52 protein-coding genes (1 of these 52 running past the window's edge) are annotated in these 57,671 nt (G+C 63.5%); 43 read left to right on the top strand and 9 right to left on the bottom strand.

Annotation, left to right across the window (positions count from 1 at the left end):
• Positions 1–105: the start of a TetR/AcrR family transcriptional regulator gene (locus ACODTA_RS20590; RefSeq protein WP_489068101.1), read on the bottom strand. Its footprint begins 483 nt before the window's first position; the window shows 105 of its 588 coding nt (coding positions 1–105); the start codon lies at positions 103–105; its stop codon lies off the left edge, out of view.
• A 170-nt stretch (positions 106–275) separates the two neighbouring features.
• Here ACODTA_RS20590 and ACODTA_RS20585 point away from each other — a divergent pair, with 170 nt between their 5' ends.
• Complete coding sequence (locus ACODTA_RS20585) at positions 276–2,069, top strand: CocE/NonD family hydrolase (protein ID WP_489068099.1); 1,794 nt, start codon at positions 276–278, stop codon at positions 2,067–2,069.
• A gap of 533 nt (positions 2,070–2,602) precedes the next feature.
• On the top strand, positions 2,603–3,211 hold the full coding sequence (locus tag ACODTA_RS20580) for a TetR/AcrR family transcriptional regulator (protein ID WP_489068097.1): 609 nt from the start codon (positions 2,603–2,605) through the stop codon (positions 3,209–3,211).
• A 27-nt stretch (positions 3,212–3,238) separates the two neighbouring features.
• Here ACODTA_RS20580 and paaE read toward each other — a convergent pair whose 3' ends face one another.
• From paaE to paaA, 5 genes are read right to left on the bottom strand one after another with little or no spacing between them, the layout of a single operon-like run.
• On the bottom strand, positions 3,239–4,318 hold the full coding sequence (paaE, locus tag ACODTA_RS20575) for a 1,2-phenylacetyl-CoA epoxidase subunit PaaE (protein WP_489068095.1): 1,080 nt from the start codon (positions 4,316–4,318) through the stop codon (positions 3,239–3,241).
• A gap of 9 nt (positions 4,319–4,327) precedes the next feature.
• Positions 4,328–4,813 carry a 1,2-phenylacetyl-CoA epoxidase subunit PaaD gene (gene paaD / locus ACODTA_RS20570; RefSeq protein ID WP_489068093.1) on the bottom strand — a complete coding sequence of 162 codons (486 nt, stop codon included), beginning with the start codon at positions 4,811–4,813 and terminating at the stop codon, positions 4,328–4,330.
• Positions 4,800–5,597, bottom strand: a complete 798-nt coding sequence (gene paaC / locus ACODTA_RS20565) for a 1,2-phenylacetyl-CoA epoxidase subunit PaaC (RefSeq protein ID WP_489068091.1) — start codon at positions 5,595–5,597, stop codon at positions 4,800–4,802. The genes paaD and paaC overlap by 14 nt, the downstream gene beginning before the upstream one ends.
• Positions 5,597–5,881, bottom strand: coding sequence for a 1,2-phenylacetyl-CoA epoxidase subunit PaaB (gene paaB / locus ACODTA_RS20560; protein ID WP_489068089.1), 285 nt, complete (start codon positions 5,879–5,881; stop codon positions 5,597–5,599). The genes paaC and paaB overlap by 1 nt, the downstream gene beginning before the upstream one ends.
• 40 nt (positions 5,882–5,921) lie before the next feature.
• Entirely contained in the window at positions 5,922–6,908 is a 987-nt protein-coding gene (gene paaA, locus ACODTA_RS20555; RefSeq protein WP_489068087.1) for a 1,2-phenylacetyl-CoA epoxidase subunit PaaA, read from the bottom strand.
• A gap of 133 nt (positions 6,909–7,041) precedes the next feature.
• Here paaA and paaG point away from each other — a divergent pair, with 133 nt between their 5' ends.
• The 3 genes from paaG to ACODTA_RS20540 are packed head-to-tail and all read left to right on the top strand — an operon-like array spanning position 7,042 to position 10,211.
• A complete protein-coding gene (gene paaG / locus ACODTA_RS20550; protein WP_489068085.1) occupies positions 7,042–7,830 on the top strand; it encodes a 2-(1,2-epoxy-1,2-dihydrophenyl)acetyl-CoA isomerase PaaG in 789 nt (262 codons plus the stop codon).
• Between the two features lie 26 nt (positions 7,831–7,856).
• The gene (paaZ, locus tag ACODTA_RS20545) at positions 7,857–9,887 is read left to right on the top strand and encodes a phenylacetic acid degradation bifunctional protein PaaZ (RefSeq protein WP_489068083.1); all 2,031 of its coding nucleotides are present in this window, start codon (positions 7,857–7,859) and stop codon (positions 9,885–9,887) included.
• 21 nt (positions 9,888–9,908) lie between these two features.
• Positions 9,909–10,211, top strand: a complete 303-nt coding sequence (locus tag ACODTA_RS20540; RefSeq protein WP_489068081.1) for an EthD family reductase — start codon at positions 9,909–9,911, stop codon at positions 10,209–10,211.
• A 64-nt stretch (positions 10,212–10,275) separates the two neighbouring features.
• On the opposite strand, the gene ACODTA_RS20535 is transcribed toward ACODTA_RS20540, so the two are convergent.
• Positions 10,276–11,112: a M55 family metallopeptidase gene (locus tag ACODTA_RS20535; protein ID WP_489068079.1), complete on the bottom strand. Its 837-nt coding sequence runs from the start codon at positions 11,110–11,112 to the stop codon at positions 10,276–10,278.
• A 385-nt stretch (positions 11,113–11,497) separates the two neighbouring features.
• Here ACODTA_RS20535 and ACODTA_RS20530 point away from each other — a divergent pair, with 385 nt between their 5' ends.
• From ACODTA_RS20530 to ACODTA_RS20355, 36 genes are all read left to right on the top strand, one after another.
• Positions 11,498–13,069 (top strand): AMP-binding protein, encoded by a 1,572-nt coding sequence (locus tag ACODTA_RS20530; protein WP_489068077.1) that lies wholly within the window; start codon positions 11,498–11,500, stop codon positions 13,067–13,069.
• A complete protein-coding gene (locus ACODTA_RS20525) occupies positions 13,059–13,868 on the top strand; it encodes an enoyl-CoA hydratase/isomerase family protein (RefSeq protein WP_489068075.1) in 810 nt (269 codons plus the stop codon). Before ACODTA_RS20530 ends, ACODTA_RS20525 begins: the two co-directional genes overlap by 11 nt.
• A gap of 11 nt (positions 13,869–13,879) precedes the next feature.
• Entirely contained in the window at positions 13,880–15,037 is a 1,158-nt protein-coding gene (locus ACODTA_RS20520; protein ID WP_489068073.1) for a DUF819 family protein, read from the top strand.
• A 55-nt stretch (positions 15,038–15,092) separates the two neighbouring features.
• Positions 15,093–15,437: a nuclear transport factor 2 family protein gene (locus tag ACODTA_RS20515; RefSeq protein ID WP_489068071.1), complete on the top strand. Its 345-nt coding sequence runs from the start codon at positions 15,093–15,095 to the stop codon at positions 15,435–15,437.
• A gap of 6 nt (positions 15,438–15,443) precedes the next feature.
• Positions 15,444–16,580, top strand: a complete 1,137-nt coding sequence (locus ACODTA_RS20510; RefSeq protein ID WP_489068069.1) for a C45 family autoproteolytic acyltransferase/hydrolase — start codon at positions 15,444–15,446, stop codon at positions 16,578–16,580.
• An 84-nt stretch (positions 16,581–16,664) separates the two neighbouring features.
• Entirely contained in the window at positions 16,665–17,999 is a 1,335-nt protein-coding gene (locus tag ACODTA_RS20505) for an MFS transporter (protein ID WP_489068067.1), read from the top strand.
• Between the two features lie 47 nt (positions 18,000–18,046).
• Positions 18,047–19,129, top strand: coding sequence for a Gfo/Idh/MocA family protein (locus ACODTA_RS20500; protein ID WP_489068065.1), 1,083 nt, complete (start codon positions 18,047–18,049; stop codon positions 19,127–19,129).
• 26 nt (positions 19,130–19,155) lie between these two features.
• Positions 19,156–20,070 (top strand): beta-keto acid cleavage family enzyme, encoded by a 915-nt coding sequence (locus tag ACODTA_RS20495; RefSeq protein WP_489068063.1) that lies wholly within the window; start codon positions 19,156–19,158, stop codon positions 20,068–20,070.
• Positions 20,071–20,209: 139 nt separating this feature from the next.
• Positions 20,210–21,022 carry an SDR family oxidoreductase gene (locus ACODTA_RS20490; RefSeq protein ID WP_489068061.1) on the top strand — a complete coding sequence of 271 codons (813 nt, stop codon included), beginning with the start codon at positions 20,210–20,212 and terminating at the stop codon, positions 21,020–21,022.
• Between the two features lie 44 nt (positions 21,023–21,066).
• Entirely contained in the window at positions 21,067–21,447 is a 381-nt protein-coding gene (locus ACODTA_RS20485) for a nuclear transport factor 2 family protein (RefSeq protein WP_489068059.1), read from the top strand.
• Between the two features lie 3 nt (positions 21,448–21,450).
• Complete coding sequence (locus ACODTA_RS20480; protein ID WP_489068057.1) at positions 21,451–22,590, top strand: acyl-CoA dehydrogenase family protein; 1,140 nt, start codon at positions 21,451–21,453, stop codon at positions 22,588–22,590.
• A gap of 225 nt (positions 22,591–22,815) precedes the next feature.
• Positions 22,816–24,999: a TonB-dependent receptor gene (locus tag ACODTA_RS20475; RefSeq protein ID WP_489068055.1), complete on the top strand. Its 2,184-nt coding sequence runs from the start codon at positions 22,816–22,818 to the stop codon at positions 24,997–24,999.
• A 145-nt stretch (positions 25,000–25,144) separates the two neighbouring features.
• Complete coding sequence (locus ACODTA_RS20470) at positions 25,145–25,924, top strand: TetR/AcrR family transcriptional regulator (protein ID WP_489068053.1); 780 nt, start codon at positions 25,145–25,147, stop codon at positions 25,922–25,924.
• 398 nt (positions 25,925–26,322) lie between these two features.
• Entirely contained in the window at positions 26,323–28,686 is a 2,364-nt protein-coding gene (locus ACODTA_RS20465) for a N,N-dimethylformamidase beta subunit family domain-containing protein (RefSeq protein WP_489068051.1), read from the top strand.
• A 7-nt stretch (positions 28,687–28,693) separates the two neighbouring features.
• Complete coding sequence (locus ACODTA_RS20460) at positions 28,694–30,508, top strand: CocE/NonD family hydrolase (RefSeq protein WP_489068049.1); 1,815 nt, start codon at positions 28,694–28,696, stop codon at positions 30,506–30,508.
• Positions 30,509–30,539: 31 nt separating this feature from the next.
• Positions 30,540–32,195, top strand: coding sequence for an alkaline phosphatase family protein (locus ACODTA_RS20455; protein ID WP_489068047.1), 1,656 nt, complete (start codon positions 30,540–30,542; stop codon positions 32,193–32,195).
• A gap of 479 nt (positions 32,196–32,674) precedes the next feature.
• Positions 32,675–34,942, top strand: a complete 2,268-nt coding sequence (locus tag ACODTA_RS20450; protein ID WP_489068045.1) for a TonB-dependent receptor — start codon at positions 32,675–32,677, stop codon at positions 34,940–34,942.
• 21 nt (positions 34,943–34,963) lie between these two features.
• The gene (locus tag ACODTA_RS20445) at positions 34,964–35,722 is read left to right on the top strand and encodes an SDR family NAD(P)-dependent oxidoreductase (RefSeq protein WP_489068043.1); all 759 of its coding nucleotides are present in this window, start codon (positions 34,964–34,966) and stop codon (positions 35,720–35,722) included.
• 127 nt (positions 35,723–35,849) lie between these two features.
• On the top strand, positions 35,850–37,079 hold the full coding sequence (locus tag ACODTA_RS20440; protein WP_489068041.1) for an MFS transporter: 1,230 nt from the start codon (positions 35,850–35,852) through the stop codon (positions 37,077–37,079).
• Positions 37,080–37,257: 178 nt separating this feature from the next.
• Positions 37,258–38,406: an amidohydrolase family protein gene (locus ACODTA_RS20435; RefSeq protein ID WP_489068039.1), complete on the top strand. Its 1,149-nt coding sequence runs from the start codon at positions 37,258–37,260 to the stop codon at positions 38,404–38,406.
• A gap of 112 nt (positions 38,407–38,518) precedes the next feature.
• The gene (locus ACODTA_RS20430) at positions 38,519–39,388 is read left to right on the top strand and encodes a CoA transferase subunit A (RefSeq protein ID WP_489068037.1); all 870 of its coding nucleotides are present in this window, start codon (positions 38,519–38,521) and stop codon (positions 39,386–39,388) included.
• 10 nt (positions 39,389–39,398) lie between these two features.
• Entirely contained in the window at positions 39,399–40,193 is a 795-nt protein-coding gene (locus ACODTA_RS20425) for a CoA-transferase subunit beta (RefSeq protein ID WP_489068035.1), read from the top strand.
• A 121-nt stretch (positions 40,194–40,314) separates the two neighbouring features.
• Positions 40,315–41,208, top strand: a complete 894-nt coding sequence (locus tag ACODTA_RS20420) for an enoyl-CoA hydratase (RefSeq protein ID WP_489068033.1) — start codon at positions 40,315–40,317, stop codon at positions 41,206–41,208.
• Entirely contained in the window at positions 41,205–42,293 is a 1,089-nt protein-coding gene (locus ACODTA_RS20415) for an NAD(P)H-dependent flavin oxidoreductase (RefSeq protein WP_489068031.1), read from the top strand. The genes ACODTA_RS20420 and ACODTA_RS20415 overlap by 4 nt, the downstream gene beginning before the upstream one ends.
• Positions 42,293–43,042, top strand: coding sequence for an enoyl-CoA hydratase family protein (locus ACODTA_RS20410; protein ID WP_489068029.1), 750 nt, complete (start codon positions 42,293–42,295; stop codon positions 43,040–43,042). The genes ACODTA_RS20415 and ACODTA_RS20410 overlap by 1 nt, the downstream gene beginning before the upstream one ends.
• A gap of 2 nt (positions 43,043–43,044) precedes the next feature.
• A complete protein-coding gene (locus ACODTA_RS20405; RefSeq protein ID WP_489068027.1) occupies positions 43,045–44,205 on the top strand; it encodes an acyl-CoA dehydrogenase family protein in 1,161 nt (386 codons plus the stop codon).
• Between the two features lie 5 nt (positions 44,206–44,210).
• A complete protein-coding gene (locus ACODTA_RS20400) occupies positions 44,211–45,254 on the top strand; it encodes an acyl-CoA dehydrogenase family protein (RefSeq protein ID WP_489068025.1) in 1,044 nt (347 codons plus the stop codon).
• Entirely contained in the window at positions 45,241–46,866 is a 1,626-nt protein-coding gene (locus ACODTA_RS20395) for a class I adenylate-forming enzyme family protein (protein WP_489068023.1), read from the top strand. Before ACODTA_RS20400 ends, ACODTA_RS20395 begins: the two co-directional genes overlap by 14 nt.
• The gene (locus tag ACODTA_RS20390) at positions 46,863–47,660 is read left to right on the top strand and encodes an enoyl-CoA hydratase/isomerase family protein (protein ID WP_489068021.1); all 798 of its coding nucleotides are present in this window, start codon (positions 46,863–46,865) and stop codon (positions 47,658–47,660) included. Before ACODTA_RS20395 ends, ACODTA_RS20390 begins: the two co-directional genes overlap by 4 nt.
• Positions 47,661–47,664: 4 nt before the next feature.
• The gene (locus tag ACODTA_RS20385; protein ID WP_489068019.1) at positions 47,665–48,822 is read left to right on the top strand and encodes a thiolase C-terminal domain-containing protein; all 1,158 of its coding nucleotides are present in this window, start codon (positions 47,665–47,667) and stop codon (positions 48,820–48,822) included.
• Position 48,823: 1 nt separating this feature from the next.
• Positions 48,824–49,243, top strand: coding sequence for a Zn-ribbon domain-containing OB-fold protein (locus ACODTA_RS20380; RefSeq protein WP_489068017.1), 420 nt, complete (start codon positions 48,824–48,826; stop codon positions 49,241–49,243).
• A 3-nt stretch (positions 49,244–49,246) separates the two neighbouring features.
• Positions 49,247–50,650, top strand: a complete 1,404-nt coding sequence (locus ACODTA_RS20375; RefSeq protein WP_489068015.1) for a phenylacetate--CoA ligase family protein — start codon at positions 49,247–49,249, stop codon at positions 50,648–50,650.
• A 10-nt stretch (positions 50,651–50,660) separates the two neighbouring features.
• Positions 50,661–50,828 (top strand): hypothetical protein, encoded by a 168-nt coding sequence (locus tag ACODTA_RS20370; protein ID WP_489068013.1) that lies wholly within the window; start codon positions 50,661–50,663, stop codon positions 50,826–50,828.
• Positions 50,825–51,595: an SDR family NAD(P)-dependent oxidoreductase gene (locus tag ACODTA_RS20365; RefSeq protein WP_489068010.1), complete on the top strand. Its 771-nt coding sequence runs from the start codon at positions 50,825–50,827 to the stop codon at positions 51,593–51,595. Before ACODTA_RS20370 ends, ACODTA_RS20365 begins: the two co-directional genes overlap by 4 nt.
• 20 nt (positions 51,596–51,615) lie before the next feature.
• Positions 51,616–52,398: an SDR family oxidoreductase gene (locus tag ACODTA_RS20360; RefSeq protein ID WP_489068008.1), complete on the top strand. Its 783-nt coding sequence runs from the start codon at positions 51,616–51,618 to the stop codon at positions 52,396–52,398.
• 22 nt (positions 52,399–52,420) lie between these two features.
• Positions 52,421–53,425, top strand: coding sequence for a Rieske 2Fe-2S domain-containing protein (locus tag ACODTA_RS20355; RefSeq protein WP_489068006.1), 1,005 nt, complete (start codon positions 52,421–52,423; stop codon positions 53,423–53,425).
• Positions 53,426–53,541: 116 nt separating this feature from the next.
• Here the strand turns inward: ACODTA_RS20355 and ACODTA_RS20350 are convergent, their stop codons facing one another.
• Together ACODTA_RS20350 and ACODTA_RS20345 are read right to left on the bottom strand one after the other, a co-directional pair.
• Positions 53,542–54,312: an SDR family NAD(P)-dependent oxidoreductase gene (locus ACODTA_RS20350; RefSeq protein ID WP_489068004.1), complete on the bottom strand. Its 771-nt coding sequence runs from the start codon at positions 54,310–54,312 to the stop codon at positions 53,542–53,544.
• Complete coding sequence (locus ACODTA_RS20345) at positions 54,309–55,439, bottom strand: LLM class flavin-dependent oxidoreductase (protein ID WP_489068002.1); 1,131 nt, start codon at positions 55,437–55,439, stop codon at positions 54,309–54,311. The genes ACODTA_RS20350 and ACODTA_RS20345 overlap by 4 nt, the downstream gene beginning before the upstream one ends.
• 209 nt (positions 55,440–55,648) lie before the next feature.
• Between ACODTA_RS20345 and ACODTA_RS20340 the strand changes: the two genes are divergently transcribed.
• Positions 55,649–56,230, top strand: a complete 582-nt coding sequence (locus ACODTA_RS20340) for an NADPH-dependent FMN reductase (protein ID WP_489068000.1) — start codon at positions 55,649–55,651, stop codon at positions 56,228–56,230.
• Positions 56,231–56,364: 134 nt separating this feature from the next.
• A complete protein-coding gene (locus tag ACODTA_RS20335; RefSeq protein WP_489067998.1) occupies positions 56,365–57,567 on the top strand; it encodes an acetyl-CoA C-acyltransferase in 1,203 nt (400 codons plus the stop codon).
• Positions 57,568–57,671: the final 104 nt, after the last annotated feature.

Here is a 57,671-nt window from a genome sequence, read left to right as displayed (position 1 = left end):
GCGTAGCGTGGTCTGGTTCCAGCCCTTCTCCCAGCAGCAACGATCGACCGCGTCGAGAATCCGTTCGCGGCGGTCGGCCATATAGTCTTCGGGGCGCTTGGGCATGGCGTTCCTAAATTCGTTCCGATGCGGATGAAGTCATCTACCGGCTCGGGAACCGCGGTAAACCCAGGAAATCCAAAGTCGCCAAACCTAAGCACAGCCCGTCACGCATCACAAGTTCTTTACAAACCGGCCAGCCGCCCTTTATTTGTGGTGGCAAGGGAGGATTCGATATGGGAAAGACGGTTCAAGGAAAATCGCGACGCGCCAGGCTTGGCGCGGCATCATTGGCGGCGCTGCTGCTTGCCACGGGCGCGGCCGCACAACCCGTGCCGGCATCGCCGGGCAAGCCGCTGCGTCAATTGTTCGATCTGCGCACGCCGATGCGCGACGGCGTCGAACTGTCTTCGGACGTTTGGCTGCCACAAGCGGACGGCCGATATCCTGTCATCCTGATCCGCACGCCTTATGTGAAGACGGATCCGATGAGCGCCCAGGCCGTCGTTCTCGGCCGATATTTCGCCGAACATGGCTATGCGGTGGTCGTTCAGGACGTGCGCGGCCGCGGCGATTCGGACGGCAAGTTCGATTTCTATTTCCAGGAAGCGGCGGATGGCCACGATAGCGTGGAGCAGCTGGCGGCGCAGCCATGGTCCAACGGCCGTGTCTGCATGATGGGCGTTTCTTATCTCGGCGCCGTGCAATGGCTGGCCGCGAAGGAGCGCCCGCCCCATCTCGCCTGCATCGCGCCGACATCGCCGTCCGGCAGCTATCAGGACGAGCTGCCGCGAACCGGCGGCGCCTTCATGATGATGTGGGCGCTGATGTGGCTCAACGAAACGTCGGGCCATGTCAGCCAGGGCGGCAATATGGGCGCGGCCGACCTGGCCAGGGTGTTTTCCCATCGGCCTCTGCTGACGATGGACGAGGCGTTCGGCCGGCGCATGCCGCTTTTCCGCAAGTTCGTGGAGCATGACCTGCTCGACGATTACTGGAAGCGCATCCAGTTGGGGCCTGCCGATTTCGCCCGGATCGACATCCCGATCCTGGCGACCACCGGCTGGTTCGACGGCGATCAGGAAGGCGCCTTGCACTATTGGCGCGGCATGGAAGCGCGCGGCGGTGGCGCGAAGGACCAGTATCTGACGATTGGACCCTGGAACCATATGCAATCCTATACCGGCGGCGCCGAGAAGATCGGCGAGCTCGCGCTTCCCAAGGAATCGATCGTCGACAACAAGGCGATGCACCTCGCTTTCTTCGATCGCTATCTGAAGCAGTCGGCATCGCGTTTCGATCAACCCCATGTGCGACTGTTCGTCAGCGGCACGAATGTCTGGCGCAATTTCGACGCTTTTCCGTTGCGGGAAGCGACGGAGACGCGGCTTTACCTGTCGAGCCGCGGCGCGGCTAACAGCGTGCGGGGCGATGGCGCGCTGCGTTGGGCAAGGCCGGCGCGCGCCGGTCGTGACACCTATCTGTACGATCCGAAGAATCCGGTGCCGCTGAACCTCAACGCGGAGCTGTTCGCCGGGGACCGCAAGGAAGCGCAATCCCGGCAGGACGTACTCGTCTACACATCTCCGCCGCTCGAAAAGGCTGTCGAGGTGATCGGGCCGGTCGCCGTCGAGCTCTTCGCCGCCAGCGACGCGAAAGACACCGATTTCACGGCGGCGATCTCCGATGTCGGGCCGGATGGTAAGGCGATATTGCTGGGATCCAAGCCCGTCGGCATCATTCGCGCCCGCTATCGCGACGGGCCGACGGCGCAACCTTCACTGCTGACGCCGGGCAAGGCCGAACGCTATCGCATCAATCTCGGCGCGATCGGGCATGCCTTTCTGCCGGGACACCGGATCCGCGTCGAAATTTCGTCGAGCGCCTTTCCAATGTTCAATCCCAACCAGAATACCGGCAACCCGATCGCGACCGACACGGAATGGAAGAACGCCAATCAGACGATCTTCCATGGCGGCGCGCGCGCATCGGCGTTGATCCTTCCGGTTTATGGCGGCGAGCGGAGGTGAAGATCTGATCGCGGTCATCGCTTTTCCAAGGGGGGCGGTGATCCGGCATGAGCGAAGGGTCGAGATGGATGATCAGGCGCGGGCATCCGGCGCCTTCGCCAGGTTCGCCGCGGCAGGAAGGTCGTCGCGCTCGTCGGGTTCAGGAACAACGCGAGCACGGGCAGCATCGGCGCGATATTGTCGAGCGGATTCAGTCAGAGTTCGTGCCACAGGCCGTAGTGGGGGACGGAGTTCACCGAGCGCGATCCAGAAGAGTGTCTTGGTTGGGATCGGATGAAGCGGCGTCGTCATCACACGACTGATATCCACGGATGGTGGCGCTGTCAGTCTTGTGCGAACCGCTATTTGCTGGGTTGCTTGATCCCGAATTTAATCCGCTTCGGGCCGCAGCCCATGATGACTCTGCCTGCGTGGCGTTTGCTCAACGAAGGGCCATCGGCAGGCGCCCATGGCGAAGGGTGTTCTCGTCGCGAACGGCATGTTAGCGATGGTATGGATTTGCTGCATGCACGATTATCATTGGAGACTGTCGGTTGGCACGAACGCAAGCGCCGGAATATGAAGAGCGTCGTGAGAAAATTGTCGAGAAAGCGGCCGATCTTATCGCGGAGCTTGGATTTCGCGGTACCACCCTCGGCGAACTCGCGGTCGCCTGCGGCTATTCCAAGTCACTGATTTATTATTATTTTTCTTCGAAGGAGGAAATCCTCTACGCGGTGATGGCCTCACATGTCGATGTGCTGGTGGAGGATGTGAGCAATGTGACCGCGCTCCATCGACCGCCCAGGGAGGCGCTCGGCATGCTGATCCGGACGTTCATGCAGCATTATGTCGGAGCCGCGAGCCGGCAGAAGGTGTTGCTGAACGAGCTCAACAGCCTTCCAGAAGACAAGCGCGCCATCGTCGTGGCCAAGCAAAGACGGGTCATCGATGCGGTCCAGTCGTTGCTGGTGGAGATCGAGCCGTCTCTCCGTGGGGACGAAGCAAGGGCGCGCGTGAAGACGATGCTGCTGCTCGGCATGATCAACTGGACGCATACATGGTTCGATCATGGTGGCCCGGTCAGCAGCGAGGATGTTGCCGACATGGTTTGCGAACTGATCGGCATTGGGCGCCCGATATCGCCGCAGCCGGCAGATTAAGACGCGCTCCGCGGATCGGGCGCCCGGCTACGCGTCATAGTCCAGCACGACATTGTCGGTGAGCGGAACTGCCTGGCAGGTCAGCACATAACCTTGCGCGATTTCATCCATGGTCAGGCCGTAATTGGCGTTCATATGGACTTCGCCCTGCACAAGCTTTGCCCGGCAGGTCGCGCAAACGCCGGCCTTGCACGCAAATGGCGCGGGCAAGCCGGAGGCGCGGGCATTCTCCAGGATGCTGCCCTGTTCGGCATCGAAGGCGAGTGTTCGTTTCCGGCCGTCGAGGATCAACCGCATTCGTCTGCCCGCTGCGTCCAACTGCCGCGCACGCGCCGCCGCATCGGCGTCGGCTTCCGGCTTGCGGTCGACGGTGAAGCGCTCGACCAGGATCTTGTGCGGGGGCACCCGGGCTGCGATCAGTGCTTGCTGGACGGCATCCATCATCGGGCCGGGGCCACAGATGAAGGCGGCGTCGATCTCTGTCGGCGAGACCAGAATCCGCAGAATCTCGGCCATCTTGCAATCGTCCAGGCGGCCATTGAAGAGCTCGACCTCTTCTTCTTCCTCTTCAAGGAAGTGATAGACTTCCAGCCGGTCCAGATAGCGGTTCTTGAGCAGCGCGATGTCTTCGAGGAACATGACCGAATTGGAGGATCGGTTGCCATAGAGCAGCACGAAGCGACTGGCCGGTTCGACATCGAGCGCCGTCTTGAGGAGTGACAGGATGGGCGTAATGCCAGAGCCGCCGGCAAAGCCGGCATAGGTCGCGCGGCGATCGGGATCGAAGGTTCGGGTGAAGCTGCCATGTGGCGTCATCACCTCCACTTCGTCGTCGGCCGCCAGGTTGCTGTTCGCCCAGGTCGAGAAGAGGCCGCCGTCGATCCTCTTTATGGCGATCCGTAGCTCTCCTTCGTGCGGTGCGGCGCAGATCGAATAGTTGCGGCGAACATCCTCTCCTGCGAGTTCGCGTCGCAGCGTGAGGTGCTGGCCCGGGCTGAACCGAAAATCGTTCACGAGCGACGCGGGAAGATCGAAGCACAGGGATATCGAGTCCTCCGTCTCGCGGCGAACCTCCCTGATCCTGAGTTTATGAAAACTGGCCGACATCCTGGCTTCCTAATGGCATTTGAACAGGTCGAACGGCTCCAGGCAGCTTCGGCATCGCCACATCGCCTTGCATGGCGTCGAGCCGAACCTGCTCACCTCCTGTGTGTCGTTCGATCCGCAGCATGGGCATTCGACGGACGTGGAATGAGGTGGGGAAGGCGGCGCGATCCCATAACGCTTGAGCCGGTCCCGACCGCGCTCATTGATCCAGTCGGTGGTCCAGGCGGGGGCAAGAGCCGTCCGGATCGGAACATCGCGAAAGCCGGCCCGGTCGAGCGCGGCGCGAATGGCCATCTCGATCGCCTGCGTCGCGGGACAGCCCGAATAGGTGGGGGTGATGATCACGCCGGGCGGGGCTGTCTCGACTCCGCGCACGATTCCGAGGTCGATGACCGACACCACGGGAATCTCGGGATCGGGCACCTCCGCCAGCGCGGACAGAATCCGCGCGACCGCATCGGCGTCGAGCGATGCTGAGGGGCTACCAGACCGCATCGAAATAAGCGCGCGGAAGATATTGCAGGGTTGCCAGCAGATGACCGAGATGTTCGCTATGATGGCCAGTGCGGCCGCCCCTCACCGCGCGCGGATAAGCCGGGGCAGGAAGCTTCGCTTCGGCCAACACAGATGCGATGCGGGTGTCGAAGCCTGCACGCAGCTTCGTCTTGTCGGCGGCGATGCCGGCGGCGAGCAGGGCGTGCTCCGTTTTGTCGAGGTCGAACAATTCGTCCACGAAGCGCCAATGCCAGTCGAGGCCGGAAATCATCCGCGCGCGGCTCTCCGCAGTGCCGTCGCCGAGCCGGATGACCCACTCCGCGGCAAGGTCGGCATGATAGGACACTTCCTTCGCACCCTTGGCGGCGATCTCGCTCAGGCGCGGTTCGGTCGAGCAGGACAGCGCATCGAGCGCCGCGTGCTGATAGGTCGAGAACAGGAACTGCCGCGCGATCGTCCGCGCGAAATCGCCATTGGGTTGCTCGACCATCAGGCAATTGCGGAACGCCAGCGCGTCCCGGTGGAAAGCGAGGCGATCGCCGTCGCGATCCTTGCCCTCCACCTCGCCCGCGAGATTGAGCAGCAGCGTCGCCTGGCCGATCAGATCGAGGCCGATATTCGCCAGGCTGAGCTCGATTTCGAGAGCCGGCGCATGTCCGCACCATTCGGTGAGGCGCTGGCCCAGGATGAGGCTGTCGTCGCCCAGCCGAAGCAGATATTCGAAAAGGGCGGGGTGCCAGCGCGCTTCGGCGTCGTGCCGGCCGGCGGAGACGAGCTGGGCCATCAGATGTGCTTCACGACGTCTGGAATGTCGTAGAACGTCGGATGTCGGTAGATCTTGGTCTCGGCGGGCTCGAACAGCGGACCGGACGCGGCCGGATCCGAAGCGACGATATCGCCCGAACGCATGACCCAGATGCTGACGCCTTCAAGGCGACGCGTATAAGTGTCGCGCGCATGGCGGATCGCCAGTTCACCGTCAGGGGCATGGACTGACCCCACATGCCTGTGGCTCAATCCTCCCCTGGCGCGGATAAAGACTTCCCAAAGCGGCCATGTCCCGCCCATCATCTGTCTCCCGGTTCAATCGATGCGTGTTGTTGAGCAGTCATGCGGCGAGTGCGCGTCGTTTCGCCTCATGCGCCACGGCGGCTTCACGAACCCAGGCTCCATTCTCCCAGGCCTCGCGTCGGGCATCCATGCGTTCCTTCGCCATCGGCCCTTCGCCGCGCACGACGGCGTGGAATTCCTCCCAGTCGATCGCGCCGAAATCATGCTGGCCGCGATCATCGTTCCATCCAAGATCGGGGTCGGGGATGGTGAGGCCGAGAAACTCGGCTTGCGGCACGGTCACGTCGACGAATTTCTGGCGGAGCGCGTCATTGGTGTCGCGTTTGATCCGCCAGCGCATCGATTGGGCGGAGTTCGGCGAACTCTCGTCGGGTGGACCGAACATCATCAACGATGGCCACCACCAGCGATTGAGCGCATCCTGCGCCATCGCCTTCTGCTCCGGCGTACCGTTCGCCATCGCCATCATGATCTCGTAGCCTTGGCGCTGGTGGAAACTTTCCTCCTTGCACACGCGCACCATGGCGCGCGCATAGGGGCCATAGGATGTGCGCTGGAGCGGCACCTGGTTCATGATCGCGGCGCCATCGACCAGCCAGCCGATCGCGCCGATATCGGCCCAGGTCAGCGCCGGATAATTGAAGATCGTCGAATATTTGGCGTGGCCGGCGTGCAGCGCTTCGATCATCTCCTCGCGGCTCGTGCCCAGTGTCTCGGCGGCGCAATAGAGATAGAGGCCGTGCCCGGCTTCATCCTGGATCTTGGCGAGCAGGACCGCCTTGCGCCGTAGCGAGGGCGCCCGCGTCAGCCAATTGCCCTCGGGCAGCATGCCGATGATCTCGCTATGCGCATGTTGCGAGATCTGCCGGATCAGCGTCTTGCGATAAGCCTCTGGCATCCAGTCCTTGGGCTCTACGAACGCGTCGGTGGCGATGCGCGCCTCGAACCCCGCGACCAGCGCTGGGTCCTCATGGCCCGGTGACGCAACCTTCCCATCTCCCTTGCCAAGCTCGGTCGTATACATTGCGGCTCCTCCGGCGAGGGGCTCTTATATAATAGTCTGACTGGACGGTCAATGAATGGATGTCGCATATTGATACTTGCCAATAATTGATCGACCGGTCATTCTATAAATTCAAAGCGGTTGGAGAAGGGCCATGTACGAGACGATATTGCTCGGGATCGCGGGCGGCGTCGCGCGCATGACCTTCAATCGGCCCGATCGGCTCAACAGCTTCACGGTGGCGATGCACGACGAAGTCGCCAGCGCGCTCACGGCGCTGGAGGCGGCGGCGGATGTCCGGGCCTTGCTCATCACCGGCGCCGGGCGGGGGTTCTGCGCCGGCCAGGATCTAAACGATCGCACGGTCTCCCCGGAGGGCGGCAGCGTCGATCTCGGGCTGTCGGTCGAGCGCTATTACAATCCGCTGATTCGTCGCCTGACGTCGCTCGACATGCCCGTGATTTGCGCGGTGAACGGCGTGGCGGCGGGTGCGGGTGCGAATATCGCTCTGGCCTGCGATATCGTCCTCGCCGCACGCAGCGCGAAATTCATCGAGTCCTTCGCGGCCATCGGTCTCATTCCGGATTCGGGCGGGTCATGGGCACTGCCCCGCCTGGTTGGGCAGGCGCGCGCGCTGGGCATGGCCCTGACCGGTGACCCGATCGGGGCGGAGCAGGCCGCGGACTGGGGACTGATCTGGAAATGCGTCGATGACGCGGCACTGATGGCGGAAGCCGAGGCGCTGGCATTGCGGCTCGCGGCGGGGCCGACACTCGGCCTCGCCGCAACGAAGCGCCTGATCCGCGGCACATGGCAGAAGTCGCTCGATACCGACCTCGACGATGAGCGCGATCTCATGCGCCTGCTGGGCGCATCGGCCGATTATCGCGAAGGCGTCGCCGCATTCCTGGAAAAGCGCCGCCCCAATTTCACCGGCAATTGAGCCGCAACCGTTTTGGAGATGACCTGATGGCGACGCGTGTCGTGAAGAGTTTCGTTCGGGGCCAATGGTGCAGGGGCAAGGACGATCTCGTGCCTGTCCATTCGGCGATCGACGGCCAGGTGGTCGCGGAGGCGGGAAGCGGCGGAATCGATTTCGATGGGGTGGTCGAGCATGGCCGCGCGGCTGGAGGCAAGGCGCTCCGCGCGATGACCTTCCATGAACGCGCGATGATGCTGAAGGCGCTTGGCCAGGCGATCATGGCGCGCAAGGAGGAGCTGTACGAACTCGCCCAGGCGACGGGCGCCACGCGCACCGACAATGCCATCGATATTGAAGGCGGCGCCGGAACACTCTTCTCCTTCGCCTCCAAGGGGCGACGCGAATTGCCCAACAGCCATATCCTGCTCGATGGGGATACGGAGGTCGTCAGCAAGACCGGAAGCTTTGTCGGGCAGCATGTCTACACGTCGCTTCAGGGCGTCGCTGTTCATATCAACGCCTATAATTTCCCCGTCTGGGGCATGCTCGAAAAGCTTGGGCCGACGCTGTTGGCGGGCGTCCCCGCGATCGTGAAACCCGCCCAGCAAACCGGCTATGTCGCTGAGGCTGCGGTCAGGATCATGCTCGATGCCGGGATTCTGCCGGATGGCGCGCTGCAGCTCATTTCGGGAGGTGTGGGCGACCTGTTCGATCACCTGACCGGCCAGGACGTCGTCGCCTTCACCGGTTCGGCCAGGACGGCGGCGCTTCTGCAGCGCCATCCGATCATCGCCCGCGAGTCCGTCCGCTTCACGGCGGAGCGGGATTCGCTCAATGCCTCGATCCTCGGGCCCGACGCTGCGCCGGGCAGCCCGGAATTCGATCTCTTCATCAAGGAGGTCGTCAAGGAGATGACGGTCAAGGCGGGACAAAAATGCACCGCCATCCGCCGGGCCATGGCGCCCGCCCATCTGCTCGATGCGGTGCAGGCGGCGCTGTCCGCGCGCCTGTCCAGCATCGTCGTTGGCGATCCGCGCATCGAAGGCGTGCGGATGGGCGCGCTTGCCAGCCGCGCCCAGCTCGCCGATGTGCGTGAGAAGATCGCCGATCTGTCGAAGGTCGCGCCGGTGGTCTTCGGCGAGGGGGACCATGAAGGCCCGCGCGGAGAAGGGCTTGATGGGGGCGCCTTTTTGACGCCGATCCTGATGCGGACCGACGATCCGTGGAATGCGGCGGCGGTGCATGATGTTGAAGCCTTCGGGCCTGTCGCGACGATCATGCCTTATCGCGATCTGGAGGATGCGGTGGCGCTCGCCAATCGTGGCAAGGGTTCGCTCGCCATCTCCGTCTTTACGCATGATGGCGATGTCGCACGCGACATATTGCTCGGTACGGGCTCCAACCATGGGCGCATGGTCTTCATCGACAGGGACAGCGCGAAGGAGTCGACGGGGCATGGTTCTCCGCTTCCAGTGCTTGTCCATGGCGGGCCGGGCCGGGCCGGCGGCGGCGAGGAACTGGGCGGCATGCGCGGCGTGAAGCATTATATGCAGCGCACCGCCTTGCAAGGTAGTCCCGCCATCCTGACCCGAATGCTCGGCCAGCATATTGCCGGCGCGCCGGTGACCGAAGGCGACCGGCATCCGTTCCGGCTGCGCTTCGGCGAGCTGGAGCCGGGCTACAGCATCCGGACGGCGGCGCGAACCGTCACCCTGGACGATATCGAGCATTTCGCGCACTTCACCGGCGATACCTTCTACGCGCACATGGATGAGGAGGCGGCCGCGGCCAGTCCGATCTTCGGCGGTCGCGTGGCGCACGGATATCTGATCCTGTCCTTCGCGGCGGGGCTGTTCGTCGATCCCGCGCCGGGGCCGGTGCTCGCCAATTACGGCCTCGAAAGCCTCCGTTTCATCAAGCCGCTGAAGCCCCGCGACAGCATGAGGGCGCTGCTGACCGCTAAGTCGAAAACGCTCAAGGCGCCCGACCTGGGCGAGGTCAGATGGTCGGTGAGCGTGACCAACCAGGATGACGAGCTGGTCGCGACATATGATCTTCTGACGATGAACGCGGTTTGAGATTCAACCAGGGAGACCATGATGAAGAAGCTGATCGCGCTCTACAAGACTCCGGCGGATCCGGAGGCTTTCATGAGCCATTATCGGACCCGGCACCTGCCGCTGGTCGAAAAAATCCCGGGTCTGGTCAGGGCCGAGCTGACACTTGTCGAGCGCACGCTCGTTGGCGAGGCGGGCAACTATCTTCTGGCGGAGATGTATTTCGAGGACGATCGGTTCAGGGACGCGATGCGCAGCCCCGAAAATGCAGCGACGGGCAAGGATCTCGCGATATTCGCCGACGGGCTCGTCACCGTCATGGCCGGCGCTGTGCTGGCGGACTGACGGCAGGCTGCCCTCCAGCGCCGGCCATGACGGTGACGAGCGCTGGAGGGGCGGCAATGTGTTCCTATGCGAGCTGTGGCCGATCCTTCGGCTGATAGAACATGCCGAAGGAGATGAACTTCATCACCTGCTCCATGGTCTGGAGCGTCGCGCCGATGGACGCCGCACCGGTGCGCTCCACCCATGGCAGATAGTTCCACATGTCCGCCTGGATACGATTCTTGAATTCGAGCTCGACCTGGAACTCCGACGGCAGCGACATCAGCGATATCGCATCCCTGCGGGCGAACGCCCGGGCAACGCCGTCCTTGATCAGTTTTCGCGCGACGGCGGGTTTCAGGGTGTTGATCGCTGCGAGGCCATAGGTCTTCTTGGTGACGACCGTCTCGATGTCGCTGTTGAGGTCCTTGACGTGGTCGATATAGCTCTCGTCGCCTGAAGAAAAGATCGTCTTGATCCCGAAATGCGCGGCAAGCATCGCGTTGAAGCCGGTTTCCGAATTGCTTTCGCCATTGATGCGAATGTCGCGATAACAGCCGCCATGATAAGTGTGGGACAGTAATCCTGCCGGCGAAAGGCTGCTGGTGTGATGGCCGATGAAGACGACGGCTTCGTATGGGCCATCCTCGACGCCCTGCATCTGCAGCAACGGGCGCGGCCAGGACCGGACGACGCGCATATAATCGGGCACTTCGTCGATCAATATGTTCTGGCCGGTTCCGTGCCCGTCGGCGACGACCACTTCTTCCACACCCGCTTCGTGCAGTGCTTCGGCGGCGGCGACGACTTCGCCCGTCATCCATTTGCGCGCGGATTGGAATTCCCAGCCCGTGGGCGTGAGCTGGGGTGAGTTCGTGATGCCTGCCACGCCCTCGATATCAGCGGAAATATAAGCTCGCATCCGGCATGTCCTTCATGTGTGTTTGTATAAATGAATGTTCATTCATTCGGCTAACACTGCTCGATGTGTCGTTCAAGCGATTCTTGGGCGGTGCATATCGGGAGCACGCCGCCCTCATGGCTAACGGCGTGCCGGCATCCGCATATCTGGCGAATCGACGGTGACGAATCCGTTCCTTTGCTTGTCGCCAATGCCGGGGCATTTCGACTTTACACCGGAACGAGTTTATATTAATGACCATTCATTAGTTAAAAATATGCGCATGTTCCAGCACCTTGCCGGCAATGCGCAACGCTGCGGGATCATGGCCCGAGGGCGGTTTTTGGGGGTGGTTGCGCGGTCAATGTCTAAAGGCTCGGACTCTGAGGCGACGATTATCCGGGAGATGGTTCAGCGCGCGGCGGGGCGCTGGCCCGACAGGGTCGCGCTGGTCTTCGATGCTTCGGGGGAGCAATTCACCTTCGCCGAGCTGGAAAGCCGGACCAACAGGGTGGCGAACTTCCTGACGGATGAATGCGGCATCGCGGCGGGCGATAAGGTTGCGCTCATGCTGCCGAACATCAGCGCTTATCCGCTGTTCTGGCTGGCGCTCGCGAAGCTGGGTGCGATCACGGTTCCGCTCAATCCGGCTTATCGGATGGAGGATGCGCGACATCTGCTCACGCATTCCGGGGCGCGCCTGATCGTCACCACGCGCGAACATCTGGAGATCGTCGAGGAGATTCGACGGGCATCCACCGATCTGAAGCATGTTCTGTTGCTCAATGCCGATGGCGGCGGCGAGCCGCTTTTCGAGAAGATCCGATCCCATGCGGATCGTCCCCCGACTGTGGATATTCTCCCCGATACGGTGACGAACATCCAATATACGTCAGGCACCACCGGTTTGCCCAAGGGGTGCCTGCTCACCAACCGCTACTGGATGCAGATCGCCGATGTGATCGTGTCGTCGATGAAGCCGGAACTGGGCGTAGAGGACGTCATTCTGACGGCCCAGCCATTCTCCTATATCGACCCGCACTGGAACCTTATCGTTTCATTGTGCAGCGGCGCCAGGCTGGTCGTTCTCGAACGCTTCAGGCCGTCGCAATTCTGGTCGAAAGTGGCGAAGCACGGCGTCACCTTCTTCTACTGCCTTGGCGCCATGCCGACCTTGTTGCTGAAAATGCCGGTGTCGGGGGATGAAACCGCGCACAGGGTGAGGCGGGTGGTCTGCTCCGGCATTCCGATGGACCGCCATGCCGAACTGGAAGAAAGATACGGGGTGCCCTGGGTGGAGGCCTATGGAACCACCGAAACCGGTGCGGACATCAGCGACTGGACGCTGGAGGATCATGCCGGCCTGGTCGGCAGCGGCTGCCTGGGGACGGTGAGCCCGTACCGCGTGGCGCGCGTCATCGACGAGGATGGGAAAGATGTCGGCGTCGACGAGGTGGGGCAGCTCATCCTGAAGGGGCCCGGCATCATGCTGGGCTATTATCGGAACGAGGCGGCGACCGCGACGGCGATCAGGGATGGCTGGTATCATAGCGGCGATCTGGTCCGCCGGGACGCGCAGGGCCGCTTCTTCTTCAGCTCCCGGCAGAAGGACATGATCCGCAGGGGTGGGGAAAATATCTCGGCGGCCGAAGTCGAGGCGGTGCTGCAGATGCACCCCGACGTCGTGATCGCCGCCTGCGTGCCCGTCGCCGATGATCTGCGCGAGGAAGAGGTGAAGGCCTATATCGTCCTGCGCGACCAGGGCGGCGATCTGTCCACGAAACTTGCCGAAATCATCGAATTCTCCAGCGCCAGATTGGCGCGATTCAAGATCCCCAGGCACTGGGAGTTCAGGACGGAGCTACCGATGACTCCATCGGAGAGAGTGAAGAAGAACGATCTGTCCTCCGGCGCTGGCCAATGGGCGCGCTATGATCGGGTGACGGGCCATTGGTCGAACGCTCTCCATGGCAAATAGAATATCTTCCAGGAAAGCATTGAGCATGATCGATCCGATACAATACGGAACAGAAAATGGCGTCTGTACTGTCACGCTGAACAGGAAGGAAAAAAACAACGCCTTCAATCATTCTATGCTGAATGATCTGGTGTCCGCATTGCGCCAGGCCAATGACGACGCTTCATGCAAGGTCATATTGCTGAACGCCAATGGCGAGAATTTTTCCGTTGGTGACGATCTGGTGGATGCCACCGATCAGATGCCCGACGTGACCCAGCTTCGGGGGTTCATGGACTCGCTGCAGGATGTTTCGCGCAATCTGATGTTCAACCGCAAGCCCATCGTCGGCGCCTTCCAGGGCTGGGTTGTCGGTGGCGCGGTTTCCTGGGCGCTGAACTGCGACTTTCCGGTCTGGGCCAACAGTGCCAGGGCGTATCTGCCCGAAACCAAATACGGGATCTTCGCCAGCGGCGGCGCGTCGTTCCTGCTTCCCCATCGCGCCGGGCACCTGCTGGCCATGGAGATGTTCTTCAGCGGCGAAAAATACGGCGCTGATTTCATGCGCGAAAATGGTCTGGTGCGCAGGGTCGTCGCCGATGAGGATCTGCAAGGCGAAGCTTCGAAGCTTGCCGTCAGATTGGCCAAATATTCCGCCACATCGCTGGGCGACTACAAGGATTCGATCGTCAGCACCTATCGCGATCGGCTGGAGAAAGCGATCCAGAACGAGTGTTTCCACTGCATCATCGCCAGCCAGAATCCGGCGGTGAAGGAAAACCTCCACAAATTCGTCCAGAATCTGTCGGGCAATTCGTGATCATGCCGGCGATGGCGATCTTCACAGTCCTTCTGGGCGTCGTCGGCGTCTATCTGTGGCTGGAGGAGCAGAAGCTGGCCGGGCGTGTATTCGAATATGCGCCGCCGATCCTGCTGATCTTCATAACCTGCATGATCCTCGGCAATCTGGGATTATTGCCGCACGAAAGCGAGGCCTATTCCTGGACCAGGAAATACCTCATGCCGTTCGCGATATTCCTGTTCATGATATCGGTGAATATCCGGGCCATCTTCAAGCTCGGCCGTCTGGTGACGATCATGGTCGTTTCCGGAATGCTCAGCGTCACCTTCGGCTTCGTGGCCGCGACATTCCTGTTCTCCGACCAGATCGGGCTGGAGGCGTGGTCGGCGATCATCGCGTCCTATGCTGGCGCGATCGGTGGATCCCAGAATCTTGTCGCCATGGCGGAAACGTTCAAGGCCTCGCCGGGCATCCTTGGCGCGCTGATCGCCGTGGATTCGATTGTCGGATATAGTTTCCTCGCGCTGCTGATCTACTTCGCCAGCTACAAGACGAAATTCGACGGCTGGCTGCGTGCCCGTGAGGGGACGCTGGAACTGGTGCATGAACTGTCCAGCGTCGTTAGCCAGAAACCCCACCCGGTCAGCAGCGGCGGGCTGGCGATGATCATATTCCTGGGGTTCGCGGTGACGCTGGCGTGCCGGTTCGCGGGCGATTTCATATCGGCGCAGTTCGCGTCGATCACGATCCTGGCGCCGATCATGACGCTGCTGCTTGTCGTCACCGTGGGGTTGCTGCTGTCGCTGTCGCCGATCAAGCAGTTCAACGAGCATGGGACCACCCAGATCGGCAAGATCAGCCTCTATCTGATGATGGCGGTTCTCGGCGCCGGGGCGTCGATCGAGCATGTGTGGCAATATCGCATCTTCCTGATCTACAGCCCGGTGCTGTTGCTGATCAGCCTCGTCACCATGCTTCTCATCGGTCGGTATCTGCGCGCGCCCATGGTTCTCGTGATCACCGGCCTTTATGCCAATCTCGGTGGGACCGTGACCAATCCCATTCTCGCCGCCGCCTATGACCGGGGCTTCGTGACCGTCGCGCTGATGATGGCGATCTTCACCCAGATCATGGGGATGTATGTTCCGCTTCTCCTGGTGCCCGTCATCCACGGAATACTCAGTTGAACCTGAAATCTTTCATCGGATGGAAGATTGAACGGATTGCACAAGGTCAAATCTGATGAACGAAGACATCACGGGGCCGGTCGATCGGCAATTGTCGGCATATAACGATCACGATGTGGATCGATTTGTCGAACCCTATGACGAAGATATCAGAATCTATAATTTCCCGGATGAGCTTCTCTGCGAGGGCAGGGATGTGCTGCGTGAAATGTATAGAGGCATTTTCGAGCGGGCGCCCCGGATCAACGCCAGGCTGGTCAATCGTATCGTCGTGCAGAACAAGATCATCGACGAGGAGTTTGTGACCAATCGGGCCGGCAAGGCCGATATGCGCGCCGTCGCCATATATGAGGTCACGAACGGGCGGATCACGAAAGTCCATTTCCTGAAGGAAGGTTGATCCGACATGCAGGCGCAGGATTTGCGGATCATCAGGCTTTCCGGATCTCCCCTGAACCGGGGCAGGGTACACGGGGAGGAATTGCGCGAGGAGATCCGCGCGCTGAGCGCCGCGCATCGCGACGCCATCGCGCGCGTCCATGGCGTACCCGCCGAGGATTATCTGCAGGATTTCCTGGCCTATCAGAAATTTTCCGGCGCGATCTCCGCCTATTGCCCGGATCTGATGGAGGAAGTGCGCGGCATCGCTGAAGGTGCCGGCCTGCCGGTCGAGACAATCCTCCTGTTGCAGCTCAGCGATGAGGAATGGGTGTTCGGCCGCACCATGTGGAGCGGCCGGGATCCGGCGGATTTCCGATCGAAATGCACGGCCTTCGGCCTGCACGATGCAGTGAACGGCGCGGGCTATGCCGGGCAGAACATGGATATTCCGCCGTTTCACGAGGGCTATCAGATCGTTTTTCACGTGGACTATGGGCGCGACGGGCTGGAGGCCTTCATCTTCGGCTCCGCCGGCAGTCTCGGGTTCATGGGGTTGAACAACGCGCCGCTTGGCATTTGCTGCAACACGCTGATGCAGTTGCCGTCCTCGAACGACGGCTTGCCGGTGGCCTTTGTGTTGCGCTGCTTGCTGGAGTGCGTTTCCCATGAAGAAGCACAAGCGTTTCTGCGTTCGGTGCGGCATGCCTCTGGGCAGAATTACCTGTTGTCCGCCGATCGCGGCATCGGAACATTCGAATGCTCGGCCGAAGGGGTGACCATGGTTCCCAATCCAGCCCGGCGCAACTGGATCTGCCATTCCAACCATGTTCTGGGCGATACCGGCTGGGGCCGTGAATTGCCGCCGCACAAGCTGGAGAATTCGGTGGCGAGGCTCGCATCGATCGTCGGCCGGGTCGCGGACCTGTCGATCCGGCCGACGCTCGACGGCTTCAAGGCCGCCCTTTCGGCTTGCGATGATCCCCAACACCCCGTGTCGCGAAAACTGGCCGCCGCCAGCGTCAGCGACACCATGTCCTACACGGCGGGCTCCGCCATCTATGAACTGGGCGAGCGCGTGAAAATGCACATTGCCCCCGGTCCGCCCTGCGAAACCGATTTCTGCGTTCTTGAGTTCGGAAATCGGCTTTCGCGCCAGTCATAGCGCCACGATGCGATCGCCCGTCGCGACGCCCGGCCTGCACCTTTGGGAAGACTTATGCGACCGCCACCGGAAATCGAAGACAGGATGCGGGTCAGGCACCTGATCGGATATGGATTCGGCTCGATCGGCACTGGGGCGTTCACGACCGTGCCCGGGCTGCTGCTGCTGTTCTACATGACCAATTATCTCGAGATCCCGGTGCATCTGGCAGCGTTCGGAGTCTTCGTTCCCAAGATGTGGGATGTCATCATCGACCCCCTGATCGGCATGCTCTCGGATCGGACCCGCCACAAATGGGGGCGGCGCCCCTATCTGCTGGTTGGCGCCATCGTCACCGGCATCTTCTTCTGCGCGCTGTTCAACGTGCCCGCCTATGAATCGGCGTTCGTCCGCTTCTGGCATGTGACGTTATTGTTCGTGCTCTGCACGACCGGCTACACGATATTTTCCATCCCCTATATCGCAATGCCTGCCGAGATGACGGCGAGCCCGGCGGAGCGGACGCGGATCGTGTCCTACCGGATGGTCTTCCTGTTCGTCGGCATCGTCTTGTCGGGTGGCCTCGCGCCGGTACTGGTCGATCGTTTCGGCGGCGGTGTCGGCGGCTATGGCGTGATGTCATTGATATTGGGGGGCATTATCGGCATCGCCATGCTGATCTCCTATTTCGGGACGCCTGAAAAAAGCCTTCCCGAAATGCCGCAATCGGGCCCGATCTGGCGATCCGTGGTAGAGGGGCCGTTCAGGAACACCGCCTATCTTAAAGTGTTCGCGACCTATGCGATCCAGTTGACAGGTTTCGGCTGCCTGCTGGTCGGCCTGCCTTATTACACGACCTATGTGCTGGGCGGCGGCGGACCGCAATTGACGGCGATATTCCTGCTGCTCAACGGTGCCGCGATCATCTCGATTCCAGCCTGGCTGAAAATGTCGACCGGCATCGGAAAGGTCAGCGCGTTCAAGCTGAGCGGCATCATCCTGGTCCTGTCGATGGCCGCGTTCTGGCTGGTCTCCCAGCCTTCGGCGGTCCTCGCCGTTTATGGCGCGATCGTCTGTGTCGGCATCGGTTTTGCCGGGCAGCAGGTGCTGGGTCTGGCGCTGCTCCCGGATCTGGCCGAACTCGACCCGTCCACCGATAGAACGGCCAATCTTTCGGGCATCTATACCGGGATCTGGCTGGCGGGCGAAAAAACCGGTTTCGCCATCTCCGCCTTCGCGGTCGGCATCGTGCTGAGCATGGCGGGGCTGGTGGAAACCAGCGCAGGCAGTGTCGCGCAGGCTCCTCGGGTCGTCGAGACGATCAAATTCTGTACCGCGCTCGCCCCGGCCATATTCATCGCGTTCGGGCTGCTGGTGATGCGGCCGATCGGAAACGACCTGGCGGCTTCGGGGCTTCGGCGATCGTTCGCCGACACCTGAGGCGGCTGCGTGATTTAGTCGAACGACATCGAAAGAACGGGAAACGCATGCGGAAATTGCGGGTTGGAATCGTGGGAGCCGGCGGGCTGGTCGCGGACGTCCATTTCGAGGCTTATCGGACGCTGTCGACCATCGAGGTGGTTGCCGGCGCGGAACTGGACGAGGCGGCACTGACCCGTGTCACCCGCAAATGGGGCGTGACCGGCTATGTCGATGTCGAGCAGATGCTCGCGAAGGAAGCGCTCGATATCGTCTGCATCTGCGTGCCCGCCCGCTATCACCGCGCGGTCGCGGAGAAGGTCGCCGCACACAAGGTCCATATCCTGATTGAGAAGCCGCTGGCGACGACGCTGGAGGATGGCCAGGCTATCATCGACATATGCGACCGGCATGGCGTGAAGCTTTACTATGGCGCGTCCTACCGCAGCCTCACCGCCAATATCAAAGCGCGGGAAATGATCCGGAGCGGCGCCATCGGCGACGTGTCGATGGCGATGGAGATCGTGATCGGCGGCAACGGGCTCGACAGCTACACGGAATGCGGTCCGCATCATTACGCGCCGGGCACGCCGGGCGGCTGCGGCATGGGCATCATGGATCACGGCATCCATCTGATCGACCTGTTCGCATGGTTCCTGGAATCTGAGGCCGATACGGTGTTCGGGCGCGGGAATATCTCGGGCGCGCATCCGGCATCCGAACATGTGACCGTGACCTACAGGAACGGCGCGGTGGCCCATCTGATCGCCAATACGATCAGCTTTCCGACATTGCTGCCGACCGAAGGCATCTTCAGATGGGGTGGCAACTGGGACGCGCAGAACAACCTGACGCTGGAGCCCGGCTGGTCCACGCATCCGGTGAATTTCCAGGTCCATGGGAGCACGGGGGCGCTGCGAATCTATCCCTATGCGGAGCAGCTCGTCCATTTCAACGGGGACGGGCTGACTCCGATCCGTCTCGATCACCACCCCATGCCCCGCAATTTCGCGCTGCAGATGGAGTCCTTCGTCGACAGCATCCGGTGGGACGCGGCGCCGGCGGTCACTGGCCAGGACGGGCTCAACGCCCTCCGGGTCATCCTCGCGGCCTATGAAAGCGCCGAAAAACGGCAGCTCATCCAACTCTGATCCCGTATCATTCGAAGGAAACACGCATGGCGATGAAACAGAAAGTCATCCTGACCTGCGCGGTCGTGGGCGAAAACGACTATAACCGGGCGCACCCTAATTTTCCGGTGACGCCGCAGCAGATCGCGGACGCGGCCTGGGAAGCGGAACAGGCGGGCGCATCGGCTGTCCATCTGCATGTCCGCGATCCCGAAAGTGGCAAGGGCAGCCGTGATCCCGCGCTGTTCCTCGATATGGCGACGCGCGTCCGCGACAAGGGCGTGACGGCGATTATGAACATCACCTGCGGCGGCGGGGCGTTCTTCATGCCGGATCCCGAGGATGAGAGCAGGGCCGGCGCGGGCAGCGACGTCGCCAGCGCCGAGGAACGCGTCCGCCATATCGAAATGACGCTGCCGGACATGTGCTCGATCGATGTGACCACGCAGAACCAGCAGGATGGCGACAGAGACTATGTCTATCTGAACACGCCATATACGTTGCGGAAGATGGCGCGGACGTTCCAGCGACTGGGGGTCAAGCCTGAGATCGAGGTGTTCGCGCCCGGCGATATCCTGCTTGCCAGGAAAATGATCGACGAGGGCATTTTTGACGCGCCCCCCTGTTTCCAGATCGTGATGGGAACGCGGTGGGGATTGCCCGCGACGCCCGAAACCATGATCTATATGCGCGATCTTCTGCCGGCGGATGCTCAATGGGCGGCGTTCGGGATCGCCCGCATGCAGATGCCGATGGTGGCGCAGGCGGTGCTTCTGGGCGGTAATGTCCGCGTGGGCCTGGAAGACAATCTCTATCTGACGCGCGGGGTGTTCGCCACCAACGGCCAGCTTGTCGAGCGCGCGCGGAGCATCATCGAGAATCTGGGATGCGAAGTCGCGACGCCGGAGGAAGCGCGCGCCATGCTCGGCATCGGCACGGTGCGCGGGGCCGCCGCGGCGTAACGCGCCGTCCCTTTCGATCGCCGCACGATTGCCATTGCATTTCGTCGCGCGAATCATTTATGAATGAATATACATTAATAAAAATATGCGCCGCGTCTCTCGCGTATCGGGGGCTGGCCAAACCGCGAAGGTGTCGGGAATGGAAACGATTTACAGGCAGGGTCTCTACGCTGGAAAAACCGTGTTTGTCGCCGGCGGCACGAGCGGCATCAACCTGGCGGTGGCGCGTGGTTTCGCTGGCGCCGGCGCCAAGGTGTCGGTGATGAGCCGCAAGCAGGACAAGGTGGATGACGCGGTCCGGCAACTGAAGGATCTGGGTGCCGAGGCGATGGGCTTCGCGGCGGATGTACGCGATTTCGATGCGGTCAAGACCGCCTTTGTCGAGATGGAGGCGACCTTCGGAAAGCTCAACGTCATCATCTCGGGCGCGGCGGGAAATTTCGTGGCGCCTGCGGAGATGCTGTCGGCCAACGGATTCAAGACCGTCGTCGATATCGACCTGCTTGGGACCTTCCATGTCCTCAGGGCCGGGTTCGATCACCTCGCGCCCGGCGATGCCTCGATCATCAACGTGTCCGCGCCGCAATCGTCGTTGCCCTATGCTTTCCAGGCGCATGTCTGTTCGGCGAAGGCCGGAATCGACATGCTGTCCAGGTCGCTGGCGCTGGAATGGGGGCGCCATGGCATTCGTGTGAACGCCATCCAGCCCGGCCCCATCGACGGGACCGAAGGCATGGAGCGGCTAAGTCCGACGCCGGAAATCCGGGAGAAGATCGAGAATATGCTCCCGTTGCTGCGCTACGGGCAGAAGCAGGAAATCGTCGATCTCGTGCTGTTCCTGTGCTCGCCCGCCGCCCGCTACATCACCGGCGCGATCATCCCATGCGATGGCGGCCAGTCGCTGGTTGGAAGCGGCGGCATGATGTCCGGACTGATCCCGACGCCGAAATGATGGGCGACCCGCTGTTCCGCACTTATATCCCGGAAGGACGAGGCATGAAACTCGACGTCGACAAGATCAAGATGGTCGCGATGACCAAGCAGTTCCAATATCTGTCCGATCTGCTGCGCGAAGATGTTCAGCTGAAGAATCCGGCCGGATGGTCGCCGATCCAGGGGCGGGACGCAGTGCGCGCGGCGCTGGTGGATGTGCTGTCGATCATCGATCCGATGCATTACGAACGCATCTGGGAAGGCGAAAAGGAATATGCGCTGGAGTTCGTCGGCAAGGTCGGCGACATCGACGTCAAGGGCATCGACCTGATGACGATCGACGATGATGGCCAGATCACCTGCATCGAAGTGCTCATCCGGCCGATCTCCGCGCTGATGGCCATTCGCGAGACGCTTCTGGCAAAGCGCGCGCCGGCGGCATAGATCATGTTCCTGGAGCGCAAGATCTACGACCGCGATCATGAGATGTTCCGGGAAGCGGTGCGCCGCTTCATGGAAGCCGAAGCGGTTCCCTTTCATCGGCAATGGGAGGAGCAGGGGCAGACCCCGCGCGCCTTCTGGAGAAAGGTGGGCGAACAGGGATTGTTGTGTCCCCAGATTCCCGAGGCCTATGGCGGGGCCGGGGCGGATTATCGCTATCTCTGTATTGTGAACGAGGTCGCGCAATATTGCGGCGTGACCGGGCCCTGTTTCCCGATCCATTCCGACATCGTCGCCGATTATGTGCTGCAATTCGGCTCCGAAGCGCAGAAGCTGGAATGGCTGCCCCGGATGGTTTCGGGCGAGGTGATCGGCGCCATCGCGATGACCGAGCCCGGAACGGGCAGCGACCTGCGCTCGATATCGACAAAGGCCCGTCGCGACGGCGACCATTATGTGCTGAACGGCGCCAAGATCTTCATCACCAATGGCTGGATCGCCGATCTCGTCATCGTCGCGGCGCGCACCGAGGGGCCGGATACGACCGAGGGACTTTCGCTGTTCCTGGTCGATGCCGGTTCGAAGGGCTTCACCAGGGGGCGCAAGCTCGAGAAGATGGGCATGAAGGCCCAGGACACCGCGGAACTGTTCTTCGGCGATGTGCGCGTACCCGCCACGAACCTGCTCGGCCGCGAAGGGCAAGGATTTCAGATCATGCAGAAATCCTTGCCGCAGGAGCGGCTGTCCATCGGCGTCATCGCCATGGCGGCGTCGCAACGGGCATTCGATCTCACGGTCGACTACGTCAAGGAGCGCAAGGCGTTCGGCAAGCGGCTCTACGACTTCCAGAATACCAAATTCGTCCTGGCCGATCTGAAGACGCGGATCCAGGCTGGCTGGACATTGCTGGACCAGTGTCTGCTTGCCCATGAATGCGGGGCGCTCACGCCCGATCAGGCTGCCATGCTGAAGCTCTATGCATCTGAATTGCAAGGGGATGTCGTCGACAAGTGCCTGCAACTCTTCGGCGGCTATGGATATATGGACGAATATCCGATCTCTCGCATGTACACCGACGCGCGTGTGCAGCGGATCTATGGCGGCACGTCCGAAATCATGAAGCAGGTCATCGCCCGGTCGATATGAATCCCTGGCGCCGGGCCGATCCGGCGCCATGCGATCGACCGGATCAGGCGCGCATCCCTTGCCTCGGGCCAAGGGCTCCGCTTGGGTGAAAATTCTTATGAATGAATGTTCATAAATAAATATTGACAGCGGTGAAAACGCCATGATACCCCGATTATCGTCGGGGGACCGATCAATAAGCCGCCTCAGGCGGCCTTTAGCCAAATTCAGGGGGGACGAAGGCCAATGGCTAGATTCAAGACTATTCCGCTATTCCTGGGAATGGCTGGCGCCTGCATCTTTGGGCAGCCCGCCTTCGCCCAGCAAACGGGCGGTGCGGCTGCCAATGCGGCGTCTGCGGAAGAGATCGTGGTCACTGCCCGCAAAAGGGATGAGCGCCTCGTCGACGTCCCGATGTCGCTGACGTCGGTATCTGCCGAGAAGATCGACATGATCGGCGCCGGAACGATCGAAAATCTTCAATATTCCGTCGCGAACTTCTCGATCGATGGCGAAGATTCACGGTCGAACAACACGATCTCCATTCGCGGTATCGCCACACAGGAAGATAATGCCGGCCTGGATGTCGGTTTCGGGTTGAGCGTAGACGGCGTCTATATGGGGCGTATGCTGTCGGTCAGCCAGGATCTCGTCGATATTTCGCGGATCGAAGTATTGCGCGGCCCGCAGGGCACGCTGCAGGGCAAGAATACGATTTCCGGCGTGATTGCGATCGTAACGAAAAAGCCGCCGACCGAATTCGGCGGCTATGCCAAGGTCGACGTCGGAAACTACGATTATATCCGCACGCGGTTCGGCATTGGCGGGCCGCTGATCGAGGGCGTGCTGAACGCGAAGCTCGACGCGTTCCTCACGGACGGCGATGGCCACGTCAAAAACATCGTGAGCGGTGAGACCTACAACACGCCGGACGCTTATGGACTGAGGGGACAGCTCAACCTGATCCCCGGCCCAGGCGTCGATATTCTGCTCGCCGCCGACTGGACGAAGATCAACCGCAAGGACGGCCCGAGCGAAGCGTTCGCCTTCGATTTCCGGGCGGCGGGTTTCGCCCCGCCCGTGAGCGCGGGGCCGATCGTTTTCGCGCCGAAGCCCTATGAAGTGAATATCGACGGGGCGTCGGACGAGGATATCGAGGCGACGGGCGTCAGCGCCCATGTGACCGTCGATGTCGCGCGGAACCTGGCGCTGACATCGATCACCGCATATCGGGACGCGAAGGCGCTCAGGGTGTTCGATCGGGACTATACGAACCAGCCGCTTTTCGGTGACATCAATTCCGAGAAGCAGAGCCAGTTCAGCCAGGAATTGCGGCTGGGAACGACCGGTGGCGACAAGCTCGATTTCACCGCCGGGCTTTTCTACTTCCACCAGAAGGTTGAGGAATCCACCGAGATTTTCACCCTGGAGGGGTATGTCGGAATATTCCCGGTCGGGACCGGGCTGCGTCACGCGGCGACGCTCAAGAGCGACAGCTACGCGGCGTTCGGTCAGGTCGATTATCGCTTCACGGACAAATTCACGGTCGGCATCGGTGCGCGCTACACCAAGGATGAGAAGGATATGACCTTCCACCAGACGGTGCCGCGCGGCTTCCCGTTCGTCGCGCAGGACGTGTCGGGGAAATATTCGAAGGGCGCCTGGTCATTCAACGCTACCGCCAAATATGCGTTGGCCGATAATGCGAATGCCTACGCCCTGGTTTCAAGAGGGTACAAGGCCGGCGGCTGGAATCTCGGCGAAGTCAATTTTATCGTGACGAACAATATCATCGATCCCGAATATGTCGCCAATTACGAGGTCGGCCTCAAGGGATTGTATTTCGGCGAGAAACTCGCGCTCAATCTCGCGGCTTTCTACATGGATTATACCGATCAGCAGGTGCGGGATTGCGGCGATGCGAGCTGTCTGACCGAGGTCATCGCGAATGCCGGTTCTTCGAAGATCAAGGGGTTCGAGGCGGAAGGCACGTTCAGGCCCGCCGATTTCCTGGCGATCGATTTCGCGGTGGGTTATTCCGATGCGACCTTCAGCACCTACAAGGTCGGCAACAAGGATTTCTCCGGAAAGCGCCTGACCTATTCGCCGAAATGGAATGCGAGCGCGGGCGCCACCTTCACGCACGCCATCGGCAATATCGGCGAGTTCATGCTGAATGGCGGGATGACCTATCGTGGAAATCAGTTCCAGGATTCGGCGAACCTCCGCGAGAAGCCGGCCTATACATTGTTCAATGCCCGCACCGGCATTCGTTCGGCCGAGGATGGCTGGGGCGTCTATCTCTGGGTCAGGAACCTGACGAACAAGCTGTATATCACTGCGCCGGCGGTGCTCGATCTGATGGGTACGCGGCATGAGCGCTACGGCACGCCGAGAAAATATGGCGTGAGCTTCGAACTGAATTTCTGACAAGCCCGCGCATATCGGGCTGATTGTCGCCGGTAAGCCAAGGGCTTCCCGGCGACATCCATGTGCAGCGGCTGCCATCTGGCTTGCACCCATTTGCCCCGGGGGGCAGCTGCGTCTTTCCGGTGGTTTTTCCACGGCTGCCGCGGTGCGAACGACAGGCCACGCCCTTGCAAGACCGACGTATTTTGGTACGGTAAACCCCAAAATCGGCGCATTCCGCTGCGGACATCCGGTCGATATTTTGAATTGGAGCGACATGGCAACGGTCACGCAAAAAACGGGCGTTACACGAAAAAAGGGCAGCGGCCCTGCGACCCGTCGTACTATCCTTGAATCCGCGGCGAAGAGCTTCATGGAAAAAGGATATGACAATACGAGCATGACCGACATTGCGAAGCGCGTGAATATTCAACCATCCGCGTTTTACAATTACTTCAAATCCAAGAACGAGATCCTCTTCACCATCCTGGAAGATATCGGGTGGCAGATGATCACGATGTGCAAGGAAGCGGTGGCGAAGGTCGATCCGAACGATCCCCGGCTTCAGCTCGAAGCGTTCATTCGCGCGCACATCGCTTATGAAATACAATATTGCAAGATCCTGCCGTTGATCGACTTTCACTCATTCCGAGCGAACAATGATCGATCCGGATTGACAAAATCTCAGAAGAAGATCGTCATCAATGCTCAAAGAGAATTGATCCTCATCATTCAGGATATCCTGAAAAGAGGCGAGCAGGCCGGCGTTTTCGAGTTCGACAATCTGACGACGGCAACCTTTTCGATGCTCGGTCCCATCGAGCATCTGATATACTGGTTCGAGGGTGACAAGGGCAGCCTGTCCCAGGAAGATGTTACCGAGAATATCCTGAATTTCATCATGAAGGCGCTGGAAAAGCGGCCGGAGAAACGCGCGAAGCGTTGATCGCTGCGTGTGGGCGTATTGGTGCGCCGATTGCCTCGTTTCAATCAATCGAAGCGCGATTGCGGGGAGGGCCCGCATCGGCGTTGATACGTCGCAAGCTCATCATGCGAGGATCCATGTCACTCCGACCCGCTTTCCTCGCCAGGATCAACGTCCGCTCATTCATATGAATGAACATTCATAAATGTTGACTCGAGGTTTGCATGGCTGCATGATTCACCTGTGGTCCGGGTTTGAATCCATCACTCCTGATCGCAATCCCGGGGGATTTCTGGGCGGCCTCCGGACTACTTGTCGATATATCCTTTGGAGTTGCGCTTATGAGTGGTTCGAGAATTCTACGGCCGCAAAACGGTTCGGCATTCTCTTCGGCCGCGCTTTCTCCCACCCGGCGCACGGTGCTGCAGCTTCTGGGCAGCGCGGCGGTGGCCGCCAGCGTTCCCGATGTGCTGCACGCCCGCATGGTCGACATGAAGCAGCCCAAGAAGACGATCGTCGGCTATGGCCTGCCATGGACGGTCCGTCCCGGAGAAACCGCCGATTTCAAGGTGAGCACCTATGCGCCCGGAAAATACAAGGCGGATCTGATCCGTTTGAAATCCGCCGATGAATTTGATCGCGGCAAGCGCTTCCAGTTCGAGGAAGTGCCGTCTGCGTTCGAGGGCAGCTATCCTGGGCGCAATCAGGCGGTGCATACCGGCTCCTTCGTCGAGATAAGCAACGCGGATGCGCTGGACGGGCTGGGCAGTTTCACCGTCGTCGCCAGCGTTCTCCCGACATTGATCCCGGTCGACGGAAAAGGGGGCGCCGGCGGGGTCCAGCATCTGATCGCCCGCTGGGATGCCGTAGCCAAAAAGGGCTGGTCGCTCGCGCTCGACGAAGTCGGCAGGCTCGCCTTCTACGCAGGCGATGGCCGAACCAGCCAGAAAGTGGCGACCCTGTCTCCGCTGGCGATCGACAGATGGTATCAAGTGTCCGCCGTCTATGACGCGGCCAGGAACAGCGTCACGCTGCGCTACCAGCCGGTTGCGCCGACGCCCGGCGAAAAATTCCATCTGAAGTCCGAAGATGCTTCAGGCGCTGTCAACGCGTTGGTGCAGAAGGGAAGCTTGCGGTTCGCGGCGGCATCTGGAGGGCCAGGCAATGGCGCTCTGAGGCGCGCGGAAGGCGCGTTCAACGGCAAGCTCGATACGGTCCGTATTGCGCGCGGGGTGCTGGACGGGGTGGCGACCGGGAAGCTGCTGGCGGCGCTCACACCGACAGATTATGATAGCGGGGGCATCGTCGGCTTCTGGGATTTCGCCAAGGGAACCGGTACGACAAGGGTTCACGACCTGGGCGGCCACGCCTTGCACGGCATTGCCGTCAACCTGCCCTATCGCGCCATGCCGGGGGTCAACTGGAAAGAGACATCGTATAACTGGCAGGAAACGCCCACCCATTATGGCGCGATGTATTTCCACGACGATGCGGTTTACGATCTCGAGTGGAAGAATGATTTCTCGTTCAAAATCCCCGACGATCTGGAAAGCGGCGTCTATGCCGTGCGCCTGCGCCTGGGTGAGTCCGAGGATTTCGTGCCATTCTATGTCGCGCCGCCCAGGGGCAAGGCGAATGCGAAGATCGCATTCCTGCTGCCGACGACATCCTATCTGGCGTACAGCAACATCACGGCCGGCTTCAACGCCCGGATCGCCATATTGGAAAAGGGCGCGGACGGAAAAGAGGTGATGCGGCAGGAAGATCCCGTCAAGGTGATCGTCGGCGCGAAGGCCAATGCGGATTTCCTGATCGACCGTCCCGAATTTCCCGGTGGCGTCTATGAATTCCATCGCGACGGCACCCTCGTCCAGCACGCATCACGCCGTTATCCCAACATCACGACGCGTCCGGACGCGGCGACCATCACCCTCAACGCCGATCTCGACATCATCGAATGGCTGGACCACGAAGGTTTCGACTATGACGTGATCACCGACGATCTTCTCCAGAAGGAAGGCGTCGGACTGCTGGAAAATTACACCGTCGTGGTGTCCGGCAACCATCCCGAATATGTGACGCCCGAAATCTGGACCGCGCTGGAAGCCTACCAGAATCGGGGCGGTCGGTTCATGTATCTCGGCGGCAACGGCTTTTACTGGGTCACATCCTTCCACCGCGAGGTTCCCGACGTGATCGAGGTCCGGAAGGTCGAGCAGGGGAATGAATCCTTCTTCTACGCCTATCAGGAATTTGACGGCCATCGCAGCGGATATTGGTGGGATGCCGGCCGCGAACCGAGGGAATTGGTCGGGGTCAGATATTCCAAGCCGATGGCGATGGAAGGCGGCGGATATTACCGGAAGCTGCCGGCCGCGAACGACCCGAGGGCTGCCTTCATCTTCGAAGGGATCGCGGGCGACATCATTGGCGATTTCGGCAAATATGCGGGCGGCGCGGCTGCCGAGGAAGTCGATTCCGCCAGTTTCAAGCGGGGAACGCCGCGCCATGCCCTGATCGTCGCGACGAGCGAGAATATCAAATGGCCCTATGACGCCTCGGGCGAAGGGCTGGTCGACTGGCGCTACCGCCTGAACGTCAAAAACCCGAAGGCGGACATCGTCTTCTACGAAACGCCCAAGGGCGGGGCGGTGTTCTCCGTCGGGTCGATGGGCTGGCGCGCGAGCCTCAACCACAATGATTTCAAGAACAGCGTGTCGAAGATGACGGGCAACGTCCTCCGGCGGTTCGTGGATGCCACGCCGTTCGAGGGTGTGAAATAGGCTGGCCATGATCTTTCGGTCATTCATCGTCGCGGCGTCGCTGCTCATGTCGAGTGCCGGTGGCGCCATGGCGTCGCCCCGGAACCAGGCGAAATACATCACCATGCCCGATGGGGTGAGGATCGCGGTCGAGATCTGGCTGCCTGAAGGGATGACCGACCAGGCGAAAGTGCCGGCGATGATCTCGTTCACCCGCTATTGGCGCGCGAAGGATCACGATCCGCCAAAATCAGATCCGCCGGTGCTCGCGAAATTCATGAACGGCTTCGGCTATGCCTATGTCGTCGCCGATGTGCGGGGATCGGGGGCGTCGTCCGGCACCAGGGGCACCGAATTCTCCACCGCCGAGATCCGCGACTATTATTCCATCATTGATGGCATCGTCTCGGAGCCTTGGTCGAACGGCAGGGTCGGCACCATCGGCGTCTCCTATCTCGGCAATGCCGCCGAATTGTCGGTTCTGTCGGGGCATCCCGCGCTGAAGGTGGTCGTTCCGCAGTTCACCGATTTCGATTGGTACACCTCGCTGTTGTTCCCCGGCGGGCTGAAGAATCGGATCATGTCCAGCGAGTGGGGGAATATGGTTCGGGCCCTGGACATCAACGACGCCGCAAGCCTTGGCTATCGCAGGGATGCGAACGGCGCACAGGTGCTGGGCGTCAAGCCGGTCGACGGTCCGCATGGCAGGGCGGAGCTGAAGGCGGCCATCGAGGCGCACAAGAACAATGTATCGATGACCGCTATTTTCGACGGCGTGGAATATCGGGACGACCTGAAGGTCGCGAAAAGCCTGTCGGACACGCCGGACCATTCGGTGACGCGTCATGAATTCGCGAAGCCGGTTTCCGCCAGCCGGATTCCCGCTTTTCATTGGGGAAGCTGGATGGATGCGGGAACCGCGGACGGGATGCTGACGCGCTTCGCGGCCGACGACCGGCCGAACAAATATATCATCGGGGCATGGGGGCATGGCGCGCGGCACGACGCCGATCCCTATAATCCGAAGGATGCCCCGGTATCTCCTGGGATGGATGAACAATATGAGCTGATCCGGCAGTTCGTCGCGCCTTATCTCGAGCACGGTGCACGACCCCGGCGCACCGGCAAGGAACTCGTCTATTATACGATGGGCGCAAAACGCTGGCGTACGACCAGGGTATGGCCGCCAGCGGGCGTGCGCAGCCAGCGCTTCTATCTGGGGCCCGATCGTCGTCTCGACCGGAAGGTGCCGACGGCTCCGGAGGGGGGCGACAGCTACACCGTCGATTTCGAGGCGGGCACGGGGGCGGAGACGCGCTGGACCACGCAGCTTGGCTATCGCGACGTCTTTTACGGCGATCGGCGGGAAGCGGACAGGCGCTTGCTGACCTACACCTCGCCGCCGCTCGGCAAGGAACTGGAGATCACCGGATATCCCGTCATCACCCTGCAAATATCGTCCTCGCATGCGGATGGCGCGGTGATCGTCTATCTGGAAAGCGTTGCGCCCGATGGCCGCGTCACCATGATCACCGAAGGCGAATTGCGGCTGTCGAGCCGAAAGCTCGCGGGCCGAAGAGCCGGAGGTGCGGCCTTCGGCCCTGCGCACAGCTTCAGGCGCGCGGATGCGGCGGCGATGGTGCCGGGCGTGACCGATACGGTTTCCTTCCCGCTGCTCCCGACATCGGTGATGGTGCCGAAGGGACATGCACTGCGCGTTGCGGTCGCGGGCCACGACAAGGACAGCTTCTATCGCGTTCCGGAATCCGGAACGCCGGTTCTGAAGCTGGAGGCGAATGCCGTGAAGCGATCGTTCCTCGATTTGCCGGTCGTGTCGCGCTGAGGCGCGGTCCTTGGGGAGGATTCTCAGCAAGATGAATCGTTCATGCCTGGCCGTGGCAATGGCCGTCGCGCTCATCCTGCCGTCGCGGTCATATGCGCGAGACATCGCCAGGCCGACGCTGATCGTGGCCATATCGGTCGATCAATTCTCGGCGGATCTTTTCGCCGAATATCGTGGAATCTTTACACAGGGTATGGCGCGCATGGCGGGGGGCGCGGTCTTTCCTTCCGGCTATCAAAGCCATGCCGCGACCGAAACCTGCCCCGGCCATTCAACGATCTTGACGGGATCGCGTCCGGCCCGGACCGGCATCATCGCGAACCATTGGTATGATCTCGGATCGCCGCGCGCCGACAAACTCGTCTATTGCGCGGAAGACCCCTCGGTCGCGCGCGATGCGTCCGGCAGCTACACGGCCAGCCCGGTGCAGCTCAAGGTGCCGACGCTCGGCGATCGCATGAAGGCGGCCGATCCGGCCAGCCGTGTCGTCGCCGTCGCGGGCAAGGATCGCGCGGCGGTGATGATGGGCGGCCACGATACCGATCAGATCTGGTTCTGGAACGGCAAGGCCTATGCCACGCTTCGCGATCGAGCCGGACCGTCGCCGGCGATCGTCGGCCGGATCAATGCGCGTATCGCGGCGGTCCTTGCCAAACCGGCGCAACCTGTCTTGCCGGCGCTATGCGCGGCGCGCGCGGCGTCGGTTCCGGTCGGCAACGGCAAGCAGGTGGGCCTGCCTGTCGAGCGCAAGGCCCGTGATACGAAGGCGTTTCGCGCGACGACGGATTTCGACGCGGCGACATCCGATCTCGCCATCGGCCTGCTGGACGAAATGAAGCTCGGTCAGGGGCCATCGGCCGATCTGCTGACGATCGGCCTGTCGGCGACCGACTATGTCGGCCATCTCTTCGGGACAGAGGGCGCGGAAATGTGCGCCCGGATGATTGATCTCGATGCGACGATCGGCCGGATACTGGCCGCGCTGGACGCGCGTGGGCTGAGCTATGTCCTTGTCTTGACCGCCGATCATGGCGGGCACGATCTGCCCGAACGCAACGCCATGCGCGGGTTTCCGGCTGCACAGCGAGTCACGCCCGATCTTTCGCCCGGTACAATCGGCAAGCGTGTCGCGGACGTGCTGAAGCTGGATATCGCCGAACCCCTGCTCCATTCGGACGGTCCGTTCGGGGATTGGTATATGTCGCGCAAAGTGCCGCCCGAACTGCGCGCGCGCGCGATCGCGCTGGCCCGATCCGAACTGTTCGCGCATCCGCAGGTCGCCTCGGTGCTCAGCGCTGAGGAATTGAAGCGTATGGCGATGCCGATCCCGCCGGTGGAGGAATGGTCACTCGCGGAGCGCGCCCGTGCGTCCTTCGATGTAGAACGGTCCGGCGATCTCATCGTGCTGCTGAAACCATATGTGACGCCCATCCCCGATCCGGAAACCGGTGGCGTCGCGACGCATGGCTCTGCCTGGGGCTATGATCGTCGTGTCCCGATTCTGTTCTACCGGCCAGGCATGACCGGTTTCGAGCAACCCCTTTCCGTCGAAACCGTCGATATCCTGCCCACGCTCGCGGCGCTGATCGACCTCGACATCGCGCCGGGGGAAATGGATGGGCGTTGCCTGGACCTGGATCCGGGCACAGCAAGCTCGTGCGAGCGTAAGGCGAATCTATCCCAATGATCTGGGTTGTCCCGACGCGACCGGGCATTCAATCCCGTTATCATGACGGCATCATGGGTCATGTGAGAGAAACCGAGGTTGTCGGTTGCTGTTCTCTCGTCGAGTGGGGAGGTGGCTGATCCCGAGCAGATCCGGATCAAGCGCCTTCACTTCCGGTAAAGGCCAGGGGCACTGACTTCAGGCATGTTTCACCCCGTTGTCCAGTCATTGGGGATAAGTCAGGTCGATCCACAGGGCATGGCCTCCGCCCTCGGATGGGTGGCTGATACCTGTCGGTTCGCAAGCGGCTGCCGTACTCATGATGCCCGTTTTGAATTGCTCCTGTGCCCGTTTCAGATTTGTCGTTCCCGCAGCCATTCTTAGAATGACCCCAAAATAGATGGGATCGGGAGAGTGGCCAGGTGAACAGCGATTATATCCAATCATTGGATCGGGGCGTCGGCCGCGGGCGTTTTTGGCGTGGCGTTGCCGGAATCGCGTTGGGCGCGGGCCTCGTCGCCGGATTTCCGGCCGCCGGCCTCGCGCAAACCGCGCCTGACGAGGATGCGCAGGCAGAGGCCGGACAGGGGCGCCTGGAAGATATCATCGTCACCGCGCGCCGCCGCGCCGAGCGGTCGCAGGAAACGCCGCTGTCGATCAGCGCGATTTCCGGCGCCCAGCTCGAAACGCTGAACATCGTACGGATCGACGGCATCACCCAGCTCGCGCCGAGCCTTCGCATCACCCAGGCCAGCGGCAGCGGCAATGCGCCGGCGATCTACATTCGCGGTATCGGGACCTTGTCCACGGCGCTCTATGTCGAGCCGGCGGTTGGCGTCTATATTGATGGCGTCTACAATCCGCGCCCCAGTGGCAACACGTTTGACCTGCCCGATATCGCCAGCGTCGAAGTGTTGCGCGGGCCTCAGGGTACTTTGTTCGGTCGGAACACCACTGGTGGCGCGATCCTGCTGTCGACCCGCAGCCCGGACGAGGAGTTCGGTGTCAAGGCCGATTTCTCCTATGGCTCGCGCGCTGAGGTGACCGGTTCCGCGGTCGTCCAGTTCGGCCGTCTTGGCAATTCGCCGTTCGCGCTCAAGATCTCCGCGCAATCGCACTCGCGCGATGGCTGGGTTGAGACGCCGGGCGTGTCGCGCTCGAAATGGGGCGGCGCGCTCGATAGCTATGGTTTCGGCGCCGCGCTGCGCGGCGATCTCGGCGATCTCACGGTCGATCTGCGTGGGCGCTACAACAAGGTGAATTCCTATACGGGCTGGGAAGTGCTCGGCGGATCGACGGTCGGTCGCGCCTATTTCGGCAATGCCGGAGCCGCGAATGGCCCGGCTTTCCCGATCGGGCCGGGGCCGCGCGATTACAGCTATCGCGATCCGCGTACCGACGGAAAGGCCGCGATGGAAACCTGGGGCGGCGTGCTGACGCTCGAACAGCATTTCAGCGACGCGCTGACGATCAAGTCGATCACCGGCTATAACGAGATCAACCAGAATCTCCGCGGCAATATCGGTGGTGGTGCGACACGTGGCGCGGTCGCCAATCCCGCGGTGGCGGGGCAGCCGATCGAATGGGTCACGGCGCATGTGACGCCCGCGAATCCGGGCCGGCAAAAGCAATTCACCCAGGAACTGCAGCTGCTCGGCGACATCGGCGAGTTCAACTATCTGATCGGCCTTTATTATTATGATGAAAAGGTCGACGAGACGATCACCACCATCCTCAATTCGCCGCTGTCGGCGGCAGCGGCGATCCGGCTGAACCGCAGTACGAGCTATTCGATCGATTCCAAATCCTATGCCGGCTTCGCGCAGATCGGCTGGAAGCCGTCCTTCGCCAATGGCGACCTCGAAGTCGTCGGTGGCATCCGCTATACCGAGGACAAGAAGCGCCTCGATTCCGTCTCGGTTTCCACCACCGTGACGACGACGACCTTGACCCAGGCGCGCAGCGACAAATGGAACAATGTCGGCTGGCTCGGTTCGATCAGCTACAAGGTGCTGCCCGATGTCCTGCTCTATGCCCGGGCATCCTCGGCCTATCGGTCCGGCGGCTATAACGCGCCGACCGTCGGCGCGCCGCCCTTCGGGCCGGAAACCGCGCGCAGCTACGAAGCCGGCATCAAGAGCGATTTCTTCGACCGGCGCGTCCGCCTGAATGTCGCGGCGTTCCAGACCGATTATGACGATCTGCAGGTCAACGGCTATAATATCTCGACCAATACCAACCAGCTCACAAACGCCGGCAAGGCCCGTTATCGTGGTTTCGAAATCGAGGGTCAGCTGGTGCTCGGCGGCTTCAGGGTCGACGGCAATCTGGGCTATGTCGATCCCGAATATAAGGAATATATCCTGGCCGTCGGCGGCGTTCCGACGAATGTGGCGAGCCAGGCCGAATTCGCGAACGTGCCGAAATGGACCTATCATGTCGGCGCCGAATATACGCTCGATACAGCGTCGGCGGGCAGCTTCACGCTGCGCGGCGACTATACCGGCAAGGGCAATTCGCCGACCTATACCTTGTTGTCGCAGGCGCCGAACACGGCGCAGGTCCCGCTCTACGGAAAAGAGAGCAATTACAGCGCACGCCTGATCTGGGCGTTCGAGGTCGACGGGCACAAGTTGCGGGCGCAGATCTTCGGCGAGAATCTCAGCAACAACCGTTATCTGACCTTCGCCACCGATTTCGGCGCGATCCTCGCGGGCACCTATAACCGGCCGCGCTATTACGGCTTCGCGCTGGGCCTGGATTTCTAGTCGGGAAGTCAGGACGCGACGATGCCCGCCGATGCTCAAACGCTGGCGGCGACGAGCCGGCTCGATGGCCGGCTCGCCATCGTCACCGGCGCGGCCTCCGGCATCGGGCGCTGCATCGCGGAGCATCTGGGACGGGCAGGCGCGCGGCTGTTGCTCGTCGATCGGGACGAAGCGGGGTTGGCTGCCGCGCAAGCGGCGATGCCCGGCGCGGGCGCGCTTGCGCTCGATCTTTCGCAATGGCGGATCGGCGAGAATCTCGCGGATGCGCTGGGCGGCGAGAGTCCTGCGATCCTGATCAACAGTGCCGGGCTGTTTCCATCGTGCCCGGTCCTCGATCTCGACGAGGCGCATTGGGATGCGGTGATCGACATCAACCTGAAGGGCGCGGTCCGCTTGGGGCAACTGGTCGCGCGCCTGATGCGCGACGGCGGCAGGGGCGGCGCCATCGTCAATATCGGATCAGTTCAGGCGCTGCGTCCGGGGCCGGGCAAGGTGGCGTACGCCGCATCCAAGGCCGGCCTCACGGCGGCGACGCAGGTGATGGCGCGCGAATTCGCGCCGTTCGGCATCCGCGTGAACGCGGTGGCGCCGGGGCCTGTGCTGACCGAGGCGACACGCGGTGCGATCGAGGCCGCCGGCGGTGCGCCGGGCATCGCGCCAACGGGTGTCGCGCATCCGCACGAAATCGCCCGGGTCGTGCATTTCCTGGCGAGCCCGGCGGCGTCGTTCGTCAACGGCGCGGTCTGGACGGTCGATGGCGGCGCGACGCTATCGCGCTGATCTCCGGTTCGTCCCCGGGCCTTGCGAAACGATGCGCGCTCGGCAACGAGAGCATGCCGGATGACGAACGGCCAAGACGTGCGCGCAATGCTAGCGTGGACGAAAGACACAAGAGAGGGCGTTGAAGATGGCCACCGTGACTGGAATGGGTGAGGATGCGCCGGTGGCGTCGTCGCCGGCGGAGGTGCTTCCGGCCTGGCGCCGCCTGCTCATCATCGTCATCCTGCTGACGGGCGGGATCAAGTCCGCGCTCGCCTTCACCACCGTAGTGCCGGCGCTCCAGCTGATCGCGCAGGATTTCAGCAGTTCGGGCGACGCCGTGCTCAGCGCCCAGTTCGTCGTGACGCTCGCGCCGATCGGCATGGCCATTTCCGGGCTGGTCGCGGGTCTGTTCGTTTCATCCACAAATTTGCGCGGAATGATGTTCGCCAGCCTGGCGATCTGCACGCTGGCGGGGCTGATGCAGTTGCTGCCGCTCAACTATTACGCGCTGCTCGCCAGCCGCTTCGTGCTCGGGTTCAGCGCGGTCGTCGCCGATGTGTCGATGACCAGCATCCTCGCCGCCCAGTTCACGGGCGCGTTCCGATCGAAGCTGATCGGTTATCGCCACGGCATCTCGTCGATCGGAACGGTCACGACGATGCTGCTCGGCGGATGGCTGGCGCAGAATTACGGCTGGCGCGCGCCCGGCATCATGTTCCTCATCCCCGGCATCCTGTTGCTGATCGCCTTTTTCGTGTTCGACAAGCCGATCACGCTGGAGCGCAAGCTGGACAGCAAGGACCGTTTCTCGGTGTGGCAGCTCTGGCCGCTGTTTCTGCTCTCGCTGATCCTCTCGATCGGCCACACCATGCCGTCGTTCCAGATGCCCTTCCTGCTCAAGGACAACGGCATCACCAGTGCCGTGCTGGTCTCGCGCGTGCCCGCGCTCAGCGCCGCCGTATCGATCCTGGCGGCATTCGCGTTCGGCTATGTCTATGCCCGGCTGGGCGGCTGGACGCTGGTCATGTCGTCGACATTGATGGGCATCGGTTTCATCGGCGCCGGCTTCGCGCCGACCTATGAGCTGATCCTGGTTTGCGTGGTGATCGAGGGAATCGGTGCCGGCTGGAACATGCCCTTCTTCCTCAATCGCATCCTCGACAGGGTGAGCCCGGGGCAGCAGAATTATTCGATCGGGCTGGTCCAGTCCTCGCTGTTCCTCGGCCATTTCCTCAATCCGTTGATCACCGCGCCCGTGCGCCTCAACCTGGGTATCCACGCGACCTTTGTGACGGTCGGGGGCGCGCTGGTGGTGCTGGCGCTGGCAATGGGCGTGTGGATCACCGCCAATCGAGGACGGCCGAACGCGCTCTAGTGTCGTTCGATTTATCGCGGTTCCCGAGCCGGAGGTGAGTCCATCTGTCCTGGAATCGCTCCGGGCCCGATCGGAATCACTTCTGGAGATCGCTGGGATGTCAGGTCGGTAGTGCTCCGACGCGTTGACTCGCTTCGCGACTGGCTCCATCATATAAAAGATAGATAGGAGAAGAAGAATGCCTCTCGGAAGTAGCCGCCTCGTTTCCGCCGACAGTCATTTCAACGAACCCGGCGATCTGTTCACGAAGCGCGTCGCCCAGAAGTTCAAGGATCGCGCGCCCCGGATGGAGAGTTTCCCGGAGGGGGACGGCTGGCTGTTCGAAGGGCTGGAAGGGCCACGCAACTTCGGCTGGAACGCCTGTGCCGGCCTGCCGCCCGAGGAAACCAAGGCGTGGATGCGGTTCGACGATATGCGCAAGGGCGGTTGGGATCCGGCCGAGCGCATCAAGGAACAGGATCTCGACGGCGTCACCGCCGAGGTCATGTATCCGACACCCTCGATCCAGGCCGCGATCGCGCTGGTCGAGGACGAGGAATTCCATCTGGCGCTGGTTCGGGCGTATAATGACTGGGTTTCCGAATATGTCGCTTATGATCCGGCGCGTTTCTGTGGCCTGGTCCTGCTGCCCAATCGCGGCGGCGTGAAGGTTGCGGTCGACGAGATGGAGCGCGTGCTCGGCCGTCCCGGCATGCGCGCGGTGATGGCGCAGGCCTATCCGACCGGCACGACGGTGATGACCGACGAGCATGATTATCTGTGGGCCGCGATCCACGAGCGCGATGTCAGCTTCAACATCCATGTCGCGCTCGGCATCTACAAGCCGAGCCCGCACAAGGCGAAGCTGCCCGGCTATGGCCGCTTCTTCGATGCGCCAAACCGCTGCATCGAATTCGTGTTCAACGGCGTGTTCGATCGTTTCCCGAACCTGAAGGTCGCCTTCGCCGAAGTCGATTTCGGCTGGGTGCCTTATGTGAAGGAGCAGATCGACAACAATTATCAGCGGCTCGAGAAGGTCAACCATTTCGGCCTGAAGCGTCTGCCCTCCGAATATATCGATGAGCATTTCTATTTCGGCTACATGACCGACAGTTTCGGGCTCAACAACCTGAACTACATGAACCCGGAACGGGTGCTGTGGTCGACCGATTATCCGCACATCAGCGCGGACTTCCCCTATAGCTGGCGCACGATCCAGGCATCGATGTCGGGCGTGCCCGCGCCGGTGAAGGCGGCGATCCTGCATGGCAATGCCGAGAAGCTCTATAAATTCCCGGTCGCTGAAGAGGTGAAGATCGGTGCAGCGCCGGCGCTTGCCGCCGCCTGAACCTTCCAGGGTGCGGATGCGCCGGCATCCCCGCGCCCTGGCATGAAGCGCTGATCGTTCGTTGCGGATCCGGGGCCGCCGGCCCCGGATCCGTGGTGACTGAGGGAAAGACATGCTCGACAAAAGGATGTCGCCGGACGCCATCGTGGCGGAGCTGGCGGATGGGATGACGATCGCCATCGGCGGATGGGCGACGCGTCGCAAACCGATGGCGCTGATCCGCGCGATCGCGCGATCCTCGCTCAAGGATTTGACCGTCATCGCCTATGGCGGCCCCGATGTCGGTATTCTTGCCGCGTGCGGCAAATTGCGGCGCCTGATCTTCGCCTTCGTCTCGATGGACCAGATCCCGATCGAGCCGCACTTCAAGGCCGCGCGCCAGGCCGGGCTCGATGTCTGGGAACTCGACGAAGGCATGCTCCACTGGGGGCTGCGCGCGGCCGCCATGCATCTGCCGTTCCTGCCGACGCGCGCGGGCATCGGCACCTCGGTCGCGGAGGATCCCCGGCTGAAGACGATCGCGAGCCCCTATGGCGACGGCGAGACGCTGATCGCCATGCCCGCGATAAAGCCGGACGTGGCGCTGCTCCACGTCCATCGCAGCGACGAGAAGGGCAATGTGCTGACCCTGTCGCCCGATCCCTTTTTCGACGAACTGATGGCGCGTGCGGCCGATCGGACCTTCGTCTCGACCGAGGCGCTGGTGACGACCGCCGAACTCGGACTGCCTGCCAACGCCCGATATCATCTGGTCGAACGATCGCTGATCGCGGGTGTGGCGGAAGTGCCGTTCGGCGCGCACCCCACCAGCGCCGCGCCCGACTATCAATTGGATCTGCCCCATTTGCGGGCCTATGCAGCGGCCGAGGGCGAGGGCTGGGCCGATTACAGACGGCGTTATGTCGAGGTGGACGAGCCGTCCTATCTTGCCGCCATTGGCGGCGCGGACGCGATCCGCGCCATTCCCGCTCCGGTCTATTGAGGGGCGATCCATGACCGATATGATCCCGACGCTCGCCGAGCTACTGATCGCCGCCTGCGCCGATGTGTGGCGCGACGACCCCGAATGGCTGGCGACCGGCATCACGCCGATACCGCGGCTGGGCGCGAGCCTCGCCAAATCGACCTTCAATCCCCGGCTGATGATCACCGATGGCGAGAATATGCTGCTGGAGGAGCCGGCGCCGATCGGCCCGCGCGACGCGAGCCCGACGGTGGAAGGCTGGGCGCCCTATATGCGGACCTTCGACAATCTGTGGGGCGGACGCCGGCACGCGCTGGTCGCGCCGGTCCAGATCGACCGGTTCGGACAGACCAATATCAGCGTGATCGGCGATCATGCGGCGCCAAAGGCCGCGTTGCTCGGCGCGCGGGGATTCCCCGGCAACAGCATCTCGCACCCGAACAGCTATTTCGTGCCGCAGCACAGCCGGCGTTCGATGGTGGCGGGCGAAGTCGATTTCGTCTGTTCGGTCGGCTATAATCCGGCGCGCTGGCCCGACGGCCGAAAGCCGCATCGGCTGGAACTGCGGCGGATCGTCACCAACCTGTGCGTTCTGGATTTCGGCGGTACCGATCATGCGATCCGCCTGGTTTCGCTGCATCCCGGCGTTCCGATCGAAGAGGTACGCGACAATACCGGCTTCGACATCGTCATTCCGGACGGCCCGGCCCCCCAAACCGCGCTTCCCGACGAAGAGGCCCTGACGGTCATTCGCCGGCTCGATCCGCACGATATCCGCGCGACCTTGCTGAAGGGAAATCCGCCCGCCGTTCGCGTGCCGTGATCGCCCGCGCGCCTGCGATGTCCCGAAAGCACCGTTGGCTTGCCGTGACGCTATCGCCGATGCGGTTGACGACTCTTAAGATTGCAATGATTGATAATCTTGAGATGGAGAGGGATGTCGCATGACTTTTGGGGCGCCGGCCGCGGCGGATATCGTTTACGAGACCGACATGCCGGTCCTCTACGAGGTCCGCGACGGCGTCGCCTGGGTGACGATGAACCGGGAGCGCTACAACAACGCGCAGAACAGCCAGATGACCTATGCGCTGGACGCGGCCTTCCGGCGGACGGTGGATGATCCGGCGGTCAAGGCGATCGTGCTGGGGGGCGCGGGCAAGCATTTCTCCGCCGGGCACGACATCGGCACGCCCGGCCGCGATATCGCCCGCAGCTTCGATCGCGCGCATCTGCTGCCGGATCATGTCGGCCGGCCGGCTGCCGAGCTGCTCTACACGCGCGAACAGGAAGTCTATCTGGGCATGTGCCGTCGCTGGCGCGACGTGCCCAAGCCGACGATCGCGATGGTCCAGGGCGCATGCATCGCCGGCGGATTGATGCTCGCCTGGGTCTGCGATCTGATCGTCGCTTCGGACGACGCCTTTTTCCAGGATCCCGTCTCGAAGCTGATGGGCATTCCCGGCGTGGAATATTTCGCGCACGGGTTCGAATTGCCGCCACGGGTCGCCAAGGAATTCCTGCTGCTCGGCGAGCGCATGGGCGCCGATCGCGCTTACTCCTTCGGCATGGTCAACAAGGTGGTGCCGCGTGCGGAACTGCGCGAGGCGGTGGCGGAAATGGCGGCGAAGCTCGCCGGCCAGGCGTCGCTCGGCATGTGGCTGACCAAGCAAGCGGTGAACCATGTCGAGGATCTGCGCGGCAAGCGCACCGCGATGGATGCCGTCTTCCACATGCATCATTTCGCGCACGCCCAGAACGATCTGACGACGGGCAATGCGCTGGGCGGGGTGACGGGCAAGAGCGCCGCCGCCGACAACAGGCGCGCCGAGGGCGAATGACCGATCCTCTCGCCACGCCGCTCACCGCGCTGCTGCAATGCCGGTTGCCCGTGATCCAGACCGCCATGGGCTGGGTCGCGGAACCATCATTGGTCGCGGCGACGGTCGAGGCGGGCGGGTTCGGCTTTCTCGGGGCGGCGGTGATGACGCCCGATGAGGCGGCCACCAAGATCGGTGCGCTCAGGCGGCTGACCTCGAAACCCTTCGGCGTCAATTTCCACATGTTCCAGCCGGGCGCGGAGAGGCTGGTCGATATCATCGTCGCCAACCGCGAACAGGTGCGCGCGGTCAGCTTCGGTCGTGGCCCCGATGCGCGGATGATCGGCCGGTTCCGCGATGCCGGCATCCGGTGCGTGCCGACGGTCGGCGCGGTGAAGCATGCGCGCAAGATGGCGGCGCTCGGCGTCGACATGCTGGTGGTGCAAGGTGGAGAGGGCGGCGGCCATACCGGATCGGTCGCCTCGACGGTGCTGCTGCCGCAGGTGCTCGACGCGGTCGATCTGCCCGTGGTGGCGGCCGGTGGCTTCGCCGACGGTCGCGGGCTCGCTGCGGCGCTCGCCTATGGCGCGGCCGGCATCGCGATGGGCACCCGCTTCCTGATGACGCGCGAGAGCCCGGTGCCCGGATCGGTCAAGCAGCGCTACGTCGCGGCGGGGACGGACGATATCGTCGTGACCGACGCGATCGACGGGCTGCCCCAGCGCATGATCCGCAATCCGGCGCTTCGCCGCGCCATGTCCGGCGGGCCGCTGGCGTCCTGGGCGAACGCGGTTGCGGCCGGCATCGCGATGAAGCGGGCGACCGGTGCCTCATGGCCCGAACTCATCCGTATCGCACGGGGCATGCGCGGTCATGGCGGCTTGAGCCTGTCGCAGGCGATGCGCGCCGCCGCGGCACCCGTATCGATCCAGCGCGCGGTGGTGTCGGGCGACGGCGACGACGGGCTGATGGCGACGGGGCAGGTGGCCGGCCGGCTTGGTGATCTTCCCGCCGTGGCCGACTTGCTGGCCGCGATCGAGCGCGACGCCCGCGCGCGCATCGCGGCGTTTGCGCCCGCCGCTCCGCGCGAAAGGATCCGTGCCTGATGCCCGTTCTGACCCGCATCGCCGACCGTGTCGGCGAGATCATCCTCGATCATCCCCCGGTCAACGCGCTCGATAGCGCCGGCTGGAACGCGGTGCCCGACATCGTCACCGCGATGGGCCGCGACCCGCAGGTCCGCTGCGTGCTCATCCGTGGCGAGGGACGCGGCTTTTGCGGTGGCGTCGACATCAAGGAGATGCAGGCGCATCCCGAACGCATCGTCGCGCTCAATCGCGGCAATTACCGAACATTCCAGGCCGTGCGTGCCTGCGAGGTGCCGGTGGTGAGCGCGGTCCATGGTTTCATCATCGGGTCGGGCATCGGCATTTGCGGCGCGTCGGACGTGGTGATCGCGTCGGAGGACGCGTTCTTCTCGCTCCCCGAGGTCGATCGCGGCGCGATGGGCGGCGCCAGCCATCTGATGCGCATGTTTCCGCTCCAGAAGGTGCGGGCCGCCTTCTTCACCGCGGGACGGATCGACGCGGCGGAGGCGTACCGGCTTGGCGCCGTCGAAAAGGTCGTTCCGCGCGAAAGGCTGGAGGAGGAGGCGCGTGCATTCTGCGCCGTGATCGCCGCCAAGAGCCGCAAGGCGCTGGTGACCGCCAAGGAGGCACTGAACGGCATCGAGCCCCGCGACGTCGATCATGGCTATCGGTTCGAGCAGGGATTCACGCTGGAAATGTATCTGCACGAGGATAGCCAGCGCGCGCGCGATGCCTTTGTGCAGGGCGGCAAGGCGGCCGAGTACTGATCATGGAACTCAGCTACACCCCCGCCGAACAGGATTTCCGCGCCGAGATACGCCGGTGGCTGGCCGACAACGTGCCCGCCCGACCGTTGCCCGATTTCGATTCGAGCCTTGAGGGCTTCGAGGCGCATCGCATCTGGGAACGGACGCTTAATGCGGGCGGCTGGGGCATGGTGACCTGGCCCGTCGATTATGGCGGGCGCGGTCTCGACCTGATCCGCTGGCTGATCTTCGAGGAGGAATATTATCGCGCGGGCGCACCGCTGCGCGTCAATCAGAACGGCATTTTCCTGCTCGGCCCCACGCTGATCGAATATGGCACGGCCGCGCAAAAGGCCCGTTTCCTGCCCGCCATGGCGGCGGGCGAGGAGATCTGGGCACAGGCCTGGTCCGAACCGGGCGCGGGCAGCGACCTTGCCGGCGTGCGTGCCACCGCGGTGCGCGACGGCGACGATTATGTCCTGTCCGGCCACAAGATCTGGTCGTCGCGCGCCGTCCATGCCGACTGGGCGTTCGGCCTGTTTCGCGAACCGGGCAGCGAGCGGCACAAGGGCCTGTCGCTGATCCTGTTCCCGCTCGACGCGTCGGGTGTGACGGTGCAGCCAATCAAGCGGCTCGACGGCAAGCCGGTCTTCGCGGAGATCTTCCTCGACAGCGTCCGCGTGCCTGTCGCGAACCGGCTGGGCGATGAGGGGCAGGGCTGGGCGGTCTGCATGTCGACCGCCGGTTTCGAACGCGGGCTGATGCTGCGCAGCCCCGCCCGTTTCCAGGTCGCGGCGGCGAAGCTCGTCGATCTCTATCGCAAGCGCGAAGCAAGCGTCGACCCGCTCGCCCAGGCGGCGGTGATGCAGGCCTGGATGGATGCCGATGCCTATGCGCTGTCGATCTACGCGACGGCGAGCCGGCTGATGGCGGGTGGCACGATCGGGCCGGAAACGAGCACCAACAAGATCTTCTGGTCGGAGCTGGATCTCGACCTGCATCGCACCGCGCTGTCGATCCTGGGCGCCGAAGCCGAACTGACCGGCGCCGCGCCCGATGCCTCCGCGGATATCCAGGACTGGCTGGACGGCTATGTCTTCTCGCTCGCCGGCCCGATCTATGCCGGCGCGAACGAGATCCAGCGCAACATCATCGCCGAGCGGATGCTCGGCATGCCGAGGTAGGGGCGATGGATTTCCGGCTCACCGATGAACAGGCGATGCTTGCCGACATGGTCGGCCAGATGTTCGCCGATATCTGCGCCGGCGCCGATCTGCGCCGCCTGCTGGATAGCGGCGAGCCTCGCGATGCGGCGCGCTGGGAACAGATCGTGGCGATGGGCCTGCCCGGAACGATGGCGCCGGAAAACCTCGGCGGCAGCGGGCTCGGCCAGGTCGAGATGGCGCTGATCGCGATCGCCTGCGGCCATGCTGCACTTCCCGAACCGCTGATCGATCATGCCGGCATCGCCGTGCCGATGCTGGTGGCCGCCGGTTCGGATCTCGGCGATGCGCTGTCGGGCGGCACCGTGGCGGTCGGCCATCCGGCGAATCCCTTCGTGGCCGATGCCGATACGGCGGAGGCGCTGCTGCTGGCCGATGGCGACGCGGTCCATCTCGTGTCCCACGATGCGGTCGCGCTGGTGTGCCAGCCGAGCATCGATCCGTTCCGCCGCCTCTTCCGCGTGGAGTGGACGCCGACGCGGGAGACACGGATCGGCGGAGGCGCGCTGTGGGACGCCGCGCTCGATCGCGGCGCGGTGTTCGCCGCAGCGCAACTGCTCGGGCTGGCGCAGCGCGCGGTCGATCTGGCGGTGGCCTATGCGAAGGATCGGCAGCAGTTCGGCAAGCCGATCGGATCGTTCCAGGCGGTGAAGCATCATCTGGCCAGCGCGCAGGTGAAGATCGAATTCGCGCGGCCGGTGGTGCTGGCTGCCGCCGCGATGGCTGAGTCCCCGCTTGCGCGCACACGGATCAGCCATGCCAAGCTTGCCGCGACGGCGGCGGCGGAGGCGGCGACGCATGCGGCCGTGCAGGTCCACGGCGCCATGGGTTATTCCTGGGAGGTCGACGTGCATTTCCTGCTCAAGCGCTCTCTCGCGCTCGGCCAGGCCTGGGGCACGCCCGCCTTCCACCGCGCGCGCGTCGCCGCGCACATCATGTCCGCGCCGCTCGGCGCCGATCGCACCTTCGATGCCGCGCCGTTCGGGGAGGTCAGCCGTGAAGCCGCTTGAGGTGGCCCGCAGCCTGCGCGCCAATCCCGAGGCCGCCGCGCGCTATCGCGCGGCCGGCTGGTGGGGGGAGACCACGCTGTCGGATCGCGTCGCCGCGCTGGCCGCGACGCGGCCGGCAGAGTCCGCCTGGATCACGCCGGAAGGCCGCTTTTCCTGGGGGGCCTATGATCGCGCCGCGACACGCATCGCGGCGTTGATCGCCGGCAAGGGTCTGGTGGCGGGCGCTCGCGTGGCCGTGCTGCTGCCCGACGGCCCGGCGGTGCATGCCGCGCTGCTCGGCGTCGAGCGCGCCGGCATGGTCGCGGTCGGCATCGGCGCGCGCGCTGGCGTCGCGGAGGTCGCGCATCTGCTGAAGCGCACCGGCGCGACGCTGCTGATCGCGCACGAAGCCACGCGGGATCGGACGCTGGAAGAACTGGTTGCGGCCGTGCAGGCACAGGGCGCGCCGCTTGCCGACATACTCGTCGTGCCCGATCTGATGGCCCAGCGGAACTGGAGCGCCGGGGACGCGCCGGAGCACGCGCCGTTTCCGCCGGGCGATCCCGACGCATTGTTCCTGATCAACTCGACCTCGGGCACCACCGGCATGCCCAAATGCGTGATGCATACGCAGAACCGCTGGTTCTATTTCCATCAGCTTGCCGCCGAGGCCGGGCGCTTCGCGGATGACGAGATCTTCATGGGCGCCGTCCCGGCGCCCTTCGGTTTCGGGCTGTGGACCGCGCATTTCTCGCCCGCCATTCTCGGCTGCCCCACCGTCGTGCTGCCGAAATTCGACGCCGGTGTCGCGCTCGACATGATCGAGCGGGAACGGGTGACCGTGCTGTGCTGCGTCTCCACCCAGTTCATCATGCTGCTCAACGAACAGGCGGAGCGTCCGCGCGACCTGTCTTCGTTGCGCGCCATGTTCACCGGCGGCGAGGCCGTGCCCTATCGCCGCGCCGCCGAGTTCGAGGAGGTTACGGGCGCGGCGGTGCTCCAATTCTACGGGTCGAACGAGACGGGCGCGCTCAGCCGCACCACATCGACCGACACGCGCGACCGCCGCCTCACCACCGCCGGGCGGGTGATCGCGGAGATGGAGGTGCGCCTGTTCGATCCGGTCACGGGCGCCGATGTCGAGGGCAGGGGCCAGCCCGGCTGCCGCGGGCCCGCCACCTGTCTGGGCTATTGGGACGATGATGAGGCGAACGCCAAGCTCTTCACGCCGGACGGCTGGATGCTGATGGGCGACATCGTCGAGGTGGACGAGGACGCTTATCTCCGCGTCGTCGGGCGTACCTCCGAATTCATCATCCGCGGTGGCAAGAATCTGTCGGCTCCGGCGATCGAAGCCGAGGTGGCGACGCATCCGGCCGTCGCGCTGGTCGCGGCGGTGCCCGCGCCCGATCCGGTCTTCGGCGAGCGCGTCTGCATCTATGTCGCGCCGCGCGCGAACCAGCAGGTGACGCTGGAGGAGATCGCCTGTCACCTTGAGTCGCGGGGAGTCTCGCGCGAATGGTTTCCCGAATATCTCGTCCTGATGGACGACCTGCCGCGTTCCTCGGGCGGCAAGGTGGCCAAGGGCGCGCTGACCGCCGATGCGAAGCAGCGCTGGGCCATACCCGCATGACATACCAGAACCTCAAGCTCACCTATGAGGGCCGCACGGCGCACGTCACGCTCGCCCGGCCGGACAAGCTCAATCCGCTCGACTGGTCGACGGTCAAGGAATTGAAGGTCGCCGTCGCGGAGATCGAGGCGGCATCCGGCGTGGATTTCGTGATCTTGACGGGCGAGGGGCGCAGCTTTTCCGCAGGCGGCGACCTGGACGGTTATATCCGCCTCTACGCCGATCCTCCAGCGTTCCAGGCGTTTCTCGACGATTTCTACGACATGCTGACCGGCATCGAGAAAGCCCGTGCGATCTGGATCGCCGCAGTGAACGGCGTGTGCGTGGCGGGCGGGATCGAACTGCTGCTGGCGTGCGACATGGCGCTTGCCGCCGAGAGCGCGAAGATCGGCGACGGCCACCTCAATTTCGGCCAGCTTCCCGGTGCGGGCGGATCGCAGCGCTTGCCGCGTGCGATCGGATTGCTGCGCGCCAAGCATCTGATGCTGACCGGAGAGCTGCTCGATGCGCGCACGTCCGAAACCTGGGGGCTGGTGACCAAGGTGGTTCCCGATGCCGTGTTGCTCGACGCGGCGGCCGACTGGGTCGCGGGCATGGCGGGCAAGAGCGCCGTCGGTCTCACCGGCGCGAAGCGGCTCGCCAACATGACGCTCGATACGCCGTACGAGGAGGGGCTGCGCGAGGAGATCGCGTTCGTCCATCGCTATGCGACGACCGAGCCCGACGCCACCGAGGGCCTGATCGCCTTCAAGGACAAGCGCGCGCCGCGTTTCGGCGCGCCCAGGGAAGATTGAAGCCATGTACAAGCTGCGCGACAAATATGCGATCGCTGGGATCGGCACCACGGACTACAGCAAATTCTCAGGCCGCACGGTTCGGAGTCTCGCGACCGAGGCCTGCCTGAAGGCGATCGAGGATGCGGGGCTGACCGTCGCCGATATCGACGGCATCGTCAGCTTCAACTTCAACGACAGCGCCCCGGCGATCGGTGTCGCGACCGAGATGGGCATCGAGAATGCCGGCTATGCGGTCGATTATGCCGCGGGCGGCAACGGTGCGAACCTGATCACCCTGGCGGCGGCGGCGGCGATCGAGGCGGGGCTGGCGAAGAACGTGGTCTGCTTCCGCGCGATGAACGGCCGCTCCGGCTTCCGTCTCGGCGGCGGGCGTGATCTCTCGGCCTATGGCGTCACCCAATATACCGCGCCGCTCGGCTGGATCACCTATCCGCAGGCGATGGCGATGTGGGCGCGCCGCCACATGATCGATTACGGCACCACCGAGGAACATTGGGCCGAGATCGCGACCACCTTCCGCGACAATGCCGTCCTCAACGAGCGCGCGATGCAGCGCACGCCGATGACGAAGGACGATTATTATAATTCGCGCTTCATCGTCGATCCGTTCCGCATGTACGATATCTGCCTGGAAAGCGACGGCGCGTGCGCGGTCGTCATCACCGCGGCGGAACAGGCGCGAGACCTGCGTCACAAGCCGGTCTATATCATGGGCGGCGCCTATGGCGGCGGCCCGACCCAGGGCGACGACCTGTTCGACGCGATCCGCTGGCCCAGCCATTCCCACAATTGCTTCAAATATCTCGCCGACGATCTGTGGGGCAGCGCGGGCATCGGTCCGCAGGACGTCGACGTCGCGCAGATCTACGACTGTTTCACCTACAGCGTGCTGATGGCGCTCGAGGGACTGGGCTTCTGCAAGGACGGCGAAGGCGGTCCCTTCGTCATGGACGGCCGGATCGCGCGCGGCGGCGCGCTGCCGGTCAACACGCACGGCGGCCTGCTGTCCGAAGCTTATATCCACGGCTTCAACCACGTCATCGAGGCAGTCGAACAACTGCGCGGGGTGTCCGGCGCGCGCCAGATCGAGGGCGCCGAGATCGCCTTGACCACGGCGGGCGCGATGACCTGCGGCAGCGCCATGATCCTGAGGAACTGAGATGCAACAGACCGCCTACAACAAGCCGCTGCCCGTGCCGGATCCGGAGAGCACGCCATTCTGGGACGGGATGCGCGAGAACCGCCTGATGCTCCAGCGCGTGGCATCGACCGGCGAGCATCTGTTCCCGCCCGTCACCTTCTGTCCTGGTTCGCTGGAGCGGCCCGAATGGGTCCAGGCGAGCGGGAAGGGCACGGTGTTCAGCTGGATCGTCGTGCGCCATCCGGTGCCGCGCGACATCTATGCGGACGAGGTGCCCTATGTCGTGGCGCTGGTGGCGCTCGACGAAGGATGCCGGATGACCGGCAATATCGTCGATTGCGCGCCGGAGGACGTGCGCGCCGGCATGCCGGTCGAGATCGTCTATAATCAGGTCACGCCCGAGATCACCTTGCCGGCATTCCGGCCAACGGAGGCCTGAGCCATGGCGTCGCCCGCCGTCGCGGATCCGTTCGTCGCGTCCCCGCTGCTGCGCCGTTTCGGCGAGATGACGCGCGAGGCGCTGGAGGCGCATCAGCTCCGCAAGGTGCAGGCGCTGTGCGCGCGGCTCTATGCGAAAAGCGACTTCTATCGCGCCAGGATGGATCAGGGCGGGTTGAAGGGCGGGGCTGTCGACAGTCTCGATCGCTTCGCCAAGGCTTTCCCCACGTCCGCCAAGGCCGATTTCCTGGCCGACCAGCAGACCGCGCCGCCCTTCGGCACGCGGCTGGGCGTCGATCGCGGTGACGTCGTGCATATCAGCATGACCAGCGGCACGTCCGGCCAGGGGCAGGAGATTTACGGCCGCACGCAGCGTGATGTCCACATGCTCGGCTATCTCCACGCGCTGCCCTGGTACATGGCGGGGCTCCGCCAGGGCGATACCGCGATCAATTGCGTGCCCGCCGGCGGAATGACGACGGGCGGCTGGGGGCCGGGCGAAGCGATCCGGATCATGGGGGCGACGGGTTTCCATGTCGGCGGCAACACCTCGACCGAGGCGAAGATCGACCTGATGCTGAAACTGGGCGGCATCCATTTCATCTATGCGTCGACCAATTATCTCCACACGCTGACCGAGGCGCTGCTGGCGCGCGGCATTTCCCCGCGCGAAGCGTTTCCCGGCATGCACGGCCTGTTCATCGCGGCGGAGGGTTACCCCCTCGAATGGGCGACGAAGATCGAGGAACATTGGGGCTGCCGCCTGCAGGAAGGCTATGGCAGCACGCAGCTCAACGGCTTCGGGGGCTCGACGGGGTCGGCGGGCGTGTTCCGCGCAAATGGCGAGCGCGGGCTGATCCGCCTCTTCGAATGGGAGCATCTGATCGAGATCGTCGATCCGGAGACCGGCACGCCGGTCCTGCCCGGCGAACTGGGCGAGATGGTCGTGACCAATTTGTCGGTCGAGGGCAGCCCCGCGGTGCGTTTCCGCACCGGCGACGCCGCCCGCTTCGTGCCGTGGCAGGATTGTGGTGGTGGCGCATGGAACGCCATCGAATGCGGCACGATCGGCCGGTTCGACGACATGATGAAGATCCGCGGCAACAATATCTGGCCGTCGATGTTCGACGCGGCGGTCTTCGCGCATGCCGAGGTGGGCGAATATAAGGGGCGCGTCTATACCCGCGACGGCAAGACCGAGGTCGAGGTGAAGATCGCCGTCGCCGAGCATCAGTCCGGCCTGTCGGACGAGGCGCGTGTGCGCCTGGTCCAGTCAGTGCGCGCCGCGATCAAGGAACGCAGCAACATGTGGGTGGAGGTGTGCGAAGTGCCGCGCGCCGAGTTCCAGGGCTTTGCCTACAAGGCGCGCCGCTGGACCGACGAGCGTCAGGACGGTTACCGGCTTTAGGAGAGCGGCGATGAGCGACGGCAAGGACGAAGACGCGCTGTTGGCCGAGATGCTGGCATTGGCCGAGCGATTGGCAAAGAGCGAAGATGCGCTGCTTTCGGGGCAATATGCTTATCTGCGCGCACGCGTGGCGGCGCTGATCGAGCTGCGCTCGTTCGCGGCGGAGCCGGCGGTATGACCGGGGTTTCGCGTTTCGCGCTCGACGGGCAGGTCGCCGTGGTCACCGGCGGCGGCGGCGGTCTCGGTTCCGCAGGCGCGCTGGCGCTGGCGGAGGCTGGCGCGGATGTCGCGCTGATCGCGCGCAACCGCGTCAAGCTCGAAGATGCGGCGCGCGCGGTCGAGGCGACGGGTCGGCGTGCGATGATCGTCGAGGCCGACGTCTCCGATGCCGAAGGCATGATCGCGGCGGCGGTGGAGATCGAGGCGGCGTTCGGCCGCATCGATATCTTGTTCAACAATGCCGGCATCACCAATCCGCAGGGCGTGCTCGATGTCTCGCCGGAAGACTTCATGCGCATCCTGGACGTGAACGTCGCGGGCGCCTTCCATGCGATCCGGGCCTTTGCCCCCTCGATGGTGGCGCGCGGCTATGGGCGGATCATCAACATGGGTTCGATCCTCTCCGGCCGCGGCATGGCGAACAGGGGCGCCTATTGCGCGTCCAAGGCCGGGCTCGCCAATCTGGGTGCGGCCTGTGCATTTGAATTCGGTCCGTCGGGGGTCACCGTCAACACGCTCGGCGCCACGGTGATCGTCACCGATCTCAATCGCGAACTCGTCCGCACCCAGCCCGAACTCTACGCGAAGGTGGTGCAGCGCACGCCGCTGGGCCGGCTGGGGGAGGTCGAGGATCTGATGGGGGCGCTGCTCTTCCTCGCGTCCCCCGCTTCCGGTTTCGTCACCGGCCAGACCCTTTTCGTAGACGGCGGCTACACCGCCGGCTGATCCCAAAAGAACAGGCATCCATGACCACATCGCTCAAGACTCTTTTCGACCTGACCGGCCGCACCGCGCTGGTGACGGGCGGATCGCGCGGCCTGGGGCTCACCATGGCGGAGGCGCTCGGCGAATTCGGCGCGCGCGTCATCGTGACGGCGCGCAAGCAGGCGGAGCTGGACGAGGCGGTCGCCCATCTGCAGGCGCTCGGCATCGATGCCGGCGCGATCGCCGCCGATGTCGGTGATCCCGAGGCGGCGGCGCGGATCGTCGAGACCGTCAAGGCGGCCGGCGGGCGGATCGATATCCTCATCAACAACGCCGGAACGTCCTGGGGCTCGAAGGCGGAGGACATGCCGCTCGACGCCTGGAACAAGCTGATGGCCGTCAATCTCACCGGCCCATTCCTGCTTGCCCAGTCGGTCGCGCGCGAATTCATGATCCCGGCGGGATGGGGGCGGATCGTCAACATCGCTTCGGTCGAGGGGCTGCTCGGCCATCATCCACGGATGATCGGCACCATCGCCTATAATGCGAGCAAGGGCGGGCTCATCAACTTCACGCGCGCGCTCGCCGCCGAATGGGGCGCGCTCGGCATCAACGTCAATGCCCTGGCACCCGGCTATTTCCCGTCGAAGCTCACCGGTTACGTGATCGACAAACATGGCGACGACCTTCGCAACGATACGCCGCGCGGAAAGCTGGGCTGTGACGACGATCTGAAGGGGGCGGTGCTGCTGCTCGCATCCGACGCAGGCGCGCACATCACCGGTCAGGTGCTTGCCGTCGATGGGGGCGCCAGCATCATTTGAATGTGATATCGGGAGAGAGAGAATGAACGCGCTCAGCCGTTTCGGCACGAAATATCCGTTCCATCCCTATCCAACCGGCTGGTTCAGCGTCGGTTTCGCCGACGATCTCGCGCCCGGCGAGGTCCGGCCGCTGCGGTATTTCGACACCGAGCTTGTGCTGTTTCGTACCGAAAGCGGAACCACGGTCGTCACCGATGCGCATTGCCCGCATCTGGGCGCGCATCTCGGTTATGACAGTTGGGTTGAGGGAGAGACGATCGTCTGCCCGTTCCACCAATGGCGGTATGATACGACCGGCAAATGCGTCCATGTGCCGTTCGCCAAGGCGATCCCGCCAAGGGCGAAGGTGCGGACCTGGCCGACGGCCGAACGTGGCGGGATGATCTTCGTGTGGCACGATCTGTCCGGCTGCGCACCACTCTGGGACTTGCCCGTCTACGACGAGAGCCGCCGCATTCCCGATGCCGGTTTCCGAAAGCTGCACGACGATTTCGGCGCGGCCCATCCCCAGGACGTGTTCGAGAACGGCGTCGATTTCGCGCATTTCCCCGGGGTGCATTCGACCGGGCGCGCGGTCTCCGACGGCGAGATCCGCATGGAGGGGCATCGCTTCTTCAGTCCGGTCCGCATCCTGCCGGCGGGTTATGAAGGCCCGATCGTCGATGCGACCGAAGGCTCCACCGTCAATTCGGAAGTGGTCGGCGGCGGATTGTCCCGCGTCGAGAGCCGGACGCCGCATGCGCCCGGCATCACGACAATCTATTATGTGTCGGTCACGCCGGTCGATGCGTCGCTCAGCCATTATTATGTCCACCAGTTCTTCCTGATCGACGACGACTGCCCGATGTCGCGCGACGAGATCGCGCGGTTCACCACGATCGCGGCGGAACATGGGCTGCGCGAACAGCATAGCGACGGCAAGATCTGGCCGCACAAGGCCTATGTCGCCCAACCGATGCTGACCTCGGCCGACGGGCCGATCCTGAAATATCGCGAATGGTACAAGCAGTTCCATCCGGCGGTGTGAGGGCATTTCCTCCACATCGCTCTGGCTGAGCCTGTCGAAGCCCTGTCCTTTTTTGAGCGAAGTGCTGAAGAAGGGAAGGACTTCGACAGGCTCAGTCCAAACGGAGTTCGCCGAATCTAACCCCCGGCCAACTCATCTAGCACCTTCGCGAAACGCAACCGCGCCCGCTCGACATAGCTGGGATGGGTCAGGATCTTCGCGCGGCCCGCGACCGCGCCGTCGAACGCGATCGCCGCGGCCTCCTCCGGGCTGATCGAATCCGCCGGCGGCGCGCGCCCGGGATCGGCTGCGTCGAAGATCCGCGTCGCCACAGCGCCGGGCATCAGCAGCGATGCGCCGAGCGGCGTGCCGGCCAGCTCGCCCTGCAATGCTTCCACGACCGGCCAGAGCGCGTGTTTGGTCGCGCAATAGGCAGCGAGCCCGGGCGCCGCGATCATCGATCCGGTCGATCCGGTCACGACCACCTGCGCCGGCTCGTCGCGCGCGATCATGCGCGGGACGAAGGCCTGGATCGTCACGACCGTGCCGATCACATTGACGTCGAACAGCGTGCGCCAGTCGGCCGGCGGCATCGTGAGAAGATCGCCGGCGCGCAGGATGCCGGCATTGGCGAACAGCAGGGCGATGGGCGGCAGATCGTCGATATCGTCCGCGAACGCCGCCATCGCCGCCGCATCGGTCACGTCGAGGCGCTGCACAAGGTGGCGCACGCCGGTTCCATCGAGCGCCGTCGCCAGCTTTTCGAGCCTCGCCGCGTCGCGATCGCACGCCGCGACCGTCATGCCCTGTGCCGCGGCGTGCAGCGCCAGCGCCGCGCCGATGCCCGAGGCCGCGCCGGTCACGACGGCGGTGCGACCGGCCAGCGACGGTCCGGACGCGGCCGTCACCGGAAGTGCGGAATCACATGCGTCCCGATCTTGCGCAGTGTCTCCAGTTGCGCCCATTGCGGCACCGTACCCATATTGGTCATGAACAGGATCTCGTCCGCGCCGGCGGCGGCGAGCTGCTCGACATAGTTGATGCAGTCGGCGACGCTGCCATAGGCGTTCTTGGCGCTCAATATGCCTTCGCTCGGCCGGCGCCCATCCTCGTCGGCGCGCAGGTCCATGGTCAGCGTTTCCGATGCGAGCTTGGTCGTGATGATCGTGTCGGTGCCCTCGACCAGCAGTTCCTCGCCCCATTTCTCGGGCTCGGGCTTGGGACCGCCGCCATACCAATAGTTGAGCGACTCGTAGAAATAGCGCTGTCCGCGAATGCCGATCCTGCGGGCCTGCGCGGCATCGTCGAGCACGATGGTGGGGCACAGCGCAGCCAGATGCTGGATGGGGCGGTATCCTACCTGATCGGCGGGATCGCGGCCGGCCCATGCGTCACGATAGAGCTGGTTCTTCTTGGCCACTTCCTCCGGACCGCCAAAGCCGAGGACGAGCGCGCCCAGGCCGCGCTGGCCGGCACGCACCAGCGTGTCCGGATTGGTGCAGGCCAGGTACATCGGCGGATGCGGATCCTGATAGGGCTTGGGGTGGATCGGGCGTGGCGGCACGTTCAGATGCGGACCATTATGTTCCACCTCGTCCTGAACGAACATCTTGGGGATGAGGTACATCGCCTCGTCGATCAGCGGTTGGAGTTCCTTCAGGTCGTAACCATAGGCGCCGGCTTCCTGCTGACTGCCGCCCTTGCCGATGCCGAAATGGACGCGGCCCTTCGAAAGCAGATCGAGCGTCGCGATCCGTTCGGCCACCTTGATGGGATGGTTCATCGCCGGCATCAGGCAGACCACGCCGTGGCCGATGCCGATCCGCGAGGTCTTGCCCGCGATATAGGCCAGGAAGGTCTCGGGCGCGCTCATATGCGCATAATGGGTGAGGGACGTATGTTCCACGCTCCAGACCACGTCGAAGCCGAGTTGCTCCGCCAGCAGCGCCTGTTCGACCAGTTCGTCGAACACCTGCCGCTCGCCGCGCGGCGAGGCGTCTTCGGTCTGTGCTTCGAAAATAAGGGAAAATCGCATCGTCACTCTCTCGAATTCTGTTCTCTTCCCGACCCTCAACGTGGCGCCCTCCGCTTTCAAATGCCGTTTGGCGGCGCGACCGTTAGCGTCTGAGCATCGCTGGGCGCCGCGATTGCCGGATTGCGATCGCTGCCATCGGGCTTGGGCACTCGACCCTCGGCCGTGCGCGCTCCTAGGTCCGGCGCGAGAGGACCTGGGAGTTCCCGGATATGACGAGTGCGATCAGGATAGTGGGCATCGGCGGCACGGCGCGCGCCGGATCGAGCAGCGAGCGCGTCGTGCGCCAAGCGCTCGCGGCGGCGGCGGAGCGGGGTGCGGAGGTCGAATTGTTCGATGGTCCCTTCATCGCCGGCCTGCCGCTTTATGTACCCGACCGGACCGAGCGCACCGATGCCGAATGCCGGTTCGTCGAGGCGGTGCGCGGCTGTGACGGCATCATCGTCGGGTCGCCGGGCTATCACGGCAGTCTCTCGGGCCCGATCAAGAACATCCTTGATCTGCTGGAGGATCTGTCGCGTGACGAGCGCCCCTATCTGGACGGGCGCGCGTTCGGGGCGATCGTGACGGCCTATGGCTGGCAGGCGTGCGGGACCACGCTGGTCGCGATGCGATCGATCGCTCATGCGCTGCGTGCCTGGCCCACGCCGTTCGGCGCCGCCGTCAATGCCTCGGCTCCCCTGTTCGACGCGAATGGCGACTGCCTGGATCCCAAGGTTGCCGAACAGCTCGCGATCGTCGGGCGACAGGTGGTGGATTTCGCGCGCTGGCGCCGGTCCGACCCCATGGCTTGAGCGCCGGTTTCCTGGAAAGCGCTTCAGGCCTGATGCCGCGTGGCGAAGGGGCTGATCGCTCAATGGCAATAGAGGGGCTGGTGGGGCGCCGGTAGACGAACGGACGCTGCCTGCCCGTTCCCGAAGGATATTCCATGCGAGAAGCCCTGATCGTCTCCACTGCCCGCACGCCGATCGGGAAGGCCTATCGCGGCGCCTATAATAACGCGGAGGCGCCCTTGCTTTCCGGTCATGTGGTGGCGGAGGCGGTGCGGCGCGCGGGCATCGATCCGGCGCGCGTCGAGGACGTCGTGATGGGCTGCGCATCGCAGCAGGGCACGCAGGGTTATAATATCGGCCGCCTGACCGCCGCCGCTGCCGGGCTGCCGGCAAGTGCGGCCGGCATGTCGGTCGATCGGCAATGCGCATCGGGGCTGATGGCGATCGCGACCGCGGCGAAACAGATCGTGCATGACGGGCTGGATGTCGCGATCGGCGGCGGGGTCGAATCGATCAGCCTGACCCAGAATGCGCACAAGAACGGCTATCGCGCGCAGTCCACCGCGGTGACGGCGTACAGCCCGCACATGTATGTCGCGATGATCGAGACCGCTGAGCTCGTCGCGGAGCGTTACAGCGTGAGCCGCGAGGCGCAGGACGCCTATTCGCTGCAAAGCCAGCAGCGCACTGCGGCGGCCTATGCCGCGGGCCGTTACGATGCCGAACTGGCGCCGCTCGCGACGACTATGCTGGTGACCGACAAGGCGACGGGCAATGTGAGCGAGCGTGCCGTGACGCTTGATCGCGACGAAGGCCCGCGCGCGGACACGACGATAGAGGGCCTGTCCCAGCTCAAGCCGGTCTGGGGCGGCGGCGCGCTGACCGGCCCGGGGCGCTTCGTCACGGCGGGCAATGCCAGCCAGCTTTCCGATGGCGCTGCCGCGTGCCTGCTGGTCGAGGCGGGCGTCGCCGCGCGTGAGGGACTGGAGCCGCTGGGCGCGTATCGCGGCATGGCGATCGCGGGTTGCCCGCCGGAGGAGATGGGCATCGGCCCGATCCATGCCGTGCCGAAGCTGCTCGCGCAGCACGGATTGTCGGTCGACGATATCGGCCTGTGGGAATTGAACGAGGCATTCGCCGCGCAGGTCATTCCCTGTCGCGACCGGCTCGGCATTCCGGACGATCGGCTGAATGTGGATGGCGGCGCGATCGCGATCGGACATCCCTTCGGCATGTCGGGCGCGCGGATGGTCGGCCATGCGCTGATCGAGGGCAAGCGGCGCGGCGCCCGTCATGTCGTCGTCACCATGTGCGTGGGTGGCGGCATGGGCGCGGCCGGCCTGTTCGAGATACTCTGATGGCATCGCGCGCGCCGGTCCCGCTGCCGCATCCCTTCATCGCCTCGCCCGAGGAGATCATCGACGAGGCGCGGAACGGCCGGATGTTCATCCTTGTGGATGAC

The sequence above is a fragment of the Sphingomonas sp. FG14 genome, from assembly GCF_057809675.1.
Note: the sequence above shows the minus strand (reverse complement) of the source record. Positions and strands in the feature narration are given on the sequence as shown.

Excerpts from the sequence above, each read along its gene's own strand:
- ACODTA_RS20390 (WP_489068021.1), top strand. The coding sequence starts at position 46,863 with ATGACATACCAGAACCTCAAGCTCACCTATGAGGGCCGCACGGCGCAC.
- ACODTA_RS20445 (WP_489068043.1), top strand. The coding sequence starts at position 34,964 with ATGCCCGCCGATGCTCAAACGCTGGCGGCGACGAGCCGGCTCGATGGC.
- ACODTA_RS20530 (WP_489068077.1), top strand. The coding sequence starts at position 11,498 with ATGGTTCAGCGCGCGGCGGGGCGCTGGCCCGACAGGGTCGCGCTGGTC.
- ACODTA_RS20425 (WP_489068035.1), top strand. The coding sequence starts at position 39,399 with ATGACCGATATGATCCCGACGCTCGCCGAGCTACTGATCGCCGCCTGC.
- ACODTA_RS20415 (WP_489068031.1), top strand. The coding sequence starts at position 41,205 with ATGACCGATCCTCTCGCCACGCCGCTCACCGCGCTGCTGCAATGCCGG.
- ACODTA_RS20335 (WP_489067998.1), top strand. The coding sequence starts at position 56,365 with ATGCGAGAAGCCCTGATCGTCTCCACTGCCCGCACGCCGATCGGGAAG.
- ACODTA_RS20540 (WP_489068081.1), top strand. The coding sequence starts at position 9,909 with ATGAAGAAGCTGATCGCGCTCTACAAGACTCCGGCGGATCCGGAGGCT.
- ACODTA_RS20370 (WP_489068013.1), top strand. The coding sequence starts at position 50,661 with ATGAGCGACGGCAAGGACGAAGACGCGCTGTTGGCCGAGATGCTGGCA.
- ACODTA_RS20355 (WP_489068006.1), top strand. The coding sequence starts at position 52,421 with ATGAACGCGCTCAGCCGTTTCGGCACGAAATATCCGTTCCATCCCTAT.
- ACODTA_RS20405 (WP_489068027.1), top strand. The coding sequence starts at position 43,045 with ATGGAACTCAGCTACACCCCCGCCGAACAGGATTTCCGCGCCGAGATA.
- ACODTA_RS20455 (WP_489068047.1), top strand. The coding sequence starts at position 30,540 with ATGAATCGTTCATGCCTGGCCGTGGCAATGGCCGTCGCGCTCATCCTG.
- ACODTA_RS20485 (WP_489068059.1), top strand. The coding sequence starts at position 21,067 with ATGAAACTCGACGTCGACAAGATCAAGATGGTCGCGATGACCAAGCAG.
- paaA (WP_489068087.1), bottom strand. The coding sequence starts at position 6,908 with ATGTATACGACCGAGCTTGGCAAGGGAGATGGGAAGGTTGCGTCACCG.
- ACODTA_RS20380 (WP_489068017.1), top strand. The coding sequence starts at position 48,824 with ATGCAACAGACCGCCTACAACAAGCCGCTGCCCGTGCCGGATCCGGAG.
- ACODTA_RS20345 (WP_489068002.1), bottom strand. The coding sequence starts at position 55,439 with ATGCGATTTTCCCTTATTTTCGAAGCACAGACCGAAGACGCCTCGCCG.
- ACODTA_RS20435 (WP_489068039.1), top strand. The coding sequence starts at position 37,258 with ATGCCTCTCGGAAGTAGCCGCCTCGTTTCCGCCGACAGTCATTTCAAC.
- paaB (WP_489068089.1), bottom strand. The coding sequence starts at position 5,881 with ATGGGCGGGACATGGCCGCTTTGGGAAGTCTTTATCCGCGCCAGGGGA.
- ACODTA_RS20460 (WP_489068049.1), top strand. The coding sequence starts at position 28,694 with ATGATCTTTCGGTCATTCATCGTCGCGGCGTCGCTGCTCATGTCGAGT.
- paaG (WP_489068085.1), top strand. The coding sequence starts at position 7,042 with ATGTACGAGACGATATTGCTCGGGATCGCGGGCGGCGTCGCGCGCATG.
- paaZ (WP_489068083.1), top strand. The coding sequence starts at position 7,857 with ATGGCGACGCGTGTCGTGAAGAGTTTCGTTCGGGGCCAATGGTGCAGG.
- paaE (WP_489068095.1), bottom strand. The coding sequence starts at position 4,318 with ATGTCGGCCAGTTTTCATAAACTCAGGATCAGGGAGGTTCGCCGCGAG.
- ACODTA_RS20505 (WP_489068067.1), top strand. The coding sequence starts at position 16,665 with ATGCGGGTCAGGCACCTGATCGGATATGGATTCGGCTCGATCGGCACT.
- ACODTA_RS20375 (WP_489068015.1), top strand. The coding sequence starts at position 49,247 with ATGGCGTCGCCCGCCGTCGCGGATCCGTTCGTCGCGTCCCCGCTGCTG.
- ACODTA_RS20535 (WP_489068079.1), bottom strand. The coding sequence starts at position 11,112 with ATGCGAGCTTATATTTCCGCTGATATCGAGGGCGTGGCAGGCATCACG.
- ACODTA_RS20495 (WP_489068063.1), top strand. The coding sequence starts at position 19,156 with ATGGCGATGAAACAGAAAGTCATCCTGACCTGCGCGGTCGTGGGCGAA.
- ACODTA_RS20365 (WP_489068010.1), top strand. The coding sequence starts at position 50,825 with ATGACCGGGGTTTCGCGTTTCGCGCTCGACGGGCAGGTCGCCGTGGTC.
- ACODTA_RS20500 (WP_489068065.1), top strand. The coding sequence starts at position 18,047 with ATGCGGAAATTGCGGGTTGGAATCGTGGGAGCCGGCGGGCTGGTCGCG.
- paaD (WP_489068093.1), bottom strand. The coding sequence starts at position 4,813 with ATGCGGTCTGGTAGCCCCTCAGCATCGCTCGACGCCGATGCGGTCGCG.
- ACODTA_RS20510 (WP_489068069.1), top strand. The coding sequence starts at position 15,444 with ATGCAGGCGCAGGATTTGCGGATCATCAGGCTTTCCGGATCTCCCCTG.
- ACODTA_RS20525 (WP_489068075.1), top strand. The coding sequence starts at position 13,059 with ATGGCAAATAGAATATCTTCCAGGAAAGCATTGAGCATGATCGATCCG.
- ACODTA_RS20360 (WP_489068008.1), top strand. The coding sequence starts at position 51,616 with ATGACCACATCGCTCAAGACTCTTTTCGACCTGACCGGCCGCACCGCG.
- ACODTA_RS20420 (WP_489068033.1), top strand. The coding sequence starts at position 40,315 with ATGACTTTTGGGGCGCCGGCCGCGGCGGATATCGTTTACGAGACCGAC.
- ACODTA_RS20585 (WP_489068099.1), top strand. The coding sequence starts at position 276 with ATGGGAAAGACGGTTCAAGGAAAATCGCGACGCGCCAGGCTTGGCGCG.
- ACODTA_RS20340 (WP_489068000.1), top strand. The coding sequence starts at position 55,649 with ATGACGAGTGCGATCAGGATAGTGGGCATCGGCGGCACGGCGCGCGCC.
- ACODTA_RS20515 (WP_489068071.1), top strand. The coding sequence starts at position 15,093 with ATGAACGAAGACATCACGGGGCCGGTCGATCGGCAATTGTCGGCATAT.
- ACODTA_RS20520 (WP_489068073.1), top strand. The coding sequence starts at position 13,880 with ATGGCGATCTTCACAGTCCTTCTGGGCGTCGTCGGCGTCTATCTGTGG.
- ACODTA_RS20400 (WP_489068025.1), top strand. The coding sequence starts at position 44,211 with ATGGATTTCCGGCTCACCGATGAACAGGCGATGCTTGCCGACATGGTC.
- ACODTA_RS20490 (WP_489068061.1), top strand. The coding sequence starts at position 20,210 with ATGGAAACGATTTACAGGCAGGGTCTCTACGCTGGAAAAACCGTGTTT.
- ACODTA_RS20385 (WP_489068019.1), top strand. The coding sequence starts at position 47,665 with ATGTACAAGCTGCGCGACAAATATGCGATCGCTGGGATCGGCACCACG.
- ACODTA_RS20430 (WP_489068037.1), top strand. The coding sequence starts at position 38,519 with ATGCTCGACAAAAGGATGTCGCCGGACGCCATCGTGGCGGAGCTGGCG.
- ACODTA_RS20475 (WP_489068055.1), top strand. The coding sequence starts at position 22,816 with ATGGCTAGATTCAAGACTATTCCGCTATTCCTGGGAATGGCTGGCGCC.
- ACODTA_RS20410 (WP_489068029.1), top strand. The coding sequence starts at position 42,293 with ATGCCCGTTCTGACCCGCATCGCCGACCGTGTCGGCGAGATCATCCTC.
- ACODTA_RS20480 (WP_489068057.1), top strand. The coding sequence starts at position 21,451 with ATGTTCCTGGAGCGCAAGATCTACGACCGCGATCATGAGATGTTCCGG.
- ACODTA_RS20440 (WP_489068041.1), top strand. The coding sequence starts at position 35,850 with ATGGCCACCGTGACTGGAATGGGTGAGGATGCGCCGGTGGCGTCGTCG.
- paaC (WP_489068091.1), bottom strand. The coding sequence starts at position 5,597 with ATGGCCCAGCTCGTCTCCGCCGGCCGGCACGACGCCGAAGCGCGCTGG.